Genomic DNA, 57,671 nt, shown 5'->3' on the forward strand with positions numbered 1-57,671 from the left:
CGGATCGTTGATCGTGGTGGCGGTGGTGAGTGCCTGGGTGAGGATCGGTCCGCGTTGGTCGGGGGGTAGGTAGGGTGCCAGCCCGCTCAGCGCCTGCGCGCGGGTCTCGGGCTGCGGCACGGCTTGGGCGTAGGTGAGCGCCCGAGCGAGGGGCCAGGTGCTGGTCTCGACGAGGCGGACGAGCAGAGCCGGAGGGATGTTGGCGGCCATGCTGGTGACCGAGCCGATGAGAAGCGCGTAGCTGGCCTGACGGGCGAACGACCGTGAGTCGTCCGCCGGGTACCGAGTGCGGGCGTCGTGCCAGGCAGCCCGGATCGCGGCAAGGTAGCTGGCGGTACTGCCCTGATCCTCATGGGCGGTGTACCAGACACTTTCCGTCCGGCCTCCTGGCATCGGCCGTTCCGCGGCCAGCAACACGTCGACTTGGTCCGGGTCATCGGCGGCGAGTAGATGTGGGACCAGCCAGGTCAGGCCGTAGCGGTCCACGTCGTCGAACCCCGCGGCGTCGCGCAGACCGGGCAAGCCCTCGGGAAACCCACCCCATCGATCGAGCAGCCAGCCGGCGACGCGGCCATGCGCCGCGGTGAACCCGCCGTCGCCGATCTCGGAACGAGCGAAATCGAACAGCAGGTCGTGGGCGGTGACTGTCCGTGTCTGACGGTCGATCTGCACGAGTGAGACCCCGTCAAGCTGACGTAACAGGGCCCGCGCGTCGGCGGGCTGCATCTGGCCGCTGGTCTGCCACAGGCCCACGATGACCGGGATCGGGACCGGGCCGTGCCCTTTGAACACCGCCAGTTCGTGGAAGCGGGCCGCCGCACCCTCGGGCAGCAGCCGGATGCCCGCCGCCAGCACCACCAGCAGATTTGGGTACGGATAGTCCGGGAACCGGGCCGTGAGTCCAGCCAGATCAGCGGCGTCGAATGCCTGCGCGATCTCCTCCCACTCCCACAACTCCGCGACCAGGCTGCCCGCGACCGCCAAGCCGACTGCCAACCCTCCGCAGCGCGCCAGGATTCCCGTCGCGGCCGGCGGCAACGCCTTCACCGTGCAGCGCGCGTAGGCCGCGAGTAACCGGCGCGCTGTCGCCTCTTCGACCGGCCCCACCGGACAGATCGACGCGTCTGCGTGCAGCACCCGCGTATTGCGTGACGTCACCAGCAGGCGAACCCCGGCCAGCCGCGGGAACGCCTCCACCACACCGGCTTCCCACACGTCATCCAGCACGACCAGGCAGTGGGCACCCGCCAACAGGTCACGCAGCCGCTCCCGGCCCTCCGCCACCTCTGTCACCGGCCGGGTGTCCCCGAATGCCGCCAGGACCCGCCCCTGAACCTCGCACATGTCCGCGCCCGGGTTGACCTCCACCCACATAGCGCCACCCGTGAACCGCTCCGCGATCCGCCCGTCCCACACGACCGCACGCGCCACCGTCGACTTCCCCGTACCACCGCCACCGATCAGGCCCACCGCGCCGGCTCCCTCGACCGCCAGCAGACCGATCGCCTCGTCGACGACACCGTCACGGTGGACGAACATCTCCGGCAACGGTCGTGACGCCCGTAGCCGCTCCCAGGAAGACATCCACACGGCCCGACGACCAGCCCCGCCGCCGCCGAAAACACGATTGGCTGTATAGAGATCCGCCGCCGCGGCCAGGAGACTACGTCGTCCGTCCTCCAGGACCCCGCTGGCCAGCTCCACCGACACCGACTCCCAGAACTGCACCGGAGTCGACGCGTTCAACCCCGGTACGCGCTCACGCGGAAACCCGGCCGCGTCCAGCACCTGCCGCGCTGACGGGAGATCCGCGAATACCCGTGCGAACTCCGCGACCTCCGCAGGCGACAACCCGCCCACCACCCGCCACCCCCCGACGACACAAGCCCACCCGAACGGCACGACCCGTCACAACGCCGCTCAGCATCCCACCCTCCAGGCCGGACATGATCTCCCGCCCGGCCCGGAGCGGAGTGCCGCCAACGGCGTTCCGCGCGGCGCGCCCACAACTCGCAGTCAGGCCGGCAGGCAACGGTGGAAGCCCGCGGGCCCGGATCCCACCGAACGGCACCACGACCTGAAAGGAGTGTGATGTGCATCATGGCAAGGATTCCTGCGGGCCGCGCGATGGAGATCGTTTAGACACAACTCTATTTTGTGCCGGACGCTCCTCGGCGACCTGCATATATGCAGGTCAAGTACAGTGCTGGCCCCGGAGCGCCTTACAAGCGAGTGGTCGCAGGTTCGATCCCTGCCGCGCCCACGCGCTGCTGCCGCATGCTTGTCGGTTTTGCGATCAAGCTCATGACCAACGATTACGTGTCTCGAGTGAGGCTGTCTCCGAGTCCCCGACCGAAGCGTAGATCATTCCTCAGGCCTGAACGTTGAGCACAGCGCTCAGACACAACTCAAGTGCACGATCATGAGGCGGCGGCCAGAGTTTTGGACCAGCCGAGCTAGCGCGGCCGGGTCAGGGATGCCGCGGGTGCCGGAAATGGGACCTCATGGTTGGTGGTCGATCGGCGGCTGCGGTTTCTCCGGCGGTCCGAGCGTGGCACCTTCGAGGTCCGCGCGGACGGTCGCCAGGAAGGGATGCCCCTCACCCAGCACACGCTCCGCGTCAACCACGGTTCGTTCGAACAGGTCGATCGCTTCTTCCGCCCGTCCCGCGGTCGCGTAGGCGCCGGCCAGGTTGTGCCGCGAGAGCAGGGTGCTCGGGTGGTCGGCGCCCAGCACCCGCTCTTGGTCGGTGAGGGTCCGCTCGAATAGGCCGATCGCCTCCTCCAACTGTCCCGCGGTCGCGTAGGCGCCGGCCAAGTCGTGCCGCGAGAGCAGGGTGCTCGGGTGGTCGGCGCCCAGCACCCGCTCTTGGTCGGCCAAGGCCCGCTCGAACAGGTCGATCGCCTCCTCCACCCGCCCCGCTGCCCAGTAGGCGCCAGCCAGGGCGCTCCGCAAAGCCAGAGTCTCCAGGTGGTCGGCGCCCAGCACCCGCTCTTGGTCAGCCAAGGCCCGTCCGAAGAGGTCGATCGCCTCCTCCACCCGCCCCGCCGTCTCGTAGGCGCCGCCCAGGTTGCTACGTGAGAACAGGGTTTCTGGGTGGTCGGCGCCCAGCACCCGTTCCCGGTCGGTGAGGGTCCGCTCGAATAGGTTGATCGCCTCCTCCACCCGCCCCACCGTCAGGTAGGCGTAGGCCAGGTTGTTCCGCGAGGCCAGGGTTTCTGGGTGGTCGGCGCCCAGCGCCCGTTCCCGGTCGGTGAGGGTCCGCTCGAATAGGTCGATTGCTGCTAGGAGCTGTCCATGGTCCTGAAGGTAGGTAGCGGCTCGGTCCGCTAGCCAACTGCCGTCATCGAAGACCTGCCCCCGCCTGCTGCGGGCATGCTCAGCCACCGTAAGTGCATGTGGCAGAAGCACCCGCCAGGCCGGCCATCCAGCAGGATTCCAGACATCGCCCGGCAGCCCCGCCCGGAGTAGCCTGGCCAGCACTCCCAGATACTCCGATGCCCGCCGGTCGGGCATCGCCTGCCGGGTCGCCGCCGCCACCAGCCGGTGCACCACCAGGGTGTCCCCGTCCCGCCGCGCCAGGCTGTACCGGACCAGCGCCCCCACTGTCTCGGACCACACCGCCGGATCCTCGACCGCCGCCCGCAGCCCCGCGAACCCACGACCACGACGACCCCATCGGCGACGTGGCGCCGGCCACTGCCCCGCACGGCTGGCGAAGAGATCCAGCGGGATCGGCTCCGCGTCACACCAGGCGCACAGCTCGAGCAACTCCACCGCTGCCGGGTATTCCCCGCCCAGCCGCTGGACCGACAGGCCCCACAGGTTCGCGACCGTCACCTCGGGCCGGTCCACCAGCCGGCCCCGGCCCGCCATCACCCCCGGTTGTGTCTCCAACAGGGTCGCGTACTCGCCTGCCGGCATACCCGTCTGGCCGAGATAGCCTGCTGCTTGCTCCACCGCCAGCGGAAGATCCCCCAATAGTCCGGCGACTCGGTCCGCCGCCGCCCGGTCCGCTGCAGTCCGATCTCTACCCGCTGTCCGGCTGGTTAGGAGATCCACCGACGCCGCTCGGTCCAACGTCGGTACCTCCACCCATGCCGCCGCCAAATCCCGCACAGTCCGATCCCGCGACGTCACCACCACCCGGCCACCTGCGGACACCGGCCGGAACCGCTGCACTGCCGCCACGTCCTCGACGTTGTCGAACACCACCAGCCACGAGCGCACCGCACGCAGTGCCGACCACACCCCGTCCGCACCCGCCCCCTCGGGAAGCCCCAGGGAGCCGGCCAGCTCCGCTAGGGCCCGCTCCACTAGCTCCGCCCGTTCTGACGGCACCCACCACACCACGTCGAACGAGTCCGCGTAACGGTGCGCGTACTCCACCGCCAGCGCCGTCTTCCCGACCCCGCCCATCCCGTCCAGCGCCACCAGCGCAACTCGCGACGACTCCGCAAGAGCTCCATGGAGCTGGCCTAGCAGGTCGTCGCGGCCCACGAACCGCGGCAGCCGGCCCGGCACGTTCCATGCCACAGGTCCTGGCGGCGCACCGTCCTCCGCTTCCGGCAGAGTGTCAGAGGAGAACTGCGGGTTGTCGGGATACAGGGACCGGGCTGCTGTCAGTAGCCGCACATATCCGTCCGCCAGCACCCCATTGGCCAGCGACCGCGACACCGACGCCCAGAACAACAGCCCGCTCGGCGCCTCCCACGGGTGCAGGTGAGCAGGGAAACCCGCCAGGTCCAGCACGTGCCGCGCTGACGCCGGGTCTCCGAACACCTCTGCAAACGCCCGCACCTGCTCGGCCGCCAGACCGTCTGCCACCGCCACCGGCTACCCCCGACAGCTCAAACATGCTCGAAAGGCGCAAAGCTCGTCACACGGTCAACATCGTGCCACTACTGCCCCTGCCGCGCCCACGCGCTGGTTCCGCATGCTGGCGATCTTCGGTCGAGCTTCTGACCAGCATTTATGTGCGCAGGGAGAGGGCACGTCGAAGCTCTGGCTCTCGTGAAGATCGTTTCTTGGGTCGGCGTGGAGAGTGCAGCGCTCAGACACCACTCAAGTGCGCGATCATGGGACAGTCGACGCGGTCCCGACGGGCAGGTAAAACAGATCGTCAGGCGTGGGCGGGCTTTCCATACTGGGTCGGGTGGAGATCGATAGCCGGGTGGCGGCCCGGTATGAGCTGGTTGACGAGGACGACCGTCTGTGGCGGCCGGGCCTGGGCGACCTGGTCCGGCTGCGGACCTGGGACATCTTCGCGCGGTTCCTGGTCGGGCAGGGGCATGTCGTGGATGTCGGTGGCGGTCCGGGTACCCATGCCGCGCACCTCGCCGGCCGCGGCTACGAGGTTGTTCTCATTGACCCTGTCGCCCGCCATGTCGAGATGGCGCGGGCCCGGTCCCGGTCGCAGCCGCAGGCGCCGTTTCGGGCCGAGCTCGGTGAGGCCCGTCATCTTCCTGTGCCCGACGAGTCGGCCGATGCCGTGCTGCTCATGGGCCCGCTTTACCACCTTGTCGAGCGGGATGACCGGGTCGCGGCGCTGCGCGAGGCGGCCCGGGTCCTCAAACCGGGGGGTGATGTTCTGGTCGAGGTTATTGCCCGGCATGCCTGGGTCCTCGACGCAACAATGAAGGGTCTGCTGGGAAGCAGCGAGATCTGGGGCGACTTTGACCGCAACGTGCGTCTCGGCCTGAGCCAGGACCCGGCCCGGCTGGCCGAGGGCAGCTTCTGGGCCTATTTTCACCACCCCGAGGAACTGCGCGCGGAGCTTGATCTCGCCGGTTATCAGGACATCCGCCTTGTCGCGGTCGAGGGTTTCGCCTGGCTGCTGGGGGACCTGGAGCAGCGGATGGTCGATCCCGCCGATCTGCTCAGGGCGGTCCGCCTGACCGAATCCGAGCCGTCGATGCTCGGAACGAGCGCGCATGTCATTGGCGTCGCCCGCAAGCCGTAGCGCTGCGCCCGCCCACAGGCGTCACAAATGCCGTAGCAGTTCTAACTCACGGACGACCGCGCCGATCTGAGGGGCCAGTCTGCCCGTGCGCCGTTTCGCCCGGACCCGACGTGGCGTCGGCCGGGTCGCCGGCGACGAGCCCGGCGACCCGGCTGTCAACCGAGCGCGTTACCGCCTGCTGCGCCGCGCCGAACACGACCGACCAGACAAGCAGGTCCGCGAGCGACAGCGAAGGACGTGTGCCAGGGATGATTCCGGCCTTCAGCAGGATCACACCGACGACAGCGAACAAAGGGCCCAGGACGATCTTCAGCAGCATCTGGTACACCGGCAGCGAGAACGGATTCCAGGTGCCGGCAGCATTTGCGAGCGGCGGAACGGCGCTGATCAGGGCGCCGATGGCGCCGAACAACGACACGGACATCGCGGTTCTCAGTCCAGACGTGCCCGTGTCCTCAGCCGATAGCGGGACAGTGCCGACGGCCAGGGCAGTCATCACCAGGGCGACCGCAACCGCACTGATCAGCGTCAGCCGGATCAGTCGATTTCTGAATCCTCGGCTTTCCGCGTACTTCTCGTCCGACGCCTCGTTCACGGCACGGGCAAGAGTCGCAACCGCTGCCGGATCCAGTGGATTTCTCAACCTGACAGCCGCGCTGTCGCCATCCGCGACGGCCCGCAGCCTGAGGTCGTCAGCCTTGAGATAGACCGACGCCGCGACGAGCAGATCGTTTGCGTGAGCTACCAGCTCAGGGCCGCTCAGTAACTGATGAATCTGCGCCTCGGCCTCGTGGAGACTCCGGTAGGCGTACTCCTGAGGGTTCCCATTCCACCAGCTCAGCAGAGTTGCCCTTTCTTCGGCAGCCTCCTCTGCAGCCTCCAACAGCCCACAGATCGACCCGTACTGGGTGCTGTTCTCGGCACCATCGAGCGCGGCAGCCAGGTCCGCGCGGTCACGGATCACCTTGTTCTTGATATGTCCCCGCCAAGGCGCGCTTCGCATCCGACAGCACCCCTCACCTGTCATTCTTCCGCCTGTGCCGGTGAAGCGGTTGGACGTGGGCCGCTCCGTCGCGCCCACAGCGCGGCGGAGCGTGACCCAGTTCCATCTTGCTTCTAAATTACCCTATGATCCATATGCGGCGCCCACCAGCGGACGCGGCGGGATCTTCAGTACCTGACCCACCCGGATCTTGTTCGGGTCGGGTATGTTGTTGGCGCTGGCAATCAGTGTGTAGAGGCTCGCATTCCCGTAGAATCGCTGCGCGATCTCGGACAGTGTGTCACCCGCCACGACGGTGTACGACTGCGGCGGGATCTTCAGTACCTGACCCACCCGGATCTTGTTCGGGTCGGCTATGTTGTTGGCGCTGGCAATCAGTGTGTAGAGGCTCGCATTCCCATAGAATCGCTGCGCGATCCCGGACAACGTGTCGTGCTCGGCGACAGTGTAGGTCGTTTCCATTGCTCCTCCATCTTCATTTCCGTGCCCGCCGGAGTCTCCGACGAACCAAAGGCCGACGGCATTCTCGAGCGTCTGACCGGCCAGGTTCACCTGTGCCTGCCATGTAAAATCACCGACGTCACCATCCGCGCTGATCCCCTCCGCCTGCTGGAATTCGGTCACTGCCGATCTGGTGCGCGCGTCGAAGACTCCGTCGATGTAACCGGGCGAGTAGCCACAGCTGTTCAGCACCTCCTCGAGCCGAGCGACCACGTCGCCTCGCGCCCCCTGCGCCAGCAGCGGCATCGGCCGCCCATCGGGGAGAGCGGCCCAGGTCGCTGGCCCGACGACGCCGTCAGGATTCAGGCCATGGGCCTGCTGGAAGTCCCGTGCAGCAGCTTCCGTCGCCGGACCGAACTCCCCGTCCGGGTGAATCCTTCCGCCTGTGTCCGATCTGTTGAACGCGCGCTGGAACCATTTCACCGCCGGCCCGGATGCGCCTCTCCTGATCGTAGGCTGACCTTGGTTCGCATATTCTTCCGGTCTCAAAGTCATGCCGAGGCCCCTTGCCGGGTGCCAGGACGACGGGGTGATGCTGGAGTTTCCCTCGTCGGCACCCTCGATTCAGAAATATCTCGATCGGTTTTTGGGTGAATATCCGAAACGGGTTCCAGGTTACTGCCCTGGAGGGCGGCCTCCGGGATCGTGAGGGAGATGGCGGTTCGGATGCGTTGCTGTTCACCTCGTAATCCGAGATGTCAGGGAACGGCCGAACCCCCGCCTCTGTGACTGGATGCATCCAGGCGGTCGCCCGCCGCCTTTCGGGGAACGGCGCCCCCGCTTTCGCGCTGTCGCGAACGCTCTCCTGGCCCGAGGAGCGCCGCAGGCACCCACGTCGTGATTCCATGCGCTGTCCTGTGTCGTGGCCGCCGGCCCCCGGCAACAGCGGTACCAGGCCCCGGGTTACTGCTGGATCAAGCCAGCCAACAGGCGGGGGAGACGGGGCTGACATCGAACCCGGCGGCAAGCTGGGCGTTGTATGTCTCCTGGTCTGACTTCTGTCTCCTGGTCTGACTTCGTGTTCCGTGCTCGCTCGGCATCCCGTGAAACCTGGGATGTTCGAATGGAGCCCCCGGATCCGCAGTCTCACACCGGAAGAAAACGTCCGATACGCCCACAAGGAGGCGATGTCCAGCCAGGTGCGGCGGGCCTTGCGGATCAGCTGGCTGAAGCATTCTCCTGATTACGATCTTGAGTGGTCGAGGCCTGTTCGACCACACCTGCTCGGTCCGGATGTGCGCTCGGTCCGGGTATGGCGGTACGGCGATCGGATCCTGCTGGAGGGCTTCGCCTGCCCAGGCTCTCTGGGGCGGGAAGGCCAAGGGGCTCGGGCGGGAAGGGCCGATGTCCCCGGCGTGGCACTGTCCGTGTTTTCCCCCGGGGTGGGCGGGAACGCTGAGCCGCGCCGGATCGACGACCGCCGAGCGTGGGGGGCTGGTGAGCATGCGAAGAACTGCCGATCTCATCCCGGCGGTCACCCTGGCTGGAGGCGGCGTGGGTTTCGCGGCGGATACGGCGGATACGGCGGATACGGCGGAGGCTGCGGGCGCCGACCAACGCCCGGTCGCGCCGTCTGGATCCCAATAATCCCCCAGCTCGACGTCCGGGCGGTGACCTGGCCGATGCCCACGTCGCGCCGGTGGTGAACGCCGGCCCGCGCTGTGGGCCAGGCGACAGGTCCTGAACGTGGTTCGGCTGGCTCCCCCTCCCTCACGAGCGGCGGGTGGCGAAGACGCAAGAAGGGTGGAAGAGCATGAGACGGATGACTGGTGCGTTTCTCATGGGCGCTCTGACGGCCGGCGCCCTCGCCGTCGACGGCGGCGCGGCGACCGCAGCGGCTCGAACGGTCAGCCGGTGCGCATCGGCCGCCCTCGTCCCAGCCGTGGTCCGGGAGGACGGCGCGGCCGGCACCATCTACCGGACCATCGAATACCGAAACTCCGGTCACCAGGCCTGCGTGATATCCGGCTTCCCCACCGTGGAACTCGTCGACAGACGTGGCCGCGTGCTGGGGGGTCCGTCGGGTCACTCGGGCGCCGTCGGCGCGCCCGTGACGCTGCGGCCGGGTGGCGTGACGGAGTTCACCCTGATCGCCTCGAACATGGCGGGGTCGATCGAAGGGTGTACGGACCCGGGCACCTACCGGCCCGCCGTGGGCGCACGTGTCACCCCACCCGGCGGCGGCCGGTCCAGGTTCATCCCGCTCACACAGGACGCCTGCGTCGCACCCGGGCTCAGCACGCTCTCTGTCACCGCTGTCGGGCACGTGCTCCCCGGCAGCTGACCTGAACCGCCGCAGCCCCAGGGCCATCCCCGGCCCCTGGCACGGGGCCGGGGATGCATCAGGGCCGAGAAGCCGTGAGCGCGGCGGCGCTGGCGGGGTCTGCCGGGTAGAAGGTCTCGATCGCGAGTTCCGACACGGTCACATCGGTGGGTGTGCCGAACACCGTGGTGGCGGTGAACAGGGCGAGCGCGCCTCGCGGGGACTGGTAGCGCATCGGGACGACGAGCGTGTTCGCCGGGTGCGCTTCGGTCCGGGAGCACGGGCCGTGCGCGGAGTAGGCGCTTAGTTCGGCGTGCAGGTCATCGAGGGCGCTGTCCCTGGCCGCCGCTGCCTGTCGTGCCAGCCGGTCGAGCAGGTGCGCTTTCCACTCGGGCAGGTTCAGGATGCGCGGGGCCATCCCGTCCGGGTGCAGGCTGAGGCGGAGCACGTTGACCGGGGGCTCCAGAAGGTGCGGTGCCACGCCCGCGGTGAACAGGTCGATCGCGTCGTTCGCGGCGACGAGCTCCCAGCGCCGGTCGACGACCACCGCGGGCAGCGGGGCGAGGCCGGCGAGCACCCGGTTGATCGCCTCGCTGACCGCCGACATCGACGGCGACGCGAGATCATGCTGCGAATATGCCGGTGCGTAGCCGCCGGCGAGCAGCAGCTGGTTGCGCTCCCGCAGCGGCACGTCCAGGTGTTCGGCCAGGATGAGGATCATTTCGCTGGTGGGCCGCGATCGGCCGTTTTCCACGAAGCTGATGTGGCGGGTCGAGACGTTCGTTCGTTCCGCCAGGTCCAGCTGGGTGAGTCGGCGCTGTTCCCGCCAGCCACGCAGCAGGGCGCCCACGGACGGCTCATGCGTGCGGGGGAGGGCCATGCCGCGACCCTAAGGGCTGTGCGGGCGGGCCGGCGATGACCTCCGAGGTAATCGACGGGCCGCACCGTGGCCGCCAACATCGAGCCTGTCACCGTCGGAAAATCCCCGGTTCTCCGCGGTCGTCCGAGCCTTCTCATGCGGCAGGCGACGGTGGCACATCCGACACCGTCTCCGAGAGTGAGGACCACCCGTGAACGACGGTAACGACGAATTCGAAAGCCTGGCACTGAGCTATGTCGCGGTGTGGAACGAGACCGATTCCGTCGCGCGGCGGGCCGCTGTCGAGAGGATCCTGGCTCCCGAAATCCGATACACCGACCCGATCGCCGTGGCCGAGGGCTGCGACGCTGTCGACGCGATGATCGGCGCGGTGCAGGGACAGTTTCCCGGCCTGACGATGACTCTGGCCGGGCCGGTTGACGGCCACCACGACCAGGCCCGCTTCACCTGGGGGCTCGGCCCGGCGGGCGCCGAGCCGCTGGTCGTCGGTTTCGACGTGATCGAACGCGGCGCCGACGGTCGCATCACGAAGGTGCTCGGCTTCCTGGACAAGGTCCCGGCCGGAGCCGGAGCTGGATCCGGAGCCTGACGTCAGCTCCGGCGTAGGGGAGTGGACGGACCGGACCGTGCCGGATGGGGCCCCGGCACGGTCCGGGGCCCCGGGCTGCTGCGCTGAGCCCGGTTACGGGACGTATCGGGCGGCCGAGGAGCAGCATCTGTCGGCGGGCGGTCATGCCGCGGACTCGCTGTTGCGCCGGTCGGTGGGCGAGGTGTCGGTGGGCGACGTATCGGCGGGCGACGTATCGGTGGGCAGGGTGATGGCGAGCAGGATCGCAGCGGCCAGGCAGAGAGCGGCGTTGACAGCCAGCGCGGTGGTGACCCCGTGCAGGATGCCGTGCGGCGTCTCCGCCCCGGACACGGTCGCGATCGCCGACATGACCGGCGTGCCGAGGGCGATCCCGACCTGCTGGCTCATCGTGGCCAGACCGGTGGCGAGTCCCTGCTCGCCGCCGGCCAGACCTGACGTCGCCGTGACCATGAACCCGACGATCGCGACCAGGTTGGCGACACCGCCGACGAACGTCGCCGCGAGCAGGTCGGCGAGCCAGCCCGGTGCGTCCCCGAGGAAGACCAGCGGCACGGTCGCGGCGCACTGTGCCACGAAACCGAGCACGACGGCCTGCCTGCCGCCGAGACGGGCGATGACCCGCGGGCCCAGGAGGCCCCCGACGACGGTGCCGAGGCCGAGGACCGCGAACGCGAGACCGGACTGCAACGGCGTGTAGTTTCGGACCTTCTGCAGGTAGAGGGTCAGCAGGAACACCACCGACGTCTCGGTGGCGAAGGCGAGCAGGCCGGCGAGGTTACCCCATCGCACGCTCGGACGAGCCAGAATCGACGGTGGTACCAGCGGCGCCGCCACGGAGCGCTCGACGGCGGCGAAGACCGCGAGCAGGATCGTCGCGGCGGCGAGAAATCCCCAGCAGTGCGGGTCGCTCCATGAGCGCTCACCGGCCTGGGTCAGCCCGTAGACGCCGGTGACCAGCGCGGCCGTCACGGTGACGGCGCCGGGAACGTCGAGCCGGGGCGGGTTGGCCGCCTTGTTCTCGGTGAGCACGGCCGGCCCGACGGACAGCACCACGACGGCGACGATGACGTTGATGAAGAAGGCCCAGCGCCAGCTCACCAGGTCCGTCAGCAGCCCGCCGAGGACGGCGCCGGCGGTGAAGCCCGAGGCCATCAGTGCTCCGTTGAGCCCGAGCACCCGCTCCCGCAGCGGGCCTTCGGGGAACGACGTGGTCAGCAGGGACAGTGCGGCCGGTGCCACCGCCGCGGTCGCCAGCCCCTGGGCGACCCTCGCGGTGAGGAGCACCCACGGGACGGTCGCGAGCCCGCCGGCCAGCGAGGAGACGCCGAGCACGGCGATCCCGGCCAGGAACAGCCGGCGACGTCCGAACAGGTCGGCGACGCGGCCGAACGACAGGGTGAACCCGGCCGCGCAGACCGCGAACGTGGTCGAGATCCACTGCAGGTTCGCCAGGCTGAAGCCCACGTCGCCGCCGATCCGGGGCAGTGCGACATTGAGGATCGAGAAGTCCACGGCAAGGGTGAAGCCTGCGGTCAACAGCACCACGAGGGCGAGCCGCTCGCGGCCGCCGATCCGCGGGGGCATCGGTGTCGCCGTCGGTGTCGCAGTCGGCGCGTGGTCCGGCGCCGGCCGGCCGGCCAGGGATTCGGTAGTCACGGTTGTGGACCCTGCGGTCTGGAACGCCGCACTGCGATCCCCCCGCCCCTGGTACCACTCGCAGGGGCACCCAACGACCGCGAACGTGCCTGACACTGGGATGCATGCGCCCCGCCGACCCGAAGACCGGAACCCGAGAGCTCGGCGATTTCCTGCGTACCCGCCGGGCCGCGGTCGCGCCCGCCAGCGTGGGGCTCCCGGCCTGGGGCACCCGCCGTGTTCCGGGCCTGCGCCGCGAGGAGCTCGCCCAGCTGGCCGGCATCTCGATCAACTACTACACCCGGCTGGAGCAGGGGCAGTCGACCAACGCCTCGGACTCGATCATCGAGTCGCTGGCCCGCGCCCTGCGCCTCGACGAGGACGAACGGGCCCACCTGTACGCCCTCGCCCGGCCGGCACCGGCCAAGCGCCGTCGTCCCGCCCGGCCGGAACTGCCGGCCGCCGGCGCGGCCGCCCTGCTGGACGCAATGCACGCCGTTCCGGCCATGCTGCTCGGGCGCCGCAACGACATCCTGGCCTGGAACCGTCTCGGCCACGCGCTGCTCGCCGGTCATCTCGACGCCGCGGCCCCCCGGTCGCCCCAGCGGCCCAACCTGCTGCGGCTGCTCTTCCTCGACCCGCACACACGGGAGCTCTACCGCGACTGGGACGACGAGTCGGCGCTGGCCGTCTCATCCCTGCGCTACATCACGGCGCAGTACCCGGACGATCGTCTGCTCGCCGAGCTCATCGGTGATCTGAGCATCAACAGCCCCGAATTCGTGCGGCTCTGGGCCAGGCACGACGTCCGGCTCTGCTCACGTGGCACCAAGCGCCTGCACCACCCGGCGGTTGGGGACGTCGAACTCCACTACGAGGTTCTCCACCTGCCGGACAGCAACGGGCAGCGCATCCTCACCCACACCGCCGCCCCCGGCTCGGGCTCCGACGCCGCGCTCCGCCTGCTGGCCGCTCCGCCGACCGTCACAGGAGAACCTGCGGTGGCCTGAGCGCCCACCGCGTCTGGGTGCCCACCGCAAGCGGTCGGGATCACCGCGGCCGTCCCGGATCGCCGACGACGTCAGGCGGGTTCAGTGCCAGGTGCCGAACGGGGCTCGGCCGCGGTGTGCTCGTCGAACCAGGCCCAGATCCGGTCCCATGCCTCCGCCGCCGCGTGGGGTTCCGGGCCGGGACGCAACAGCGGCCCGGTCATCAGCATGGAAAGCCGATGGCTGCGTCTGCTGGGGCGCCCGGTGAGGAACGAATGGCCCGCTGTGGGGTACACCGTCACCTCGCCCGGCACCCCGGCCGCGCCGAGTCGTTCCCGCAGCAGCGGTGCCGTTCTGGCGAAGACCAGGTCGCGCCCGCCGTAGGCGGCGAGCACCGGGCCACATCCGCGCAACGCCTCGACCTGTGGCGGGGCGCCGTAGTTGGCGGAAACCGCACGCACCCCGGAGCCGGCCTGCCCGCCGAGCAGCATCGCCAGCCCGCCACCCAGGCAGAAGCCGATCACCGCGATCCGGCGGCCATCCACCTCGGGTCGGCCGGCCAGCCACCGACGGGCGGCGTCCAGATCGCGGACCACCGGCCCCGGCCGGCCGCTGAAAACCTCCCGCATGGCCCGCACCAGGCAGACCGGCGCGGGGCCGGGGGAGAGAAGGTCGGGAGTGAGCGCCACCCAGCCGCGGCCCGCGAACCGGCCGGCGACCTCACGGATCTCCGGCGTGATTCCGAAGGCCTCCGACAGCACCACCACCGCCGGCCAGCCCGCGGGCGGCGGATCGCCCGCCGGCCAGACCAACTCGCCGGCCATCGCCCGCCCGGCCCCGATCTCCACCCTGGTGGGGGAAGGGTGCGGGCTGCGCATCGACGTCAGTGGCGCCGAGGCGTCATTCTCGCGGGGCTCGGCGGTCGCTGTGACATCTGGTCCGGCAGCGGTGACGATCTCGTCGCGATGCATCCCGCCGGACGATACCCCACGCGCCGAAGGGTGGCTCTTTTACTACGGATTGCTGGCTGCTGCTGTCGGCTGGGTGACTCAAGATCTGTAGACCATGTCACGTCGGTAACTGATCTCTCCGACACCTGATTGCTCTGGCTTAACTGGTTGTCGATGGTCCGCATGTATGTGCGAAGCTGTGGGCGACTTGGACGCGGTCGCCGTCGCGATACCTGGATGTTCGCCGGTTGCCAGAGGTTGAGCAGGAGAACTGATGAAACGGATCGCCGAACTCGCCGTCCGTCGCCGATGGCTCGTCGTCGTCGGCTGGGTCGGCTTTGTCATCGGTGTGCAGGTGATCGCCGGGGTGATGGGCGGGGCCTCGTACCGCGACACCTTCAGCCTGCCGCACACCGAGACGGCGTCGGTGACAAAGCTGCTCGAGGGCGCTGGGCTGAACAATCAGAGCGGCGCTTCGGGCACGGTCGTGCTCAAGAACAAGGACGGGAAGTTCACCTCGTCGCCCCCGGAGCTGAAGTCGGCCTTTACCGACGTGTGCGCTTCCGGTAACCATGTGGCCTTCATCACATCACCGTGGGATCTGGTCGACTGCTCGAAACCCGCAGCCGACGCGGAGGGGAACCCGAAGCTGCTCAACAGCGCTCGCGGTTCCACCGCGGCGCTGATCACCGTGACCTGGGAGAACGACCACTACGAGCCGGAGTTCTTCAAGGGCGTCTACGACGAGCTGAAGACCCTGCGCAGTGACTCGCTGCAGGTCGAGTTCACCGGCCCCGCGTTCAACGGCATCGGGCAGAGTGAGGGCTCGGGGTCGTCGATCTTCATCGGCTTCGCGGCCGCGCTCGTCATCCTGGCGCTGGTGTTCCGCACCGTGGCCGCCACGGTGCTGCCGTTGGCCAGCGCCTTGTTCGCCCTCGTCGGTGGCCTCGGTGTGATCTACATCCTGAGTCACGCGATCGATGTGTCTAATATCACTCCCGTCCTCGCCGAGTTGATGGTGATCGGTGTCGGTGTCGACTACGCGCTGTTCATCGTCACCCGGCATCGCCGAAACCTGCGGCGGGGGGTGCCCGTCGCGGAATCAATCGTGAACGCGGTCAACACCTCGGGCCGGGCGGTGTTGTTTGCCGGCACAACCGTATGTATCGCCATTCTCGGTCTCATCGCGCTCGGGGTGAAGTTCTTCAACGGCATGGCCGTGGCGACTGCGCTCGCGGTCGGATTCACCATGATTGCGTCGCTGACCCTGCTTCCCGCCCTGCTCAGCCTGTTCGGGCTGAAGGTGTTGACCCGCAAGCAGCGGGCGGCGGTGCGGGCCGGCGAGTTCATCGATGATCAGCAGGTGGGATTCTGGGCGCGTTGGTCGCAGTTCGTCGCCCGCCAGCGCATCGGTGTCGCGGTGGTCTCGGGCGCGCTGATGATCCTGATCACCGTGCCGTTCTTCTCGCTGCAGCTGGGCGCCAGCGACCAGGGCAGCGACCCCAAGAGCTCCACGACCCGCGTGGGCTACGACCTGATCGCCTCCGAGTTCGGAGTCGGCTACAACTCCGCGCTGGAAGCCGTCGTGAGCGGCCCGGGCGCCGCCGACGAGGACTACCTGCAGCGGGTGTCGGAGACGCTGTCCGACGTCCCGGGGGTCGACCCGGCCAGCCTGGGCACGATGCCGCTGGCCAAGGACGTCGCGTTCGTGACGTTCAAGACGACCACGTCACCGCAGTCGGAGGAGACCTACAAGCTGGTCCGGCACCTTCGCTCGGACATCCTGCCGCCGCTGTACGACGGCACGGCCAACCACATCTACACCTACGGTGACACGGCGATCAACGTCGACTTCGCCTCGGTGCTGTCCCGGAAGATGCCGCTGTTCATCGCGGTCGTGGTCGGCCTGTCCTTCGTCCTGCTGCTCATCGCGTTCCGCAGCCTGCTCATCCCGTTGACCGCCGCGCTGATGAACCTGCTGGCGGCGGGCGGATCGTTCGGCCTGTCCGTGGCGATCTTCCAGTACGGCTGGCTCTCCGAGCCGATGGGCGCCGGGCCCGGTGGGCCGATCGACGCCTGGATGCCGGTCATGCTGTTCGCCATCCTGTTCGGCCTGTCGATGGACTACCAGGTGTTCCTGGTCAGCCGCATGCACGAGGAATGGCTGCACAACCGCGACAACAAGCGTTCGGTGGTCGTCGGGCAGGCTGAGACCGGCGGCATCATCACCGCCGCGGCCATCATCATGATCGCCGTGTTCCTCGGCTTCGTGCTCACCCCGGGCCGGCCGATCAAGATCTTCGGTGTCGGCCTTGCCTCCGCTGTCTTCCTCGACGCCTTCATCCTGCGGACGGCGCTCGTGCCGTCGCTGATGCACCTCATCGGCAAGGCCAACTGGTACCTGCCGAAGTGGCTGGAACGGGTCGTCCCGCACGTCTCGGTCGAACCCGCCGACGAGCCGGTCACCGTCGGCACAGCCACCCACCTCGCCGTCGGTGAAACCGCCAGCGGTGACGGTGACGGTGACAGCGGTGGCGATGGCGGCGGCGCCGACGGCGGCAGTGGCGGTACTGACGGCGATGGTGGCACCGGCGACGGCGACGGCGGGTCCGGCGGCGAGGGCCGACCCGATCCCGATCCCGAAGCGGGACCCGGCCTCGGAGCGGTTCCCACCCAGGGGGCGGAACCGGCACGGGAACCAGCGCGCTCCTGAGCGAAGGGGCTCGTCCGCCACTGGCTGGCGGACGAGCCCCTTCGGTCGCCCCACCCAGCGCTCTGTCTGGTGGACCAGCGGCCGTGCTCCCAGGGGGCGCCCGACGGCCAGAGCCGTGAGGGCCGCCCCGATCGCAGCTTGACCGCGGCGCGATCCGGCGGCCTGAGCGCCGCCGCCGCGCTGTTACTGTTCGCCTGTGTACCTGGACCCGTCGGACGAGAACGCCCGGCTGTTCTTCGCCCGCGGTATCGAGGGGCCGTTCACGATGTTGAACCTGCTCCGGTTCCGTGACTGGGCCGACTACTCGGCTCACCCGGACCTCGCGCCGCCGGAGCCGATCCCGGGCCACCTCGCCTACGACCGCTACGTGCGGCACACCCTGCCGTACCTGGCGGCCAGCGGAGGCTCGGTCGAGTTCTTCGGTGTCGGCGGCCACCCGTTCGTCGGCCCGACAGACGAGCGTTGGGACCTCGTCATGCTGATCCGCCAGGGCGGTGTGGCCGACTTCCTCGCGTTCGCCTCGAACGAGGGCTATCTCGCCGGTGTCGGCCACCGCACGGCCGCGCTGGCGGATTCCCGGCTGATCCCGCTCGTCGACCGACCGCTGCCCTGAGCAGGAAACCCCGGGAGCGGCTGGCACGCGCCCGGACTCTCACCAGCGGTTGCTGGGACAGCACGCCGGTGTGTCGGACCGGGCCGGTGGCGGGTACCTGACCTGGGTGAGCGGGTACGTGACCTGGGTGAGTAAGTGGACCCTGGTCAGGACGAGTATCGCCACAGCGGTCGCGGCTGGCGCCGGCGCGGTCGCGACCAGACCCGACTCGTCCTGGTACCTGTCGTTGGACAAACCCGCCTGGCAGCCGCCACGGTCGGCCTTCCCCGCGGTCTGGACACCGATCTACCTTCTGATCGCGTTCGCCGGCGCCCGGGCGCTCGACGGCACGGCCGGCGACGACCACCGGCGCCGCCTGCGCCGTGCCTTCGGGATCAACCTGCTCCTGAACGCCGCCTGGACTCCGCTGTTCTTCCGGGTCCGAAGCCCAGGCCTCGCGTTCGCGGAGATCCTCGCCCTTGACGCCTCCAACGTCGATCTTCTACGCCGGGCCTGGCACGCGGACCGCTCCGCCGGGGTGGCCCTGCTGCCTTACCTGACCTGGACGGGCTTCGCGACCGCGCTCAACGCCGCGATCGCGGCCCGCAACCCATCGGCGCAGGAAGCCGGTTCCGGTTGACTGTCAGCCGGCGACGAGATCCGGCCTGGCGTAGGCGGCCAGGGCACTGCGGTCGTCGGTGAGAACGAACCCGGCGCCGATGGCGGCCTCGATACCGGCGGCGTAACGCTGCTCGTAGTCCGCCCGGGACGGATACAGCGCCGCGAGGCGGGATGCGTCCAGTGGCTTCGTCGAGCCGATCAGCAGGCAGATCGGGGACAGCTTCGGTCCCGGATCGCCGGACAGGACGACGGCCGGCACGTCGACGGGCGGTGTGCGGACCCCGCCGAGGGCGATGCCGTCCGCGTCGCGGCGGACGGAGGGGAACAGCCCGTCGTCGGTGGTGATCCGCGGTGCGGCGGCCGGCGGCTGGCCGGTTGTCAGCCAGCCCTCGAGCGCGTGCAGGGCGGCCTTGAGGACGACGTGCAGCGGCCCGTCGTTGATCGGCGCGCCGCAGTCGACGTTCTGTGCGTTGGCGCCGAGCAGGTGGGCGTCGGCGTGCGCCGTTCCGGCGACCTCCCAGAGGCGGAAACGGTCGCTGTCGGGCTGCCGTGCCTTGGCGGACCCGAGGATGCTGGTCAGGTCCGACTCGGCCTGGACGTCCATCACCGGCGCGGCCTGGTCGGTGCGGAACGTGGCGGTGGATCCGGCGAGCAGTGCGCTGGTCAGTTCCGCGTTCTGCCCGGCCCCGACGAGGGGCAGGCTGGACGCCCCCCGGCTGTGCACGTAGAAGCCGTCGAACGCGCCGGTCAGCGGCTGGACGCCGTTGTAGTAGGTGACCATCGCGAACGCCGACTGTGACTGGCCCGCGGCGATGATCTTCCGCGGCTGGGTTCCGCCGATCGCGGCGCCGGCCCGCAGACCGCGCGCGACCTGGGTGAAGATGTCGTACGCGAAGCCGTCACCGGGGTGGTTCAGCGAGCCGTAGCGGGCCGGGTCGATGGCCTTCAGACCCTTGCCGGCCAGCTCCGACCCGGCCGCGGGAAGTGTGACGAGCACCTGCCCGCCCTCGATGCCGAGCCGCTGGGCCGACACGCCGACCCAGATGTGCCCTGCCCGGATGATCTCCTCGTGGACGTTCGCCCACTCGGCGTCGGCGTCGACACCGCCGCTGACGTTGAGCCATTCCACGACGACCGTGCCGCTGAGCCGCGCGGCGTCCGCCGGCTCGCGCACCAGCACCCGCGTGCGGTACGGCGCGGTCGTGTCCGGCTGGAAGTTCCACCGGCCGTCCGTGCTCAGCCCGCCGACCGCCTGGTACGACGTCGCGGTGCCCGTGGCGGCGTACTCGTGCTGCACGTAACCGGCCTGCGCGAGATCGACGGGGATCGCGGTGCCGATGAACGCGCCGTTGCCGCCGGTCAGCTCCTGCGACAGGTCCGCCGCCGGACCGGGCGCGGGCCCACCGGGACCACCGGGTTCGCCGGGGGTGGGCGGCAGGCAGGCCGCGAGCGGCACCATGACGATGCAGGTGAGGGCCAGCGTCAGCAACCGTCGCCAGCGTGGTGCCGAGCGGGATCGGTTTCCGGATAATGCGCCCTGATCGGCTCTGTCGTGAACCTTCATCGGTAACCACCTCGCACCGGGGCGAAACGCCTCCAACGTGATTCCGGCAGTCTGGCGATCAACGCTGCGGGGGCGCTATCGGCATCCGGAGACGCCCGGATGGAGGTCTCCAGACGGAGACCGTGGGAGGCAGGCCGCCCAACGGGTGCGGGTGGCACGGTTCGGAGTCGATAATCCGCCCCAGCCGACATGATCGGAGGGCAGGGGCGTGATGGTCAGCGAGCGCAGGTCTCCGCTGTCTCCGCACGCCTCGCCGAGGCAGCGGTTGGCCGCCGCCGAGCGGGAGTACATGGAGATCGTCGCGTCGCTCGACCGTGACACGGCCATTCGCCGGGTGGTCACCACCGTCCCCGACACCGCCGGCGTCGATGTGGCCTGGGTCGGCCTGCCGGCCGGCAGCGACGTGCTCGCGCTCGGGAACCCGGTGAATCTCAGGACGAACGTCCTGCGCGGCCTGATCGTGCCCCGTGGCGTGGGTCTCGGGGGTGTCGTGATGGCGTCGGGCCGGCCGATGTGGGTCCGTGACTACGTCGGTGCGCGGGAGATCACGAACGATTTCGCCTGGCATGTCTCCCGGGAGCGGCTCGTCTCCATGGTCGCCGTGCCGGTCGTCGCCGAGGGCCGGCTGCTGGGCGTGCTGTACGGCGCCAGCCGGCGGGAGACCGAGTACAGCGACCTCACCGTCGGTCGGTTGGAAGGCGCGGCCAGCACACTGGCCACCGCCCAGATCGTCGCGGAACGTGCCCGGCACGCCGCCGAGGTCGCGGTGCACGAGGAACGGCGCCGTCTGGCGCTGGAGATGCACGACGGGGTCGGCGCGCTGCTGTTCACGATCGGCGCCGGCATCCAGCGGCTGGCCGCGGACCCTGGTCTCGACCCGGAGGTCCGTTCCCGCCTCGCCACGATCGAGGCCCAGACCGCGCAGGCCGCGGCTGCTCTGCGCGGGTCCATGCGGGTCCTGTCCGCCGCGCCGCGGCGCCTCGCGCTCGATGTGGCGTTACGCGAGCACTGCCGTGCGTTCAGCGAGCGGACCGCCATACCCGCCCGTGTGCTCACCCTGACCGACCTTCCCGAGCTGTCCACCGCCCAGACCGGAGCACTCGCGGACGTGACCCGCGAGGCCCTGGTGAACGCCGAGAAGCACGCAGGCGCGTCGTCCGTCGTCGTGTCCGTCTTCGCGGCCGCGGGCGGAGTCACGGTCGTGATCGCCGACGACGGCGTCGGCGTCGATCCGTCCGCTGCCGGCGCGCGGTCGGACGCGTCACCGGACGCATCACCGGACGCGTCACCCGACGCACCACCGGAGGCACGGCCGGGTGCACTGGCCGGCACGCTCCCCGGCGCCCCGCCGGTCGCGCCCCGAGGGCTGGGCCTGGTCAGCATGAGCGAACGGATGGGTCGGGTCGGCGGGACCATGCGGATCGAACCGAGCTCCGATGGCGGGACGATGGTCCACGCCTGGCTGCCGACATGACGACGGGAACGGCCCGGACGGTGAAGGTGCTCGTCGCCGACGACCATCCCGTCGTCCTGGACGGCGTCACCCTCGCACTGCAGCGCACGTCGTGGCTGGACGTCGTCGGGTACGCCCGCACCGGCCGGGACGCCATCGCGGCAGCAGCCAGGCTGCAGCCCGACATCGTCCTGCTCGATCTGCGCATGCCGGACATGCTGGGACCCGAGACGACCGCCGGCCTGCTCGCCGGCACGCCTTCGCTCAAGGTCATCCTGTTCACCGCCTACCCCGATCACGCCGCGGTCGAGGCCGCGCTCGCCGCCGGAGCGCACGGCGTCGTCGTGAAGGACGTCGAACGCGCCGACCTGGTGGACGCGATCCGCAAGGTCGTCAACGGGGAGCGGGGCGTCACCGCCGGCATCGAGACCGATGCCGGCGCCGTCACGGCCCGCCACGGACTCGGGGGTCGCGGGATCACCCGGCGCGAGTACGACATTCTCCGCCGGGTCGCGATGGGGCAGACCAACCCGGAGATCGCCGACGCCCTCGGCCTGACCCGCAACACCGTGAAGACCTATCTCCAGCGCCTGATGGAGAAGCTCGGAGCACGCAACCGGGTCGAGGCGCTCGCCCGTGCGCACGAGCTCGGCCTCCTCTGAGGCTCGGCATTCGCCCGGCAACAGGCCTTGGCGGCAGGGCACTACCCGTGGCCGGGAGAGACCACGCCGGCGGTGTGCGCAGGCCGCAGCCGTGCGCGCCGGGTGTCGCGGTGTCGCCGCCTCGTGCGCGGGGTGGTGGCGTGGCGGCGGGGCGGGAGCCGGCGGACGACCGTCGCCCGGGCACGGAGAACGGCATGGATGGCCACGCGGACCGGCACCGGCGGGAGCGCGAGGCCGACTCCCGCGCGGACCTGCGGTTCGAGAAGCGTCGCGACGAACGGCCGGACCAGGGGCGCCAGCGGCCGTGGCAGCTGTGACTCGGCCAGCGCGATGGTCGCCTCGCTGATGCGTTCCCCGAGCGGTGAGTACGCCGCCCGGTCGCGTTCCCACCGGGCGAGGTAGGCGGCGAGGCCGTCGTAGTCGGCCGGCAGGCCGCGCACGCCCATCCGCCGCCCCAGCTCCAGGTAGAACCGCGCTATGGCGGAGCGCTCGTCCGGGGTGGGCGCACGCCATCCGTACCGGTTCAGCCAGCGCACCAGCGTCACCGCCAGTGACGCGATGGCGTAACACTGATCGCCGTCGGTGATTCCCCATCCGCGGTGCGCCCTGTTCACCATGCGCAGGACGTCCCGCCCGACCGGTGACTCGAAGCCGTGCTCGAGCAGGTCGCCGAAGGTGAGCGAGGTTTCCTCCGCCCGCTCGGCGAGCGCGTCGATCGAGCCGACGACACTCGCCGTGCTCGGGACCGCGAACAGGTGCCAGATCGTCAGCTTGCCGGCGGTCCGCGCATCCCAGGGAAACTCGTGGAAGATGAGGAGCCGGACGATCTCAAGCCAGTCCCGGTCGGGATCGAGGCCGGCTGTGCTGATCTCGCGCCCGCCGTGACCCCGGCGACTCCTTCTACTCCTGAGGCTCCCGCACCCGCCACCGGTAGCGATCATTCGGCCGAGTATTGGCGGTGGGCCAAGCCAGGTCGTTGATATGTAGCAAATCGGACAGGGCCGTCTGCCGCCTGTCCCGGTCTGAACGCCGGCCCGTCTGCTCAGTACCAGCCCGCGGCCTGCGCCGTCGGGGCGTCGTACTCGGCGGGCAGCACGGGACGCCGGTCGACGGCCCGCCTCGGCGGTGCGGCCGCTGGCGCAGGTGCCGCTGCCCGTACGGCGCTCTCGGTCCTGCGCCGCCTCTGTGCCGCCCCGGCGAGTCCGCGTCGTCGTGCCGGCGTCATCAGCGAGCTCAGCAGGTCCTCGACCGCGTCCATGAGTGTTGTCATCGCCAGGAGCGCCAGCGGAAACAGCAGAACGATGAAGACCACGCTGTGGACACCTCGCAATGTTCTCGAAAGCATCCGGCCGTCAAGGGTTGGCCTGGATGTACTAGCCCGTTTGGGTAGGTCCCATTCCCGCAGCCGCAGGTTACGAACACTGACCGGCCGGTCGGACAACCTGACATAGGCGTAGGTGTCCATTTCAGGTGCAGCCCCGCCGCGCAGGCCCGCCACTTCTCCGAGGCCCAGTGCCTGCCCCCGCTATCTCGCGGTCGACGGTGCGTCGGAACTGCCCGGGTTGGTGCCGGAACCCGCGGTGCCGCCAGATCCGTCGGTGCTGCCGCCGCTGGGCGGGCCGGCGAGGACGAGGCTGACCGTCGCGCCGCGTGTGACGAGCCCGGAGGCCGGAGACTGGGACAGCACCGTGCCCACAGGCCGGTCGCTGGCCTGGTTCTGCTCGACCACGTCGAAGCCGTAGCCGGTGAGCGTCGTCCGGGCGTCGGACCGGCTGCGGCCGACCACGTCGGGCACGTTGACCTGCGTGCTCGCGATGGTGACCGTCACGGTGGTGTCAAAGGCCACCTGGGTTCCCGCGGGCGGGTCGGTCTTCTCCACCAGCCCGGCGCCCTGGGCGGAGGGGCCGTTGTTCACCACCAGGTTCATCTTCAGCCCGGAGCTGGCCAGGCCGGTGCGGACGTCCCGTTCGGTGCGGCCGATGAAGTCGCTGACCGTGGTGTGGCCGCGGCCGGACGAGACGGTGAGGATGAAGATCGTTTCTGTGTTGGCCGAGGTGCCGGAGACCGGGTCGGTGGCTGTGACGACGTCCACAGCGGCCTGATCCAGGCGGTAGTCCCGTTGGAAGTGCGAGAAGCCGGCCGCGCGCAGCCGATCCTCAGCGCGGCCGATCGGCTCGCCGACCACGTTGGGAACGGTGGCGCGCCTGGCGGGCGGGCCAGGCCGGTAACCCTCCATGTCGCCGGGGGCCGGTGAGCTCCCGACGTCGCCGGCGGTCGCGGATGGGTCATCCGGCTGTCCCGTCGAAACCGTCGAAACCGTCGGACCGGTGCTGCCCGGCTCCTCCCGGTCCCGGCTGCCGCCGTCGGTGCTCCTGACGGTTGCCTCGGCCGTGGGTAGCCGGCCATCCGAGCCGGTCGGCAGCAGCTGGACGGCAGCGGCCCCGGCGGCCACCAGCAACGTCGCCAGTGCCACCACCAGGACCGGGACAACCCGTCGGCGGCCCCGCCGCGCGGCCGGGCGCTCCTGGGGCGAGCCGGCCGCCGGCCTGCCCGCTGGGGCGACCATCGTGACGTCGGGCTCCGCGGAACGTCGGTCGCCGGAATCCGCCCAGCCGGGTGCGGGAGCGTGGGGCGACCCGGGCGGCGGCGTGTTCCGTCCCGCGGCGCCGGGCGCCGGCGTGGCGGGCGCCGGTGTGCCGGAGGCTGGCGTGCCGGCAGCCGGCGTTGCCGGTGAGACCAGGGCCAGGTCGGTGAGCCAGTCGGAGGCGCTGTCGCGGGCCGCCGCCGCCACCGCCGGAGACGCCATCAGCCCGCCGCCGCCCGGAGCCGGCACCGCGCCCAGCCGCACCAGGCGGCTCAGCAGTTCGTCGGCACTCGGACGGCTGCGTGGGTCGCGGCGCATCGCGTCCCGCACGACCTCGGTGAGCGCCGGGTCGAGGCCGGCCACGTTCGGATCGCTGTGCATGACCCGGAACATCTGCGCCGGCGAGGGTCCGTCCCCGAACGGCAGGCGACCGGTCCCCGCGAAAAGCACCAGGCCGCCCCAGGCGAACACGTCGGCGGCGCCGGTGACCTCCGTGCCGGTCACCTGCTCCGGTGCCATGAAGGCCGGCGTCCCGACCATTCTCTCGCCGACCTGGGATGTGCTGTCGGCGGCCAGCGCCACGCCGAAATCGATCACCCGCGGGCCGAGCGAGGAAAGCAGAACGTTCGCCGGCTTGAGGTCCCGATGCACGAGACCCGCGCCGTGGATGGCCGTCAGGGCGGCCGCGACGCTCACCGCGACACGCTCGAGATCACCCGACGCGAGCGGCCCGTTCGCCGCGACCGCCTGGTAGAGCGTCGGCCCTGCCACGTACTCGGTGACCAGGTAGGGCGCCCCGTCGGGCGGGTCGACGACGTCGAGCACCTCGGCGGTGCAGAACCGCGCGACCCGGCGGGCGAGGTCGGCCTCACGCCGGAAGCGGGACCGGTACTCGGGCAGCTGCGCGAACTCCGCCCGGATCACCTTCAGCGCCACCAGACGGTCGGTCGTGCTGCCTGCGGCGGCCTTGGCGTCGCTGGCGCCGCCGACGGTGGTGGTGGCGGTGGCGGTGGTGCCAGCCTGGCCGGCGCGGGGAGTGGCCAGGTAGACGGTCCCCATCCCACCTGCGCCGAGCCGGCCAAGCAGCCGGTACCGCCCCAGCACCCGAGGATCGGTGGCAAGCAGCGGTTTGGTGCCAGGGTGGGTCGCGCCACCGCCGTCAACAGCACCACCGCCAGCACCACCACCGCCGACTGGGCTGCCGCCGCCAGCACCAACGCCAACGGGGCCGCCGCCAACAGGGCGATCGCCGCGAACCGGGCCGCGGCCAACAGGGCGACCGCCGCCAACAGGGCCGACATTCCCGCCAGGCGTCGGCGTGATTCCCGGCCGGCGCGTGCTACCCGCGTCGACCGGAGAATTCCCGCTGGCGTTCCGCCCCGTCGCACCGGACGCCGGGGCGTTCTCACGTACGTCCACAACGCCTCCGCACGGCCGAGTCAACATCGGTGCAGGGCACCGTTTCCGTCGTTACATCTTCGTGGCTTCGCCTTCAAAGACGCGGCGTTCGGGAATCGGGTTGTGGACCTATCGGGCAGCCGATAGCCGGTCGACAACGGGCCGTGGATGTGCACACCAGCTCCCGGCGCTCAGCCCCAGCGGGCTGTTGTTGATTAACCGCAAACGCGGCGCCGGCTACTACCACATCGCCCCCGGAACGGGGCGGGCTACTCGCCTCCCGACGGCCGCTGTGGCGCCAGCGGCAACAGCCTCGCCCGGCAGGCTATGACAAGTGCAGGATTTGTACCAGTATGGGAGTGTGTAGCAGGATCCCGATCTTCGGGCTGTCGCTGCTACCGCTGCTGCCGAGCACGAGTGGAGCCGCTACCGCCGCCGCTTCCGAGCAAGGGTTGAGGATTGTGGCTGCTGCCGCAACCGAAATCCTCACTTCTTGCGGATTGTCAAGTCGCTCCCGCCCTTTTGTCGATATCGGCGTGAAATGGCCGCGCGGTCCGGCGGTGCGGCATCCTCGATGGGGCACCGTGCGGCGGGTGGGCTCGGACAGTCAGGTCGATATCGGGGGCCGGATCCGCCACTTCTCGGGATTCTGCGCCACACGCTCTGGGACGACGAAAATCCTCAACTCCGAGCCGCGCGCCTGGGCTCGACCGCTGGGGTGATCAGAGAACCCGGCCTGGTTCGCTCGTCCCGCCCGTCGGGAAATTCTCGATACCCAGGACGAGCAGCAGTTCGAGGCGTTCACGTGATTCGGTGTCCGCCGGGGTCAACACCAGCAGCAGCTGACCCTGGTCCGGGGTGACCAGGGTCTCGCAGTCCATCAGCAGACGGCCCACCCGCGGATGGTGCAGCGTCTTGCGGTCGGCGCGTCGGACCGCCACCTCGTGCTCGGCCCAGCGCTGGCGGAAGTCGGCGCTGGCGGCCTGCAGCCGCTCGACGAGCCCGGTGACCTCCGGGTCGCCGGAGCGCCGCCCTGCGGTCGCGCGCAGGTCGGCAACGAGCTGTCTGGACTGGTGCTCGTGCTCCTCCGGTGAGTGGGCTTCGCGGGTGGTAGGACTGGTGAACCAGCGGTAGATCAGGTAGCGCTGGTCGCCCACGAAACCGCTGTAATCGCCGGTCAGGAGCAGACCGGCGCGGTTGTGGGCCAGGGTCTCGCCCAGGTCGGAAATCACCAGGGCCGGTGTGTCGCCGAGCAGGTCGAGCATGCGCACCAGGCCGGCGCGGGCCAGCCGGGCCCGGCTGGCGGCGGGAGGTGGCAGGTGCCCGGCCAGATGGAACAGATGATCGCGCTCGTCGTCGGACAGTCGCAGCGCCCGGGCCAGCGCACCCAGCAGCTGGGTGGACGGCTGGCTGCTGCGGCCCTGCTCAAGGCGCACCACGTAGTCGACCGACATGCCAGCGAGCATGGCCACCTCCTCCCGGCGCAGGCCGGTGGTGCGCCGCCGCGGGCCGTCGGCCAGGCCCACCTCGGCCGGGCGGATCGCCTCGCGGCGCCGCCGCAGGAAGTCGGCGAGTTCGTCACGTTGCACAACCGCATGCTTCCCCGGCAGAGCGAGTCGAGCCAGGGAGTGACGCTCCCACGATGAACACTCCTCTCCCGGATCTGCCGAGGCAGCCGCAAGGTGGAGACGAGCGAAAGCCGCGGTCGACGGTCGACGGTCGACGACAGCTCGCGGCCGACCGAGAGCGAAGGAGAGCACATTGCAGACACGAACTCTCGGCAGCACCGGATCGTCCGTGGCCGCGCTGGGCCTGGGAGCGATGGGCATGTCGGGCGCCTACGGGGCATCCGACCGGTCGGAGAGCATCGCCACGGTGCACGCCGCCCTGGACGCCGGCGTCACCCTGATCGACACCGGTGACTTCTACGGAATGGGCCACAACGAGCTGCTGCTCGAGGAGGCACTGCGTGGCCGGGACCGCGACAGCTATGTGCTGAGCGTCAAGTTCGGCGGGCTGCGCGGGCCGGACGGCCGATTCCTCGGGCAGGACGGCCGTCCCGACGCGGTCCGGAACTTCCTGGCCTACTCGCTGACCAGGCTCGGCACCGACCACATCGACATCTACCGGCCGGCACGGCTGGACCCGGCCGTCCCGATCGAGGAGACCGTGGGCGCGATCAAGGAGATGATCGACGCCGGCTATGTGCGGCAGGTGGGCCTCTCCGAGGTCGACGCCGAGACGATCCGCCGCGCGCACGCCGTCCATCCGATCGCCGATCTGCAGATCGAGTACTCGTTGGTGTCCCGGGCGGTGGAGGAGGAGGTCCTGCCCACGCTGCGGGAGCTGGGCATCGGCCTGACCGCGTACGGAGTTCTCGGCCGGGGCCTGATCTCCGGGCACTGGCGCGCCGGCCAGGTCGCCGGCCCCGGCGACTTCCGCGCCCACAGCCCGCGGTTCTCCAGCGGGAACGTGGAGCACAACCTCAACCTGGTGGAGGCGCTGCGGGAGGTCGCCACGGCGAAGGGCGCCACCGTCGCCCAGCTGGCCATCGCGTGGGTGGCGGCCCAGGGCGACGACATCGTGCCCCTGGTCGGAGCCCGGACCCGCGATCGGCTGGCCGAGGCCCTGCCCGCCCTCGACCTGAACCTCACCGCCGACGACCTCGCCGAGATCGAGAAGGCCGTACCGGCCGGCTCGGCCCGCGGCGACCGGTACCCGAGCGTCCTCATGTCCTCCCTGGGCGTCGGAAACTGACTCGCCGGGCCCGTGGGCCCGGCTCAGGCCGGGCCGCGTACGTGCCGATGTGCCACCAGGTTTCGGGTGGTCACGGCCGCTGTCTCGCGACGCCGCCTGATCCGTGGCGGCCGATCGCGCGCAGGGCGAGATCCTGAACGACCGCGGGAAGAAGGATGTGTTCGGCCGAAAGAACCCTCGCGGAGAGGCTTTCAACGGTGTCGTCCGGCCGGACGGCAAGTTCTTTTTGCGCGATGACAGGACCTTCGTCGTACTCTGCCGTGACGATGTGGATCGAAGGGCCGGTTATGTGATCGCCGGAAGCCAGTACGGCTTCATGCACGGTGTTGCCGTACATGCCTCTCCCGCCGTGCCGTGGCAGCAGGGAAGGATGTATGTTGATGATTCTGCCGTCGAAGGATTTCAGCGTTTTTGGGCCGATCTTCTTCATATAGCCCGCCGTGACGATCAGGTCGATGTGATGTGCGTTCAGGAGCACCCGTACAGCCGTGTCAAGCTGGTCGGGATCGGGATGCGTGGCTCCTGACATGTGCGCGGCTGGTATGGCATGGGTATGGGCATAGGCGAGCGCGCCAGATCCTCTGTTGTTACTCAGGACCAGTGACAGGTGGAACGCCGCATCCGGCCCCAGCGAGGCCTGGTGCAGTGCCTGCAGATTGGTCCCGGTATGCGAGGCGAACACCGCCACCCGGAAGTCAGCCATGCGCGGAACCTTGGAGCATCGGTCGTGGCCTCGGGTTCAGGGGGGCGTCGGGGTGAATCATGGGATTCGACACGCGCAGATTCTATGGGCGTTCTGCGGCGGGGGTGCGATGTTAGGTCAGGAGCGCGGTGTCCCGCACGGGGCCTGATCGGCTGCGGTTGTGAGCGCGGCCGCCGCGGTCGGTGGGGCGGGATAGATGGTGCTGGCCATCGTGACGGTACGGGCGGTGTCCTCGTTCCAGAACGCCATTGCCTGGTATCCGAAGATGGCGCCGCTGTGGCCCCAGTTCACTCCGCAGCGGTCGGAGACCCGTTCGATCCCGAGGCCATAGCGAAAGCCCGGGTCGGCGGCATCCTCCACGGTGGTGGTCTTCATCTGCCGGAGCATCCGGGCGTTGAGCAGTTCACCGTCCATCAGCGCCTGATAGAAGCGTGACACGTCCTTGACGGTGGAGACGATGGCACCGGCTGCCCAGGCATGCGAGGGATTGAGCCCGGTCACATCGAACGGCCCACCATCGGCCGCGGGAATGAGGTCCGGCGGGACGTATCCGCGGGCGTGATAGCCGGGAATGTTCCCGGTGGCGGCGGGGAACGAGGTGTCAGCCAGACTTAGCGGCCGGAAGATCCGCCGGTCGAGCTCCTCGCCCAGCGAATGGTGGGTGACGGCCTGGATGAGCAGGCCGGCGACGATGTAGTTGGTGTTGGAGTACGCCCAGGCGGTACCGGGCGTGAACGAGCTCGGGTGGGTTTCGGCGATGGCCACGAGGTCCGCAGGGTCGAAGAACCGGTTCGCGGTGATGCCGGCCAGCAGCTTCGGGTCGGCGGTGTAGTCGAACAGGCCGCTGGTGTGGTTGAGCAGCTGCCGAACGGTGATCGTGCTCCCGTCGCGCAGCAGGCCCGGCAGCCAGCGTTTCACGGGCCGGTCGAGGGCGAGGCGGCCCTCGCCGACGAGCTCGAGTGCCACGGTGGCGACGAACGTCTTCGTGATGCTGCCGATCCGTACCTTGGCCTGCGGTCGCAAAGCGGCACCCGTGGCCAGGTCCGTGACACCCGCGGCGACCTGGCGGATCCGGTCGTGGTCCTGCACCCGGATCATGACACCGGGAACGCCTGCGGCGGTGACGTCGCTCAGCAGTGTGTGCAGGTCAGGGCTGATGCTCGACGATGCGGCCGGCTCGGAAGCCCGCTGCGTCGAAACCCCCTGCGCCGCGGTGCCGGCCGGCGTTGGTGCGGAGCCGGCCGGCGCTGGTGCGGTGCCGGCGAGAGCGGGTGCGGTGCCCGCGAGCGGCGGCGAGATGACAACCGCGATCAGGAGGACCGCCACGGCCGGGAGAATCGTGCTGATGCGGCGACAGGGCGAGGCGGTTCTCAGGCGCGCCGCCCCCGTCGGCCCGGGCCTCACGCGTGACCGCCGGTCTTCTGCTCGTCGGTGACAACCGGCCGGGTCTGGTACCGCCGCCAGGCGATCGTCAGCCGCCACAGCCGCCCGGTGACGAATGCCCCGCCGAGCATGAGCACGTAGACCAGCGGTGTCCAGGCACCGCCAACGGATGTGTGTGTGCCGTCGAGATAGGTGAATGTCTCGTCGCTGATCAGGTAGGGGACCCCGGTCCAGCGAAAGGTGCCGGTGGCCTGCGGGTCGCTCGCGGTGATCCCGGCGTCGAAGGCGACTCTTCCGACGTGCGTCAGCAGGGTCATCACCACCTCGACGAGGAGGATGGTGAGCGCCGCGGCTCCCCAGGACGGCCGCCGGGTGAGCTCGCCGTATTCGGCGGCGAGATAACCGGCCGCGAGGACCCGCAGATCACCGAGCTGACGCACGGCCTGCCGGGCGCCGACATCCTCGGCGGCGGCCCACAGGTTGTCGCGCAGCTCCCGCCGCTTGGCGATCCGGGATCTGCGTGGCAGGTCCTGCAGGCGGGCGTCGAGCGTCCACACGGCGCGTTCGATGCGCAACCGGTCGAGAGTTCCCCGTGAGGTGGCCATGTCAGGTGTCCTCCGTCGAGGTGGGTGGGTCGGGGAGGGGGCGGACGAGCGTGGGGTGGACCACCGCGGCCAGCGACAGCCAGCTCGCGGTGCCTTCTGCCAGGGCCTCGGTGCCGGCCGCGGTCGGCCGGTAGTACTTGCGGGCCGGGCCGGATCGGGACGCGACCAGCCGCGCCTCCACCCGGCCCTCGCGTTCCAGGCGGGCCAGCGCCGGATACACGCTGCCCTCGGTGATGTCCGTCAGGCCGAGCTGCCGCAGCCGCTGAACGACCTCGTAGCCGTACGACTCACGCTCGGCGAGGAGCCGAAGCAACAGCAGTGACAGGACGCCCTTGAGGAGTTGGGGATCATGCGTCGGCGCCATGGATGCAAGCTAAGCCTGGTACTCGGCATCGTCAAGTAGTAGGCATTGGCGAGTGCGCTGTCGAGGACCGGACACCCGCCGACCGTTCAGTGCGGTGGTGGCGGGCAGCATGTCAAAGGTGGCGCGTGACGAGACGGGTGCGGAGATGGCCGATGGTCAGCTGGTCGCGGCGGTGCGAGCGGCGCTCGCCGGCGCCGCCGACCCGGCGAGGGCACCGGCCATGCGGGCGTACATGAAGTCGGAGATGCTGTTCCGCGGCGTGCCGAAGCCCGTCCGGGAACGAGCGCTGCGTCCCGTCCTGGCCGAGCGGACCCTGCCCAGCCAGTCAAGCTGGCGGGCGACCGTCCGGGCGCTGTGGCGGGAGGCGGAGTACCGCGAGGAGCGGTACGCGGCGATCGACCTGACCGGTCACCGTGCCTATCGCGCCTACCAGCGCGCGGACACGCTGGACCTCTACGAAGAGATGATCACGACTGGTGCCTGGTGGGACTACGTCGACGAGATCGCCTCCCGCCGGGTCGGCCCGCTGCTCGCCGCGGACCCCGCCGCGATCCGCCCGGTGATGCTGCGATGGAGCCGTGACGGCGACCTGTGGCGGCGCCGGACGTCGATCATCTGCCAGCTGTCCTTCAAGGCCGCGACCGATCTGGACCTGCTGTATGCCTGCATCGACGCCAACCTCGACGACCGGGACTTCTTCATCCGCAAGGCCATCGGATGGGCGCTGCGCCGGTACGCCTGGACGAACCCGACCGAGGTCCGCCGCTTCGTCACCGCCCGCGGGGACGCCCTGTCACCTCTCTCACGCCGCGAGGCACTGAAGAACATCGGCTGAAACTCATCCGCCTGACATCAGCCGCCCCAGGACTTCAGCCTCGCCGGTTCGCGTCGGGTGAGTTCCCGAGGCCACAGCCGGACGCGCCATTCGTCACCCGGCGTGGTTGAGCCCGGCCAGCCGCGCTGCACGAATCCGCGGCCGGTGATGAGTGCTGTGTACCGGCCCGGGGCTACCTCCAGACGGAGATTCTGCACTGTCGTCGCAGACTCGTAAAAAAGTCCGAACGCATCGACGTCGATCGAAGCGGCAAACGCCTCCTGCCAAAGACCGAGGTCGTCCGGCGGTTGCGCCGTCCACTGTTCTACTCGTAGCGACATCGCGAAGTTGTTCTGGTGCGGTGAGAGAATGATCAGCAGAGACCCGTCCTGCGCGATTCCGTCGTTGCTGATCGCACGGTTGACGACCTCCGAGTAGTCGATCTCGTCGCTGGCACCGGAGTACAGATAGAACTGTCCGTAGTCGTAGACCGCCTTCGCTGCCTGGACATGCTCGCATATCGGATCAGGTGCCTCGGCCATGCCGGTGCTTCCCATCGGCTCCTCCTCGCGCGGGTCGCTCGACAGCCACTTATCGACACGAGTCCCGTTGGCTCACGGTTGATGTGATGTAAATCGGGCGGGCTGGCGCGACAATTTACCGTTGCCGCCGCTTGCCGGGTGTGGGGGCGGCGTGCAGGCAGGCCTGGTGCTGCGTGGCTCCCCGCCACCTGCTTGGGGGTTTCGGCGGACTCCGCCTCTGATGGGCGGGCACGGGAGCGTCCAGTCGGCTGCTGGCCGGCGCGACCTCGCCGGGCATTTCCCGGGCGCCCGTCGGGGTGGGCGAAGACTGCGCTTGAAAAGCCGCCTGAGGCGTGATGACCTGTCGGTGGAGCGCGATGGTGAGGGGTCGACATGCCGTCCGATCAGACGATTAATGAGCTGGAACGCCTGGCTGATCTGAGCGTGGATCAGCTGGGGCGGCTGGTCGGTCTGGTGGAGTACGACTCGTCCGCGGACCATTTTCCCGTTTCCGGGTGGGATGGGCTGGTCTGGGTTGTCGGCAACGCGGTGCAGGCCGCGCACTACTTCCAGTCGGCGTTCGGTATGGAGCTGGTGGCCTATTCGGGGCCGGAGAACGGAAATCGCGACCATCGGGCCTATGTGCTGCGGTCCGGGGCGGCCCGTTTCGTGCTCAAGGGTGCTTACGACCCGGCCAGTCCGCTGGTCGAGCACCATCGGCGCCACGGTGACGGAATCGTCGACATCTCGCTTGAGGTACCGGATGTCGATCGGTGCGTCGACCATGCGGCGGCGCAGGGCGCGACAGTTCTCGCGCAGCCGCGCGACGTCCAGGACGAGCATGGCGTCGTCCGGATGGCCACGATCGCGGCGTACGGGGACACCGTGCACACGCTGGTGGACCGCTCGCGCTACCAGGGCGTCTACCTGCCCGGTTACGAGCCGCGGGCCTCGGCGCTGCGCCGCCGCCCGGGTGCGCCGGAGCGGCTGTTCCAGGCCGTCGACCACGTCGTCGGCAATGTGGAGCTCGGCCGGATGGACCAGTGGGTCGAGTTCTACAACCGGGTCATGGGCTTCACGAACATGGCCGAGTTCATCGGCGGTGACATCGCCACCGAGTACTCGGCGCTGATGAGCAAGGTGGTCGCCAGCGGAAACCACCGGGTGAAGTTCCCGCTCAACGAGCCGGCGGCCGGGCGGCGGAAATCGCAGATCGACGAGTTCCTGGAGTTCTACGGTGGCCCCGGTGCCCAGCATGTGGCGCTGGCGACGGACGACATCATCGCCACCTATGACGCGATGGTCGCCGAAGGGGTGGAATTCCTGCCGACCCCGGCCTCCTACTATGAGGACCCGCGGCTGCGAGCCCGCATCGGCTCGGTCCGGGTGCCCGTCGAGGAGCTTTCCTCCCGGGGGATTCTGGTCGACCGGGACGAGGACGGCTACCTCCTGCAGATCTTCACGAAGCCACCCGTGGACCGCCCGACGGTCTTCTTCGAACTGATCGAGCGGCACGGATCGCTCGGGTTCGGAAAGGGCAATTTCCAGGCGCTGTTCGAGGCGATCGAACGCGAGCAGGAGAAACGCGGCAACTTCTGACGGAAAGCCGGGACCGGCGACTCGCAGGGACGCCCGGCGACTGGCAGGAACGACCGGCGACTCGCAGGGACGACCGGCGGCGATGAGGCAGGAAGGTGTCCCGATGGCCTACTACCGGCAGGTGGGCGACATCCCGCCGAAGCGGCACACCCAGTTCCGCCGGCCCGACGGAGGCCTGTACCGCGAGGAGCTCGTCGGCACGGAGGGGTTCTCGGCCGACTCGTCGTTGCTCTACCACCGCTTCGTCCCGTCGGCGATCGCCGACGCCCGAGCGTGGGAGCTGCCGGACCAGGCTCTGGTCGCGAACAGCCCGCTGCGGCCCCGGCACCTGAGGCTGCCGGAGCTCTTTCCCGGCGAGGAGCACAAGGCGGTCGACGCGGTCACCGGGCGGCGGCTGCTGCTGGGGAACGGCGACGTCCGCATCTCGTATGTGGTGGCCGCGCTGCCGTCGCCCTACTACCGCGACGCGGTGGGGGACGAGTGCGCCTTCGTCGAGGGCGGCGGCGCCACGGTGGAGACGTCGTTCGGCGCCCTGGAGGTGGGGCACGGCGACCTCGTCGTGCTGCCCCGCGGCGTGATCCACCGGTGGGTGCCCACCGGGCCGGACCCGCTGCGCCTGTACGTGGTCGAGGCGTCCAGCCACATCGTGCCGCCGAGCCGCTACCTCACCCGGTACGGGCAGTTCCTGGAGCAGGCGCCGTACTGCGAGCGCGACCTGCGGGCGCCGGCCGAACCGATGCTCGCCGACGGCAAGGACGTCGAGGTCCACGTCCGGCACCGGGCCGGCGGGCCGGAGGGGCTGGCGGGCACGGTGCACGTGTTCCCCGAGCACCCCTTCGACGTCGTCGGCTGGGATGGATGCCTGTACCCGTTCGCCTTCAACGTCGCCGACTTCGAACCGATCACCGGGCGGGTGCACCAGCCACCGCCGGTGCACCAGGTCTTCGCCGGTCGGGACTTCGTGATCTGCGCGTTCGTGCCGCGCAAGGTGGACTACCACCCGCGGGCGGTCCCCGTGCCGTACTACCACTCCAACGTCGACTCGGACGAGGTGATGTTCTACGTCGCCGGGGACTACGAGGCCCGCCGGGGGTCGGGGATCGGCCGGGGCTCGGTCTCGCTGCATCCCGGCGGCCACACCCACGGTCCGCAGCCCGGCGCGGTCGAGCGTTCTCTCGGCGCCGAGTTCTTCGACGAGCTCGCGATCATGGTGGACACGTTCCGTCCGCTCGGCCTGGGGGAGGGGGCGCTGGCCGTCGACGACCCGGGCTACGCCTGGACCTGGGCGGGGGCGGAAGGCACGACGAGCCCGGCCTCGGCCTTTCCCGGTGCCGGATGAGCGTGTGCGCGTGATGAGCGTGTGCGCGTGATGAGCGGGAGCCCGCCCGCCGCGAGCTGGCTGGGGATTCCGGCCGGCAGCGGGTTCGGCTTGGAGAACCTGCCTTACGGCGTGTTCTCCACCGGCCGCGACAACAGGCCGCGCAGCGGCGTCGCGATCGGCGATCAGATCCTCGATCTCACCGGTGTCACCGGTGATCCGGTGCACGGTACCGGGTCGCTGAACGCCTTCATGGCCCAGGGGCCGCGGCGGTGGCAGACCCTGCGCGCCGACCTGGTCACCTGGCTGACCGACGAGCGCCACCGCCGCCGCGTCGAGCCGCACCTCGTGCCCCGCGGCGAGGCTCGCCTTCACCTGCCGGTCGAGATCGCCGACTACGTCGACTTCTACAGTTCGCGGGACCACGCGGAGAACCTCGGCCGGATCCTCCGCCCGGGCGGTGCGCCGCTGACACCCAACTGGCTGCACATGCCCCTCGGGTACCACGGGCGCGCGGGCACCGTGGTGGTCTCGGGCACGCCGGTGACCCGGCCCCGCGGCCAGCGCAGAGGCCCCGCGGACGACACACCCGACTTCGGGCCGTCGCAGCGGCTGGACATCGAGGCGGAGATCGGGTTCGTCGTGGGGAGCCCGTCCCCGGCGGGGCGGCCGGTGGCGCTGCCGGACCTGCCCCGGCACGTGTTCGGCGTGTGTCTTCTCAACGACTGGTCGGCGCGCGACCTGCAGGCCTGGGAGTACGTGCCGCTGGGCCCCTTCCTGGGGAAGTCCTTCCTCACCTCGGTCTCCCCGTGGGTGGTGCCGCTCGCGGCGCTGGAGGCGGCCCGGATCCGGCCGCCGCGCCGGGAGGTGACGCCGCTGCCCTATCTGGACGACGCCGCGGCGGAGCCATGGGGCCTGGACATCCAGCTGGAGGTGCGGCTGAACGGGCACCTGGTCAGCCGCCCGCCCTTCAGGCTCATGTACTGGACGCCGGCCCAGCAGCTGGCGCATCTGACGGTCAACGGCGCTTCGCTGCGAACGGGCGACCTGTTCGCCTCCGGAACGGTCTCCGGCCCGGCCCGGCACCAGAGTGGGTCGTTCATCGAGCTGTCATGGGGTGGCCGGGAACCGCTGGAGCTGCCGGACGGGTCCGTCCGGGTGTTCCTGCAGGACGGTGACCATGTCACCATCACCGCCGTCGCCCCGGGCCGCCACGGCGAAACCCTGTCGTTCGGTGAGGTCGCCGGCCGCGTTCAACCAGCCGCCGCGCTGACCTCACAAACCGCGAGCGTGCCGGGCCCTCTGGGGGTGTAGCGCTCCACTACACGCCCGAGGCCTGGTCGTTCTAGGTTTGCCAACGTGGGCGTTCCGGCGGGAGGGAATGCCTGCCCGAGCAGGTGCGGGACGCGCCGGGGAGGTAATGCAGTTGTCCACGACAGGTCACCCGAAAAACGTCCGTGTGTCCGCCGAGAACACCGCCCGGATGGACGGCCGCGGGTACGTGTACTTCACCATGGAAAACGCGGATCAACACCGCCGCTGATCGTCGTGTTCTCCGCTGTTAATCCACAGGACGCGGCAGTGCTTGACCACATCGAGCTCGACGCGTCATTCCACGTCGCGCTGGCCGTGGTGGCGGTCGCGGTGGCGCTGGTCGGTACCTGGCTCCTCGTCCGCCTGCTGCTCCTCCCGCTGCGCCGGCTGCTGCGACGGCGGCGTGGGGCGGCAACTTCCCGCTCCGAGCTGCTGGGGCGGTTGTGCGTCATCCGCACCGGCCGAGTGGGGCCCGAGTTCGGTCAGGCGGAGGTCAGGGCCGACGACGGCTCGTCCGTGCTGGTCCAGGTGCGACATCCCGAGAACAACCCGCTGCTGCGGGCTGGCAGCTCCGCCGTGATCTACAGCTATGACGCCGCCCGCGAGATCTTCTGGGTGAGTCCGCTGGACTTCATCCGCGAACTGGACCGCGACCACCCCGCCGTCGAGTGAGAGCGTAGAAAAGGAAAGCGCATGAGCCTCATCACCATCCTCCTGGGCGTGTTCTTCGGGTTGGTCATTCTTGCCGCGCTGGGTGCGGTCGTCGCGGTCAGTCGCCTGTCCCGCCAGGTGGAGCAGGGAAAAGCCCTGATCGTGTCGCGCTCCAAGAAGGTGGAGGTCACCTTCACCGGAGCGATCGTCCTGCCGATCATCAACAAGGCGGAGGTGATGGATATCTCCGTGAAGACGATCGAGATCCGGCGGACCGGCCGGGAGGGGCTGATCTGCCAGGACAACATCCGGGCCGACATCCGCATCACGTTCTTCGTCCGGGTCAACAAGACGGTCGAGGACGTCATCAAGGTGGCGCAGGCGATCGGAACCGCGCGGGCCAGTGACCAGACGACGCTGCAGGAGCTCTTCAACGCCAAGTTCTCGGAGGCGCTGAAGACCGTCGGCAAGCAGTTCGACTTCGTCGACCTCTACACGAAGCGCGAGGAGTTCCGCGACCAGATCATCCAGGTCATCGGCACCGATCTGAACGGCTACAGCCTTGAGGACGCCGCCATCGACTTCCTCGAGCAGACCCCGATGACCCAGCTCGACCGGGACAACATCCTGGATGCCCAGGGCATCCGGAAGATCACCGAGCTGACCACCATCGAGCATGTCCGCACCAACGAGTATCAGCGCCAGGAGGAGAAGGAGATCACCCGCAAGGATGTCGAGACGCGGGAGACGATCCTCGAGCTCGAACGGCGGCAGGCCGACGCCGAGACGAAGCAGAAGCAGGAGATCGCGACCGCGCGGGCCCGGGAGGAGGCCGAGACCGCCCGGGTGCAGGCCGAGGAACGGCTGAAGGCCACCTCCGCGGCACTGCGCGCCGACGAGCTGATCGGCATCCAGAAGGAGAACCAGGCGCGGGAGATCGCCGTCGCGGAGAAGAACAGGCAGCGGGTCATCGCCATCGAGACCGAGCGGATCGAGAAGGACCGCCAGCTCGAGGTCGTCGCCCGGGAGCGGGAGACGTCGCTGTCCCGCGCCGCCATGGACAAGGAGCTGGAGGTGCAGAAGCAGGCGGTCGCCGAAGTGGTCCGTGACCGGGTCGCGGTGGACCTGACGGTCGCCGAGCAGGAGGAGAACATCAAGCGGCTGCGGGCCGTGGAAGATGCCGAGCGCCTGCGGCAGGCCCTGGTGATCGAAGCGGAAGCCGAGGCCCAGCAGGGTCTCGTCAAGGACATCAAGGCGGCCGAGGCCGCCGAGCAGGCTGCCGTGCACAGGGCGCAGGAGGCGGTGATCCTCGCCGAGGCCCGCCAGCGGGCCGCGGACCTGGACACCCGCGCCAAGATCCAGCTCGCCCAGGGCATCCAGGCCGAGGCCGCAGCCAAGGGGCTCGCCGCGGCCGTGGTGCGGGAACGGGAGGCGGAGGCGATCGAGAAGGTCGGCCGGGCCGAGGCCGTGGTCGACCGGGAGAAGGCACTGGTCGCCGCGGCGGCGATCCGGGAGCGGCTGCGGGGTGAGGCCGACGGCCTCACCGAGAAGGCGACGGCGATGGCGGCGCTGGACGAGGCGAGCCGAGGCCACGAGGAGTACCGGCTGCGGCTGGAGGCCGAAAAGGAGATCCGGCTGGCCGGCCTCGACATCCAGCGCCGGATCGCCGAGTCCCAGGCCACGGTGCTGGCGGCCGGTCTGGAGAGCGCCGACATCGACATCGTCGGCGGCGAGAGCATGTTCTTCGACCGGCTGCTGAGCTCGATCACCATGGGCCGCGCGGTGGACGGCTTCGTCGAGCACTCCGACGTCGTCGGGGGCCTGGCGGGCCGGTGGCTGGACGGCTCCGCCGACTTCACCGCGGATCTGACCAGGGTGCTCGGCTCGCTGGGCTCCGGTGACGTCCAGAACCTCACGGTGTCAGCACTGCTGATGCAGCTGATCAAGGGTGGTGGGCTGGACGCCGGGAAGCTGCGGGAGCTGGCGGACGCGGCCGCCGTCGCGGCGGCCCAGCCGGGGGCCACGACCACGACGACGACCACGACGCTGGAGGCCGCGACGACGTCCGCCAGGACGGCGAAGGCCGCCACCGTGGCGACGCCATCGGCCACCCGCACCACCCCCGGCCGTGGCACCACCCGCTGAGGCCGGGCGCGTGGACCCGGACCCGACCGACACACCCCTCTCCGCCGACCAGGGCGCTCCCGACCGCGACACCTACGAGGTGCTGCGGGCCCGGTTGGCCGAGCAGGCGGCGGAGCTGACCCGCCGGGCCGACGCCCTCAACACCCGCCGGCTGGCGGTGTTCGGCGGCAGCGGGCTCCGCCTGCTCGGCGCCGAGCAGGTCAGCACGCGACGTCCCGGTGTGGCGCAGGACGTCGTGGCGCTCGGCGAGCACCTGCTGCTCGGCTGCAACGTGCCCGCCGCGCTGCCCGCCGCCTCCGCGGCCGACGGCGAGGCGGCGGCGGGAGCGGGGGCGGGGGCGGGGGCGGTCACCGACTACTTCTCACTGCACCGCCTGGTCCGGGCCGTCGGTGGCGCCGCCACGGAGAGCGGCGCCACCCGGTTCCGGCTGGACGGCGTCAACGAGGGCGTGGCCGGGAGCCAGGGCCCGGACGTCAAAGCGGGCCCGGACGTCAAAGCGGGCCCGGACACCGAAGAGAGGCCGGACGCCGCAGACGCCCTCGGCGGGGACGAGAGCCTGGGTGCGGACGACGCCCTGGGCGGGGACGAGAGCCCCGGCGGGGGCGCCGCGCGGGGCGGGGGCGTCCCGCCCGGCGTGCTGCGCGACCCGACGCTGCACCGTGACCTCCGCGAGCTGGTCCGGTACTACCGCGACACCCGGCTGCTGCGGCTGCGCCGCCTCGACGACAGAGTGCTCGCCGTCTTCCAGACCGGCCGCCGGCCGGAGGACATCCGGGTGCTGCGGTGGCGGACCGGAACCGACGGCGCCGTCGACTACCTGGACAACCTCGGCGAGCGCGACCACGTGCTCCCGCCGGTGGACGACCTCGACTGGACCGCGGTCAGCCGCGACGACCACGTCCTCGGGCGCTTCCCACATGTGTCCGTCCAGGGAGCCGTGTTCGTCTCGACGGTCGGCGGGGCCCTCACCGTCAAGACCGAGAACGACACCGAGAACCCGGACGGGATCTACCGCGAGCCCGTGGACGAGCCGCTGCAGAGCCTGGCCGACGCCGAGATCTGGCACGCCCGGGTCGGGCCGCTCGTCGTGCTGCGGATCCGGCCGTACAAGGAGACCAGGTGGCGGTACCTGGTGTTCAACACCCGCAGCGCGCGGATCGTGCGCGTCGACGGGATCGGGCAGGGGTGCCGGCGGCTGCCCGCGGAGCAGGGGATCATCTTCCCCGACGGCTACCACCTGACCACCGGTGCCGTCCGGGCCTTCGACACCGACATCTCCGACCTGGAGTTCGACCGGGTCATCCACGCCCCCGGCGGCGAGGACGTGCTCTACGTCTTCCACGCCCGGGCCACCGGCCGGTTCCTCCTGCTGCCCTACAACGTGATCCGTCAGGACGTCGCGACCCCGCTCACCTGCCACGGGTACGCCCTGTTCGGCGACGGCACGCTGGTGTTGCTGAGGACTCCGTCCACGCGGCCCTCCCGGGCCCACGCCGTGCAGATCTGGCAGACACCGTACGGGCACGCGGTCAGGTCCGTGACCGTGACCGGCAGCGGGCCGCTGGAGCGGATCGGCAACGCGGACCTGGTGCAGGGGATCTCGGACTGCGTCTCGGTGGCGCGCCTGGCGGCTCAGACGACGCCGTCGCGCGCCGGGCTCGACGCGCTGATCGGCGCCTGCGGGCGGGCGTTCGACCGCTACCACTGGCTGGGCGACGCGGATCTCGATGATCTGGGCGGGCCACTGGCGCAGGTCCGGGCCACCGCCGGGCAGGTGCTCGAGGAGTTCGCGACGGTCGAGGCTCTCACCGAGGCGGCCCGGGCGACGCTGGCCGACACCGCCGCCGAGATCGACACCCTGCTCCGGCGGGTCCGCGACAAGGCCCCGCAGGACGCGGGCGCGGCGGTGGCGGCACTCGCCGACCTGCGCCGGGCGCAGGGCCGCCTGGTGGCCCTGCGCGACGTCCGCTACATCGACCTGGCGCGGATCGACGTCCACGCGGCCGAGCTGGACGCCGAGATCACGGCCGCCGGCCGGCGTGCGGTGGATTTCCTGCACGGCGATGAGGCCTTCGCCGACTACCACGCCGAGACCGACCGGCTGGCCGGGCAGGCGGCGACCATCACCAGCGCCGCGGCGGCGAATCCGATCGCCGAGCGGCTCGCCGAGCAGGCAGGCGGCCTGGAGGCCGTCGTCGAGATCGTCACCGGTCTCGACATCGTCGACACCACCGTGCGCACCCACATCCTGGACCGGATCGGGGAGGTCTTCGCCGAAGCCAACCGGGTGCGGGCCATCCTGGACGCCCGCCGCGGGCAGCTGTTCGACACCGAGAGCCGGGCCGTGTTCGCGGCCGAGCTCACGCTGATCGGCCAGGCCGTCAACGCGGCGCTGGCGGTGGCCGACACACCCGAGCGCTGCGACGAGCAGCTGGGACGGCTGCTCGTCTCGCTGGAGCGACTGGAAGCGCGCTTCGGTGAATCCGACGACGCCGGCGAGCAGGTCGCGGCCCGCCGCGCGGACCTCTACGACACGTTCTCCGCCCGCCGCCAGGAACTGGTGCAGGCACGGACCCGGCGGGCCGGCCGGCGAGCCGACTCGGCCGGCCGGATCCTGGCCGGCGTCCGTCGCCGCTGCACGGACCTGCGCACCCTCGACGAGATCAACACCTACTTCTCGACCGACCCGATGGTGACCACGCTGCACGGCATCATCGCCGAGCTGCGTTCACTCGGGGAGCCGATCCGCGCGGACGAGATCGCCGGCCGGATCGAGGCGGCGCGCCTGGACGCCCGCCGCGCCCTGCGCGACCGGGTCGACCTCTACGCGGGCGACGACGTCATCCGCCTCGGGCGTCACCTGTTCGCGATCAACACCCAGCCGCTCGACATCGCTCTCGTCCCCGACGGGGACCGGCTGGCGTTCGTGATCACCGGGACGGACTACCGCCGCCCGGTCCGTGACTCGTCCTTCGAGGGGACCAGGCCGTTCTGGGACGAGCCGCTGCCGTCGGAGTCGCCGCGGGTGTACCGGGCCGAGTACCTGGCCACGCGGATCCTCGCCGACGCGGTGGCCGGTGCCGCCGGGCTTTCCGTCGCCGCGCTGGTCAAGGCGGCCGACACCGGGGACGACCTGCTTGATCTGGTGCGCAGAGTGGCCGGGAACCGCCACGACGAAGGGTACGAGCGCGGCGTCCACGACCGGGACGCCACCCGGATCCTCGCCGCGCTGGCCCAGTCCTACGCCCAGGCGGGGCTGCTGCGCTACCCGCCGGCGGCGCGGGCCGCCGCCCAGCTGTTCTGGGCCTACGGCACCGACGTCGCGGGCCGGGTGGCCTGGGGCCGCCGGGCCGTGTCGCTGGCCCGGGCCCGGGCCGTTTTCGGCCCCGCCCACCGGCCGGGCTCGGCGGCTCTCCATCAGGGGGGCCCGGAACAGATCGGTGACCTGTGCGCCGAGCTCGCCGCCGCCGTGGCACGGTTCCTCACGGGCCCGGGCCCGGGCCCGGGGGCGGTCGCCGGCGCTGGCGACGGCAGCGGCGTTGGCCACGGTAGCGGAACTGGCCACGGCAGCGAGATTGGCAGCGGCACCGGAACTGGCGCTGGCAGTGATGTCGGCGCTGGCAACGGCTCCGGCCGCGCCGACTCCGCCAGCATCGCCAGCCTGACCGCCCTCGTCGAGCGGACCGGCGGAGTCGACCTCGTCGGGGAGTACCTGTTCGAGGAACTCGCCGGCGAGCCCACCGGATTCGTCACCGGCGCCGCCGCCCGCGAACTGCTCGCCGCCTTCCGACGAGCGCTCGGGGAGCGGGGGGCCGGCGACGGCTTCGACCACGATCTGCTCGCCTTCGACGACGATCTGGCTGCCGGGCACCAGCTCGCGACGGCCTGGCTGGGCGCGTTCCACGCGTCCCGCGCGGTCGATGCCGCAGGCCCCGAGAAGGCCGCAGGCCCCGAGAAGGCGGTGGGCCCCGGGGAAGCGATGAGCGTCGGCGAAGCGGTGAGCGCCGGGGAAGCCGTGGGTGCCGTGGGCACCGGGGCCGACCTGCCGGAGGCGGTGGCCGTGCTGGTCTGCGGCTCGCGGCTGCCCCGGCACGACTCGTCGGCCAACCTGGAAGCCAGCGTCGACGGCCTGCTCGGCAGCCACCCGCGCATCGACGGCGGGCGCCTTGAGCTACGCCTCGACGAGACACTGGCGCGCACCCGCCGGTTCCACACCGAGCGGGTCCCCGCCTACCGCGCCTACCGGCGGCAGCGGGACGAGCTGATCTCCCAGGAACGCCGGCGGCTGCGGCTGGAGGAGTACCAGGCGACTCCGCCGGGCGGCTTCGTCCGTAACCGGCTCGTCGACGAGGTCTACCTGCCGCTCGTCGGTGCGAACCTGGCCCGCCAGCTCGGGACCGCGGGCGACGGCTCGAATCCGGACCGGATGGGCCTGCTGCTGCTCGTCTCCCCACCCGGATACGGCAAGACCATGCTGATGGAATATGTGGCGAGCCGCCTCGGCCTGGTGTTCGTGAAGGTCGACGGACCCGCGCTCGGCGGCGCCGTGACCTCGCTCGACCCCGCAGCCGCACCCGACGCGGCCGCCCGCCGCGAGATCGAGAAGGTCTCCTTCGCGCTTGAGCTGGGCAGCAACGTGCTGCTCTACCTGGACGACATCCAGCACACCGCGCCCGAGCTGCTGGAGAAGTTCGTCCCGCTGTGTGACACCCAGCGTCGGATGGACGGCGTCTGGGACGGCGCGAGCCGCACCTACGACCTGCGCGGCAAGCGCTTCGCCGTGTGCATGGCGGGCAACCCGTACACCGAGTCCGGTGGACGGTTCCGGGTGCCGGACATGCTCGCCAACCGCGCCGACGTGTGGAACCTCGGTGACGTCCTTTCCGGCCGGGACGATCTGTTCGAGCGCAGCTATCTGGAGAACGCGGTCACGTCGAACCCGGTGCTGGCCCCGCTGGCCGGCCGTGAGCGCGCCGACCTGGAACTTCTGATCCAGATGGCCCAGGGCGACTCGGCGGCGCGGCCGGATCGGCTCAGCCATCCGTATCCGCCGGCCGAGCTGGACCAGATCCTGGCCGTGCTGCGGAAGCTGGTGCGCGTCCAGCAGGTCGTGCTCGCCGTCAACCGGGCCTACATCGCCTCGGCCGGGCAGAACGACGCGGACCGCAACGAGCCGCCCTTCCTGCTGCAGGGCTCCTACCGGAACATGAACCGGCTGGCGGAGCGGATCGTCCCGGTGATGAACGACGAGGAGCTGGACGCCCTGATCGCCGACCACTACCTCGCCGAGGCGCAGACCCTCACCTCCGGCACGGAGGCGAACCTGCTCCGGTTCGCCGAGCTGCGCGGCGCGCTGGCCCCGGAACAGGCCGCCCGGTGGGCCGAGGTGAAGGGCCGCTACCGGCGCAGCGGGGAGTAGCACCAGGTAGCACCAGGAAGTAGTGGCCGGGGGCAGTCAGCCGCAGTGCTCCCAGCCGCTGGTCCAGGTCGAGCCGGCGTAGCTGCCACCCCACTTCACGCACTTCCCCGGAGCGGTCACGTACACGGGCCCCGCGTAGTACTGAAAACTGCCCGTGTCGGACTGCCGCGTCGAACTGCCCTCCACCTGCACCCAGGCACCCATCGCCTGCGCCACCCCCACGCCGGACCCCGACTTCAGCGTCACCACACAGTTCTGGCTGCCGTTGTACAGCAGATAGATCGTCGCCGAGCCCAGGGAATGCCTGTCGATCTGCGAGTAGCCCGACCCGCACACCTGTGTCGCGGTGTACGGATTCGGCTTCGTTGTGGCTGCGGGTGCGGATGTGGGCGCCGGAGCGGGCGCGGGCGCAGTCGTGCGAGCCTGCGTACCGGCGGGCGCGGCGGGCGCGGTCGGCGCGGGTGCGCCGGCGGGCGCGGGCGACTGCGAACCGCCGGGCTCGGATCCCGTACCACCGGGACTCGAACCGGGTGCCTGCATCGATGGCTCGCCGCCGGCCTGCGGGGTCACCGTGGCAGCCGGCGCCGCGGAGCCGCCCGCCGCGCCGGGCCGCGCCGTCGCGGACGCCGCCGCGCCTCGCGCCGAACGGCCTCCCTTGAGTGCCTCCGAGTCCGCCCCGGCCGCGTCGAGGAGATTTCCCCCCGCCGACCGCGAACCGTTCGGCCCCGAATCGTCCGACCCCGACGAGACCCAGAGGATCACCGGCACCGCGACGATCAGAGCCAGCGCACAGGCCGCCGCCGCGAGCAGTGCGGTACGGCGCCGGCGGGTACCTGATCCCGCTGGCCCCGGGCCCGCGTCGTCCCCAGCTGCCGGGCCGGGCTCCGATGTCGGTTCCTGCATCGCCGGCGCTCCTGAGCGAGAAGGGACATAACGCCCGAAAGCCTTTCAGGATCGGATCCGGTCCGGTCGATGTGGGGGGTCACCGGTTCGGTGGTCCGCGCCCTCGGTTGCGTCAGGCCTGCGGCGCGTGATCGGCAGGTCCGCGCAGAAGACATGCGTCGGACGCATACCAGCGCATGCCAAAGCCGCGCAGCGGCGGGGGTGCCGCGGCGCGGAGCCTCAGACGAGGGCGGGTGCGGGTGCGGGTGCGGGGCACCGCGCCAGGTGGCGCAGGCGGGCGGCGTCCTGGCTGGGTGGCAGACCGAACTGGCGACGGTACTCGCGGCTGAACTGCGACGGGCTGTCGTAGCCGACGCGGTGGCTGATACCCGTGACGTCGCCCGGGTGGGTGATGAGCTGGAGCCGGGCCTCCTGCAGCCGGATCTGCTTCTGGAACTGGATGGGGCTCATCGCGGTGACAGCCTGGAAGTTCCGGTAGAAAGCGGACACGCTTATGCCGGACTGCCGCGCGACATCCTCGACCCGGAACGACTGCGTGTAGTGGTCCCGGATCCAGCGGACGGCGCGGGCGATGTGGTTGAGGCTGCTGTCGGCGAGGCCGAGCTGGCGAACGACGGCGCCCTGCGCGCCGGTGATCACGCGCCAGAGGATCTCCCGCTCGACCAACGGTGCCAGCGCGGCTCGGTCGCGTGGCTGGTCGAGCAGGCGCAGCATCCGCACCACCGCGTCGACGAGCTCCGATGGTGCGTCGCTGACGGCCATCCCCGACGGTGCGCCGCCACCGGTGGGCGGGACGTCCGCCGGTGTGGCCCGCAGCAGGAGCTCGGCGATCGTGGCGGGGTTCAGGACCAGACCGAATCCGAGTGAGGGCCGATCCGGGCTCGCCTCGACGAACTGGCCGGTGATCGGCAGGTCGACCGACGCGACGAGGTACTGCCCGGCGCCGTACTCGTACACGCGGTCACCCAGCGCGATCCGCTTCGCGCCCTGCGCCACGAGGGCGAGCACCGTGCCCGACATCGCCGGCGCCGGCTCGGTCGAGTGCTCGACCCTTGAGACGAGGACCCTGTCGATGGCGGTCGTCATGTCCGGACGGGCGTGCCGGGCGATCAGGGAACGCAGCTCGCCAAGGTCCATGACCCGATTAGAACACCAGACGAAAGTCGCCGTCTCGGTAGGATCGTGCAAGAGGTCGCGAGTATCTGCTTAACGTTTTCGCAGGTAGCGGTGTTTCCATGGGTTGGTCGACATCCCTGGGGCATCCGACAGCTCCCCGAAACACGGAGACCGCGCAGCCATGTCTGTCAGTCACGGATTCAATGCCACCGCGACCGCCCGGCCCGCGCCGCGGGTAGCAGTTGTCACCGGTGCGAGCTCCGGGATAGGACGCAGCACCGCCATCCAGATCGCCCGGCGCGGCACAGGAGTCATCCTCACCTCCCACGGCAACCAGGCAGGCGGGCGGGAGACCGTGTCAATGATCGAGAAGGACGGCGGCACGGCCGTCGCGCTGCCCCTGGACGTCGGTTGCTCGGCGGACTTCCCGGCCTTCCGGGACTCCGTCGCCGCGGCCCTGCGCGAGACCTGGCAGCGGGAGAGCTTCGACTTCCTGGTCAACAACGCCGGGTTCGGCCAGATGGCGATGTTCGAGGACACCACCGAGCAGATGTTCGACGAGCTCGTGCGGGTGCTGTTGAAGGGCCCCTATTTTCTGACCCAGACCCTGCTTCCGTTGCTGGCTGACGGCGGCGCCGTCATCAACACGACGAGCAACGCGGCCCGATTCTCCGGACTGGAAGCCGGCTATTCGGCCTACGGAAAGATGAAAGGGGGCCTGGTCGTCCTGACCCGCTACCTCGCCAAGGAGCTCAGTGCGCGCGGGATCCGGGTCAACTCGGTCTCGCCGGGCGCCACCCGTACCCGTATCGCCGACGACGCGTTCGCGCGCCACCCCGAGGTGATCCCCCCGATCGCGGCCAGAACGGCCCTCGGGCGCCTCGGTGAACCCGAAGACATCGGCCTGGCGATCGCCGCCCTGCTCGGAGAGGAAGGCCGCTGGATCACGGCCCAGGACATCGAGGTCTCCGGAGGCTACAACCTGTGAAAGCCTGGTCGCGATCCTGGTAGTCGCCGGCTGGTGACGTCCTCCGGTGCCGCGGCACCGCCGTCGAGGCAGGCCGGATCAGGCCGTACCGCGCCGTAGGGTGAGGAATCGTGAAGGTGGAAGTGTGGTCCGACATCGTCTGCCCGTGGTGCTACATCGGCAAGCGGCGGTTGGAGAAGGCGCTCAGCCAGTACGAGCACGCCGGTGACGTGGAGGTCATCTGGCGCAGCTTCCAGCTGGATCCGGCGCAGCCACGCGGGGAGAACATCCCCACCTCCGAGATGCTCGCCCGCAAGTACGGCGTCAGCGCGCCGGAGGTCAGGGCCATGAACGACCGGGTCAGCGCACTGGCGGCCGAGGAGGGCCTGACCTACCACCTCGACCGGGCCGTCACCGCCAACACCTTCGACGCGCACCGCCTGCTGCACTTCGCCGCCACCCACGGCCTCGCCGCGGCGATGCAGGAACGCCTGATGCGCGCCACCCTGACGGACGGCGCGGCCGTCGACGACCCGGGCACGCTCGTCCGGCTCGCGACCGAGACGGGCCTGCCGGCCGACGGAACCCGCGAGGTCCTCGACAGCGACGCGTACGCTGACGGCGTCCGCGACGACATCCGCCAGGCCCGCGCGCTCGGCATCAGCGGTGTGCCGTTCTACGCCGTCGACCGCACCTATGGAATCTCCGGCGCCCAGCCGGTCGAGACCATCCTCGAAACCCTGCGCGCGGCGTCGTCCCCGGTCGGGTCCTGACCGGACGCGGCAGGCTCGCTACGTGAGTGTGACCGTGCACGTCCCGACGGCGACGTTGAGCCATCCAACCCGGTAGGACTCGCCGTCGACGACGTCGATCGTGCCGGTTCCGGAAGCCTGGCAGAAGCCGGCGGTCGGGCAGGAGATCGTGCCCTGGACGGAGTATTCCTGTTCTCCCGTCCGGACGTTCTCCACGACATAGCTGCGGCCAGACGGGAAGACGGTCTGCCCGCCGACCCGCACAGCCAACTGCAGGCCGCAGCCGAAGACGTCGCCTTCATAGACGAGGCGTATCGAAGCCCGTTGCCGCGTCGACGGGGCGGATGATTCCGCGGGCGCAGGTGCCGTCGTCCTCGCTGGTCTGGTCGTCGGTGGCGTGGTCGGTGGTGGGGAGGTCGGTGAATCGGTCGCCGGTGTCGTCGTGACCGTGGACTGGCTGGCGACCGGCGAGACAGTAATGGGACTGCGGCGACCCCCGCCGAAAGCTCCCGCCGCGCCCAGGCCCCCGATCAGCGTTCCAATGGCGGTGACGACCGCGGCAGCGATGATCAGAACGCTGCCCGGGTTGCCGGAGCCTTCTGCCATGATCTCCCTCGAGACCTGAAGGGAGACTGGAGAGGTCGGAAAGATGTTCGGCGGCTCCGTCCCCCCGACGGATTCTTCCTTTATTTAATCATCAGGGCCGGGACGACCAAAGGGAACCCGGCGGGCCACGGCACGCCGCGGGAGAACGTCCGTGGCAAGCTCGCGGAGCTTCCGACGGGCGCATCCGGTGAGGACCGTTGAACGCCCTTCACCCGTCCCGGAAGCTCGAGAACGGGAGCCCGAGGAGCCCGAGGAGCCCGAAGAGGCCGAGTTGCCGAGGCGCTCCGACCGTTCGGCGAACGCTGTCTCTCCGGCGACACCGCCAACGGCGTGATCCGGCCTGAAACGGCATCCAGGTGGCCGGCACACGAAGCCGGGATGAACCCGGGGTGGAGTTTCGCCTCCCTGCAGTCGGGTTGACGATCGGCGGAGGTTTTGCGAAGCCTCTCCCGGCATCATCGGATTCGTCCTTGTGGTGGCACGGGAGGCGAGGCTGGAATCCCGTGCGAGCGTGCGTGGCACGGCTGGGGGAGACGACATGAACGGGGCGCGCCGGGCCGTGGGTCTGGTGCTCGCGGCGGTGCTGTTGGTGGGAGTGGTGGCTGCGGTCGTCGTCTCCCGCCGGGGGTCGGGACCGGGGGAGGGCAGCGGCGATCTGACCGTGCTCCGGGGGATCGCCGGATCCGAGAAGAAGCCCTTCTTCGACGACCCTGCTGTCGTGAAGGCGCTCGCCGACGCCGGCTACCGCGTCGAGGTCGACTACGCGGGTTCCCGCGACATCGTGGACCGGGTGAACAAGGATCCCAAGGCCTACGACTTCGCCTTCCCGTCCGGGGCCCCGCAGGGCAACCGGATCGCCGAGGACACGCGCGGCCGCAGCTACGTGCCGTTCTTCAGCCCGATGGCGATCGGGACCTTCCAGAAGCTCGCCGATCTGCTGGTCGCCAACAATCTCGCGAAGAAAATCGGCGACAGCTATTACCAGCTCGACATGGCCAGGTATCTGGACCTGGTGGAACAGAGCCGCCGGTGGTCGCAGCTGGACGGGAACACGGTGTTCCCGACCGACAAGTCGGTGCTCATCACGTCCACCGACCTGCGCACTTCGAACTCCGCCGCCATGTACCTCGCGCTCCTGTCGTACGTGGCGAACAAGAACGACATCGTCGCCGATTCGGCCACCGCCGATGCGATCGCCGGGCAGTTGGCCCCTGCCTTCACCAAGCAGGGCTACACCGAAAGCTCCAGCGAGGGGCCGTTCGAGGACTACCTTCGCGGCGGCATGGGTGCCCGGCCGATGGTGATGATCTACGAGGCGCAGTTCCTGGCGGCGCAGGCGGCGAAGACGACGGCACCCGACATGGTGCTGATGTACCCGTCGCCGACGGCCTACTCGAAGCACACCCTGGTCGGGCTCAGCGCCGGCGGCCAGGCTCTCGGGGACCTCCTGACCGGCAACGCCACCCTCCTGAAACTGGCCGCCCACCACGGCTTCCGTACCGACGACCGGTCCTACGTCAGCGCCTTCGCCCGGGAGAACAGGATCCCGGAGCCGCCGGAACTGGTGGACGTCGTCGACCCGCCGACCTATGAGCTCATGGAGAAAATGATCACTGACATCGCCGGGCCGGCGAGGAGCTGAGGCCGATGAGCATCCGTGTCCGGCTGGGGGCCCTCGTGCTGGCCCTGACGGCCGCCGCCACGCTGCCCGCCTGCTCCGGCGGGGAGCCGCCGCTGGCCGACGGGGCCGGCCCGAAGACCACGCTGACCGTCCTGGCCGGGTCCGAGCTGAAGGACATCGAGCCGCTGCTCGCCGACCTGCGTCACGACACCGGCGTCAGGCTGGACGTCACCTACACCGGGACGCTGGACGGAGCCGACCGGATCTCCCGGCGCCAGGCCGGTACGGACCTGGCCTGGTTCTCCTCGGACCGCTATCTGCGGCTGCTGCCGGGCGGCGCGGACGCGGCCGTCACCAGCACCTCGATCATGCGCTCGCCGGTGGTCCTCGGTGTCCGCCAGTCGGTGGCCCGCAGGCTCGGCTGGTCCGGCAACCCGAACGTGACCTGGAAGGACGTCGCGGCCGCGGCCCGGGCCGGGAACCTGCGCTACGGCATGACCAACCCGGCGTCGTCCAACTCCGGGTTCTCGGCCCTGGTCGGGGTGGCGGCGGCCCTGGCCGGTACCGCCGACGCCCTGACCTCGGCCGACATCAGGCCGGCGGAGCTGACCGACTTCTTCTCCGGGCAGAAGCTGACCGCGGGCAGCTCCGGCTATCTGAACGACGCCTACGTGGACAGGCAGGACAGCCTGGACGCGATGATCAACTACGAGTCGGTGCTGCTGTCCCTGAACGCCTCGAACCGGCTGCGGGAACCGTTGGAGCTGATCTTCCCGAAGGACGGGATCATCACCGCCGACTACCCGCTGCTGCTGCTCGACCCGGACAGGCGGGACGCCTACCAGCGGGTCGTCGACTGGCTGCGCAGCCCGGCCACGCAGCAGCGGCTGCAGGAGCAGACCAGCCGCCGGCCGGCGACCCCCACGGTGCCGCTGGACACCCGGTTCACCGCCGGGGACACCCACGTCGAGCTGCCCTTCCCGGGCACGGCGGCCGTCGCCGACGAGCTGATCCTGGCCTACCTCAACCACTTCCGCGCCCCCACCCACGCGATCTTCGTGCTGGACCTGTCCGGCTCGATGAAGGGTGACCGCATCTCCGACCTGCGGTCGGCCCTGATCGGACTGACCGGCGCGGACTCCTCGCTGGCCGCGCGATTCACCAGCTTCCGGGCCCGGGAGAAGATCACCCTCGTGCCGTTCGACAGCGGCGTCAACCAGATCAGGGACTTCGCCGTCACCGATCCCTCGCCGGACTCGCCTGAGCTGAAGGAGCTCCGCCGGGCAGTCGACGGGTTCAACGCCGGCGGCGACACCGCGATCTACTCGGCCCTGGGCGCCGCCTACGACCGGGCCGCCGCCGACCTGGCCCGAGACGGGTCGTACTACACCTCCGTGGTGCTGCTGACCGACGGCGAGAACACGGCCGGTGCCTCGGCGGACGACTTCCTGGCGCACTACCGTTCGCTGTCGCCGGCCGCCCGGGCGGTGCCGACGTTCACCGTGCTGTTCGGCGACGCCGACCCGGACGCACTGCGGCAGATCGCCGACGTGACCGGGGGAACGGTCTTCGACGCCGGATCGACGTCGCTGCCGGACGTGTTCAGGGAGATCCGTGGCTACCAGTAGGCGACGCGGCCGCGCCGCCGGGCCCAGCCGCTCGTTCTCCGAACGGGCCCTGGACTACGCCGGCTCGGCCAAGAACCTCGCCGGCTGCGTGGCTGCGGCGGGCGGGCTCGGCCTGTTCTTCGTCGGCGTCGTCGGAGTCCCCGAGTGGCCGTTCGTGGTGGGCGCCCTGTACGCGATCGGAGCGCTGGTCGCACCCCCACCCAGGCGCCCGACGGGCGCCCTGCCGCCGCCGCGCGACCCGCAGACGCTCCGGGCCGACCTGACCGCCCACGACCGGCGCTTTCTCGGCCAGCTGCCGCCGGACGTCGACGCGGCCTACCGAAAGGTCACCCAGGACCTGCGGGATCTGCTCGACCGCCCGGCGCTGCTGCAGACCGGGTCCCCGGACACGTTCGTGGTCGAGCGGATGGTGGTCGACTACCTGCCGACCTCGGTCGAGGCCTACCTGGAGCTGCCCCGGGCGTTCGCCGACAGCCATCTGGTCGACGGCCGGCTCACCGCCAGGGAACTGCTGCTCGAGCAGCTCACGCTGCTGGCCACCGCCGCCGAGGACGTCACGACGTCGGCCGCCCGGGACGCGTCCCAGCGGCTGGCCGTCCAGAGCCGGTTCCTGGCGGAACGCTTCGGCCCGACCTCGGGCGACCTGAACCTCGGCGACAGCTGACCGGCGGAGCGGGTCAGGTCGGGTCAGGTCGGGTCAGGTCAGCTCGGGGACGGTCCGACGCGGGTGAACGCGCTGCGGTAGGCGCTGGGGGTGAGCCCGTTGCGGCGCAGGAGGTGCAGGCGCAGCGACTCGGGGGTTCCCAGACCGCTTTGCCGGGCGACGGCGGCGATCGGCAGATCCGTCGCCTCGAGGAGTTCACGAGCCCGGTCGATCCGCTGGTGCAGCAACCACTGCAACGGACTCAGACCGGTCTCCTCCCGGAACCGGCGGGTGAGCGTACGGGTACTGGTGTGGGCGTGGGCGGCGAGGCGGCTGAGGGTGAGTGGCTCGGCGAGGCGTTCCGATGCCCAGGCACGGGTCTCGGCCAGTGAGGTGCCGTTCTCCGGCGGCAGTGGCGTTTCGATGAACTGGGCCTGGCCGCCGGGACGGATCGGCGCGACGACCGCGGCTCGGGCGACGGCGTTGGCGACCGCCGCCCCGTAGTCCCGCCGGATCAGGTGAATGCACAGGTCGAGGCCGGCGGCCAGACCGGCGGAGGTCAGGATCGCCCCGTCGTCGACGTACAGGACGTCGGGCCGCAGGTCCACGGCTGGGAAGCGGCGGCGCATCTCGTCGGAGTACTGCCAGTACGTGGTGGCCGGGCGACCGTCGAGCAGCCCGGCCTGGGCCAGCACGAAGGCACCCGTGCAGATCGAGGCGAGTCGACGGCCGTCGCCCGCGGCCCGCCGTAGCGCGTCCAGGACCCGCTCGCCCGCGTGCGCGCGGGCTCCGGTGCCCGTGACGATCACGGTGTCGGCGCTGTCGATCACGTCGAGGCCGTGCTCCACCACGACACTGGGCCCGGTGTACGCCGGCACGATCCCGGGCTCGGCCGTGCAGATCACGACCTCGTAGCCCGGCTGGCCGTCGACCACCGCGGCCGGGAACACCGCCGCCGGGATGGAGAGATCCAGAGTGGTGACCGGTGGGACGGCGACGACGACGATCCGAAGCATGGCCTGATCCTTGGGCTACGTGGCATTCAGGCCACTACCGTACGTTTCCGGTGGGCAGCAAGGTGAGACGGCACCCGCGAACCCGCGCGGGCCCGCCGAGTGGAAGACCGAACATGATGCCGCTGCATGTGATCACCGGTGCCGGTGGCACCGGAGCCCCCACCGCCGAACTGCTGGCCCGGCGGGGCGAACGCGTCCGCCTGGTCAGCCGGCGCGGGGGCGGGCCCGAGCACCCACTGATCGAGCGGATCGCCGCCGACGCGACCGACGCCGACGCGCTGAGCCGCCTCGCCGAGGGCGCGACGACACTGATCAACACCGCGGTGCCACCGTACGACCGGTGGCCGGAGGAGTTCCCACCGCTGGCGACGGCGCTGCTGGACGTGGCTGAACGCACCGGCGCCGGTTACGTCATGATGGGCAACACCTACGGCTACGGCATCGTCAGCGGTCGCTTCACCGAAGACCTGCCGATGGCGCCGGTATCGGTCAAGGGCCAGGTACGGGCCCGGATGTGGACCGAGGCGCTCGAAGCGCATCGCGCGGGTCGAGCCCGCGTGACCGAGGTCCGGGCCAGTGCGTTCCTCGGCGCGGGGGCCGGTTCGCTCTACAACTTCCTGGTGGCGCCCCTTGTCCTGCGCGGCGAGCCGGCAGGCTTCCCCGGCGACCTGGATACCCCGAAAACCTGGTCCTACGTCGGGGACGCCGCACGAACCCTGGCCGCCGTGGCCCTCGCCGGTGACGACCGCCCGTGGGGACGGGCCTGGCACGTGCCCTCCACCGCGGCCCTGTCCATACGGGAGCTGAGCACGCGGCTCACGACCGCCGCCGGGGCACCCGCACCCGCACTGACGGCGATCTCCACCGATCAGCTCGCCGCGCTGTCCGCCGCGGATCCGATCATGCAGGAGGTGATCGAGATGATGTACTCCCTGGATCGGCCCGATCTGCTCGACTCCACGCTCACCGAGCGGACGTTCGGCCTCGCCCCGACCCCCCTCGAGACCGTCCTGGCCGAAACCGTCACTGCCTACGGCACCAGTACCTGAGTGATCCTCTGCTGGACGCCTGTCGTGGTTGACGGCCACGACAGGCCTCAGGCACACCGCGTCCCTCGCGGGACGCCCCCCACGGTCACTCCTTGACCTCAAGTGAACTTGATGTCGTCGACTTCAGGTCATGACACCATCCATTGCCCCGCCCGAGTCGCCCACCTCCGATGCACAGGAACTCGTGGCACGTGTCGCCGAGCTCGAACGCGCACAGCGAGCCGAGGACGTCGAGGCCATGCTCGCTCTCTTCGACGAGAACGCGGTCTGGGTGACCGGTGGCGGCGTCCGCCTGATCGGGTACGACGCCATTGCCGCCTTCACCCGCCAGGTTCTCCCCGGCGCGTTCGCGGGTGACCTGTCGGTGCGTTACGACGTCGAGCACATCAGTTTCATCACGCCAGATGTCGTGCTTACCGGTGTCAACCAGGAATACCTCACGGCCGGCGGTCGGCCGCTGTCGCCACCGCAGGTGGGACGCCCGAGCTATGTCTGGCACCGCCATGACGGCCAATGGCTTATCACCGTCGGCCAGAACACCGCGGTGCCCGCGAACACCACCGATGCCACCGATGCGGAGGATGCCAGGTCTCCCGCCGAGATGGAATCCCCGAATGCCGATCAGGACGAGGCCGCTGTCCGGAGCATCATGGCTGACATCGAGCATGGTTTCAACGCCAACGATCCCGAGCTGATGATGCGCCATATCGCGTCCGACGCGCTCGTCGCGAACGCCCTCGGCACCGTTATGCGAGGGCATGACGAGATCGATTCGGCAACCCGTGCGGGCCTCGCCCGCGGCGGTGCGCTCCACGCGGCGACCGCGCACTACAGACTCACCGACATCACCCTCCTGTCGCCAGACATCGCGGTGGCTCACAAGAATGCCTGGGCGACGTCCTCCGCGGCCGACGCCGGAGAGCCACCGGAGATGAACGCGTTGTATGTGCTTGAGCGACGAGGCGGGCGGTGGTGGATCATCCGCCGCCAGAACACCCTGGTGCAGCCCGCCGTGGTGACCTGACCGTTTCCGGCAGGCGCGTAGCAAACGCGACCCTCGGTTCATCGCCCCTCTCACGGGTCGAGCGGAACCCGCGAGAGGGGCGCAGTTCAGCGGACCAGGCAGGCCGCGATCCGCGAGCTCGGTATGACGGTGCCAGAGGCCACGATCTTCCTCAACCCGCGCGGCGGGCGCCCCGTGAACAATGTGCCCAGGCCCGGCCCGGTCAGATTCAGCTGGGCTGCCCGGGCCCTGCGTCGACGGGTGGGATTCCCAGCTCAGCCCGGGCCGAGTCGAGGAAATCGCGCTCCGCCTGCCGGCAGGCCGCGATCAGGTTGTCGGGAACCTGCCCGGGCTCGTGGCCGGGACGCGCCTTCGCGACCTGGCGGATGGCGTCGACGACCTCCGCGGACCGGTC

46 protein-coding genes (1 of these 46 running past the window's edge) are annotated in these 57,671 nt (G+C 70.3%); 24 read left to right on the forward strand and 22 right to left on the reverse strand.

The window, feature by feature from the left end:
• Together AWX74_RS31745 and fxsT are read right to left on the reverse strand one after the other, a co-directional pair.
• On the reverse strand, positions 1-1,851 hold a 1,851-nt coding region (locus AWX74_RS31745; RefSeq protein ID WP_131799593.1), incomplete at its 3' end, for an NB-ARC domain-containing protein.
• A gap of 651 nt (positions 1,852-2,502) precedes the next feature.
• Complete coding sequence (gene fxsT / locus AWX74_RS31755) at positions 2,503-4,827, reverse strand: FxSxx-COOH system tetratricopeptide repeat protein (RefSeq protein WP_165615872.1); 2,325 nt, start codon at positions 4,825-4,827, stop codon at positions 2,503-2,505.
• Positions 4,828-5,173: 346 nt separating this feature from the next.
• On the opposite strand from fxsT, the gene AWX74_RS31760 reads away from it, so the two are divergent.
• Positions 5,174-5,962: a class I SAM-dependent methyltransferase gene (locus AWX74_RS31760; protein ID WP_091284301.1), complete on the forward strand. Its 789-nt coding sequence runs from the start codon at positions 5,174-5,176 to the stop codon at positions 5,960-5,962.
• A 46-nt stretch (positions 5,963-6,008) separates the two neighbouring features.
• Here the strand turns inward: AWX74_RS31760 and AWX74_RS31765 are convergent, their stop codons facing one another.
• Positions 6,009-6,965 (reverse strand): hypothetical protein, encoded by a 957-nt coding sequence (locus tag AWX74_RS31765; protein ID WP_193209875.1) that lies wholly within the window; start codon positions 6,963-6,965, stop codon positions 6,009-6,011.
• Positions 6,966-7,088: 123 nt separating this feature from the next.
• Complete coding sequence (locus tag AWX74_RS31770; protein WP_091284304.1) at positions 7,089-7,961, reverse strand: peptidoglycan-binding protein; 873 nt, start codon at positions 7,959-7,961, stop codon at positions 7,089-7,091.
• A 1,258-nt stretch (positions 7,962-9,219) separates the two neighbouring features.
• Here AWX74_RS31770 and AWX74_RS31775 point away from each other — a divergent pair.
• Positions 9,220-9,750: a DUF4232 domain-containing protein gene (locus AWX74_RS31775; protein ID WP_091284305.1), complete on the forward strand. Its 531-nt coding sequence runs from the start codon at positions 9,220-9,222 to the stop codon at positions 9,748-9,750.
• 58 nt (positions 9,751-9,808) lie between these two features.
• Here the strand turns inward: AWX74_RS31775 and AWX74_RS31780 are convergent, their stop codons facing one another.
• Positions 9,809-10,609: a helix-turn-helix domain-containing protein gene (locus tag AWX74_RS31780; RefSeq protein WP_091284309.1), complete on the reverse strand. Its 801-nt coding sequence runs from the start codon at positions 10,607-10,609 to the stop codon at positions 9,809-9,811.
• Between the two features lie 190 nt (positions 10,610-10,799).
• On the opposite strand from AWX74_RS31780, the gene AWX74_RS31785 reads away from it, so the two are divergent.
• On the forward strand, positions 10,800-11,198 hold the full coding sequence (locus tag AWX74_RS31785) for a nuclear transport factor 2 family protein (RefSeq protein WP_091284311.1): 399 nt from the start codon (positions 10,800-10,802) through the stop codon (positions 11,196-11,198).
• 141 nt (positions 11,199-11,339) lie between these two features.
• Here the strand turns inward: AWX74_RS31785 and AWX74_RS31790 are convergent, their stop codons facing one another.
• Positions 11,340-12,854 carry an MFS transporter gene (locus AWX74_RS31790; RefSeq protein WP_242666504.1) on the reverse strand — a complete coding sequence of 505 codons (1,515 nt, stop codon included), beginning with the start codon at positions 12,852-12,854 and terminating at the stop codon, positions 11,340-11,342.
• Positions 12,855-12,958: 104 nt separating this feature from the next.
• Here AWX74_RS31790 and AWX74_RS31795 point away from each other — a divergent pair, with 104 nt between their 5' ends.
• Positions 12,959-13,843 (forward strand): helix-turn-helix transcriptional regulator, encoded by an 885-nt coding sequence (locus AWX74_RS31795; RefSeq protein WP_091284314.1) that lies wholly within the window; start codon positions 12,959-12,961, stop codon positions 13,841-13,843.
• A gap of 71 nt (positions 13,844-13,914) precedes the next feature.
• Here the strand turns inward: AWX74_RS31795 and AWX74_RS31800 are convergent, their stop codons facing one another.
• The gene (locus AWX74_RS31800) at positions 13,915-14,793 is read right to left on the reverse strand and encodes a dienelactone hydrolase family protein (RefSeq protein WP_091284316.1); all 879 of its coding nucleotides are present in this window, start codon (positions 14,791-14,793) and stop codon (positions 13,915-13,917) included.
• Positions 14,794-15,046: 253 nt separating this feature from the next.
• Here AWX74_RS31800 and AWX74_RS31805 point away from each other — a divergent pair, with 253 nt between their 5' ends.
• The 3 genes from AWX74_RS31805 (at position 15,047) to AWX74_RS31815 (ending at position 18,717) form a co-directional block, all read left to right on the forward strand.
• Entirely contained in the window at positions 15,047-17,485 is a 2,439-nt protein-coding gene (locus AWX74_RS31805) for an MMPL family transporter (protein WP_091284318.1), read from the forward strand.
• 196 nt (positions 17,486-17,681) lie between these two features.
• Positions 17,682-18,098 carry a hypothetical protein gene (locus tag AWX74_RS31810; protein ID WP_054566773.1) on the forward strand — a complete coding sequence of 139 codons (417 nt, stop codon included), beginning with the start codon at positions 17,682-17,684 and terminating at the stop codon, positions 18,096-18,098.
• A 127-nt stretch (positions 18,099-18,225) separates the two neighbouring features.
• Positions 18,226-18,717 carry a TspO/MBR family protein gene (locus AWX74_RS31815; protein WP_165615879.1) on the forward strand — a complete coding sequence of 164 codons (492 nt, stop codon included), beginning with the start codon at positions 18,226-18,228 and terminating at the stop codon, positions 18,715-18,717.
• A gap of 3 nt (positions 18,718-18,720) precedes the next feature.
• Here the strand turns inward: AWX74_RS31815 and AWX74_RS31820 are convergent, their stop codons facing one another.
• Positions 18,721-20,262: an alpha/beta hydrolase domain-containing protein gene (locus tag AWX74_RS31820; protein WP_397312948.1), complete on the reverse strand. Its 1,542-nt coding sequence runs from the start codon at positions 20,260-20,262 to the stop codon at positions 18,721-18,723.
• Positions 20,263-20,473: 211 nt separating this feature from the next.
• Here AWX74_RS31820 and AWX74_RS31825 point away from each other — a divergent pair, with 211 nt between their 5' ends.
• Both AWX74_RS31825 and AWX74_RS31830 read left to right on the forward strand, forming a co-directional pair.
• Positions 20,474-21,736 carry a GAF domain-containing sensor histidine kinase gene (locus AWX74_RS31825; RefSeq protein WP_091284320.1) on the forward strand — a complete coding sequence of 421 codons (1,263 nt, stop codon included), beginning with the start codon at positions 20,474-20,476 and terminating at the stop codon, positions 21,734-21,736.
• Positions 21,733-22,377, forward strand: a complete 645-nt coding sequence (locus AWX74_RS31830) for a response regulator transcription factor (RefSeq protein WP_091284322.1) — start codon at positions 21,733-21,735, stop codon at positions 22,375-22,377. Before AWX74_RS31825 ends, AWX74_RS31830 begins: the two co-directional genes overlap by 4 nt.
• A 41-nt stretch (positions 22,378-22,418) precedes the next feature.
• Here the strand turns inward: AWX74_RS31830 and AWX74_RS31835 are convergent, their stop codons facing one another.
• From AWX74_RS31835 to AWX74_RS31855, 4 genes are all read right to left on the reverse strand, one after another.
• Entirely contained in the window at positions 22,419-23,318 is a 900-nt protein-coding gene (locus AWX74_RS31835; protein WP_091284324.1) for an oxygenase MpaB family protein, read from the reverse strand.
• Positions 23,319-23,419: 101 nt separating this feature from the next.
• Entirely contained in the window at positions 23,420-23,689 is a 270-nt protein-coding gene (locus AWX74_RS31840) for a hypothetical protein (RefSeq protein ID WP_091284326.1), read from the reverse strand.
• Between the two features lie 213 nt (positions 23,690-23,902).
• Positions 23,903-26,065, reverse strand: coding sequence for a protein kinase domain-containing protein (locus AWX74_RS31845; protein WP_091284327.1), 2,163 nt, complete (start codon positions 26,063-26,065; stop codon positions 23,903-23,905).
• Between the two features lie 1,016 nt (positions 26,066-27,081).
• Complete coding sequence (locus AWX74_RS31855) at positions 27,082-27,948, reverse strand: helix-turn-helix transcriptional regulator (RefSeq protein WP_091284330.1); 867 nt, start codon at positions 27,946-27,948, stop codon at positions 27,082-27,084.
• Between the two features lie 172 nt (positions 27,949-28,120).
• Here AWX74_RS31855 and AWX74_RS31860 point away from each other — a divergent pair, with 172 nt between their 5' ends.
• The gene (locus AWX74_RS31860) at positions 28,121-29,116 is read left to right on the forward strand and encodes an aldo/keto reductase (RefSeq protein ID WP_091284331.1); all 996 of its coding nucleotides are present in this window, start codon (positions 28,121-28,123) and stop codon (positions 29,114-29,116) included.
• A gap of 70 nt (positions 29,117-29,186) precedes the next feature.
• On the opposite strand, the gene purN is transcribed toward AWX74_RS31860, so the two are convergent.
• From purN to AWX74_RS31880, 4 genes are all read right to left on the reverse strand, one after another.
• Positions 29,187-29,819, reverse strand: a complete 633-nt coding sequence (gene purN, locus AWX74_RS31865) for a phosphoribosylglycinamide formyltransferase (RefSeq protein WP_091284332.1) — start codon at positions 29,817-29,819, stop codon at positions 29,187-29,189.
• A gap of 117 nt (positions 29,820-29,936) precedes the next feature.
• Positions 29,937-31,145 (reverse strand): serine hydrolase domain-containing protein, encoded by a 1,209-nt coding sequence (locus AWX74_RS31870; RefSeq protein WP_242666505.1) that lies wholly within the window; start codon positions 31,143-31,145, stop codon positions 29,937-29,939.
• A 74-nt stretch (positions 31,146-31,219) separates the two neighbouring features.
• Positions 31,220-31,807: a hypothetical protein gene (locus tag AWX74_RS31875; protein ID WP_091284337.1), complete on the reverse strand. Its 588-nt coding sequence runs from the start codon at positions 31,805-31,807 to the stop codon at positions 31,220-31,222.
• A 1-nt stretch (position 31,808) separates the two neighbouring features.
• Complete coding sequence (locus AWX74_RS31880) at positions 31,809-32,171, reverse strand: PadR family transcriptional regulator (protein ID WP_054566785.1); 363 nt, start codon at positions 32,169-32,171, stop codon at positions 31,809-31,811.
• Between the two features lie 109 nt (positions 32,172-32,280).
• On the opposite strand from AWX74_RS31880, the gene AWX74_RS31885 reads away from it, so the two are divergent.
• Complete coding sequence (locus tag AWX74_RS31885; protein ID WP_242666506.1) at positions 32,281-33,006, forward strand: DNA alkylation repair protein; 726 nt, start codon at positions 32,281-32,283, stop codon at positions 33,004-33,006.
• A 17-nt stretch (positions 33,007-33,023) separates the two neighbouring features.
• On the opposite strand, the gene AWX74_RS31890 is transcribed toward AWX74_RS31885, so the two are convergent.
• On the reverse strand, positions 33,024-33,542 hold the full coding sequence (locus AWX74_RS31890; RefSeq protein WP_091284339.1) for a hypothetical protein: 519 nt from the start codon (positions 33,540-33,542) through the stop codon (positions 33,024-33,026).
• Between the two features lie 357 nt (positions 33,543-33,899).
• On the opposite strand from AWX74_RS31890, the gene hppD reads away from it, so the two are divergent.
• From hppD to AWX74_RS41715, 6 genes are all read left to right on the forward strand, one after another.
• Positions 33,900-35,105 carry a 4-hydroxyphenylpyruvate dioxygenase gene (hppD, locus tag AWX74_RS31895; protein ID WP_091284341.1) on the forward strand — a complete coding sequence of 402 codons (1,206 nt, stop codon included), beginning with the start codon at positions 33,900-33,902 and terminating at the stop codon, positions 35,103-35,105.
• 103 nt (positions 35,106-35,208) lie between these two features.
• A complete protein-coding gene (locus AWX74_RS31900) occupies positions 35,209-36,444 on the forward strand; it encodes a homogentisate 1,2-dioxygenase (RefSeq protein ID WP_091284343.1) in 1,236 nt (411 codons plus the stop codon).
• A 30-nt stretch (positions 36,445-36,474) separates the two neighbouring features.
• Positions 36,475-37,737 carry a fumarylacetoacetase gene (gene fahA, locus AWX74_RS31905; RefSeq protein ID WP_091284344.1) on the forward strand — a complete coding sequence of 421 codons (1,263 nt, stop codon included), beginning with the start codon at positions 36,475-36,477 and terminating at the stop codon, positions 37,735-37,737.
• 267 nt (positions 37,738-38,004) lie between these two features.
• Positions 38,005-38,409, forward strand: a complete 405-nt coding sequence (locus tag AWX74_RS31910) for an OB-fold-containig protein (protein WP_091284346.1) — start codon at positions 38,005-38,007, stop codon at positions 38,407-38,409.
• A gap of 21 nt (positions 38,410-38,430) precedes the next feature.
• The gene (locus tag AWX74_RS31915) at positions 38,431-40,533 is read left to right on the forward strand and encodes a flotillin family protein (protein ID WP_091284348.1); all 2,103 of its coding nucleotides are present in this window, start codon (positions 38,431-38,433) and stop codon (positions 40,531-40,533) included.
• 10 nt (positions 40,534-40,543) lie between these two features.
• Complete coding sequence (locus AWX74_RS41715; protein ID WP_242666507.1) at positions 40,544-45,952, forward strand: DNA repair ATPase; 5,409 nt, start codon at positions 40,544-40,546, stop codon at positions 45,950-45,952.
• Positions 45,953-45,988: 36 nt separating this feature from the next.
• On the opposite strand, the gene AWX74_RS41720 is transcribed toward AWX74_RS41715, so the two are convergent.
• Both AWX74_RS41720 and AWX74_RS31935 read right to left on the reverse strand, forming a co-directional pair.
• Positions 45,989-46,855: a serine/threonine protein kinase gene (locus tag AWX74_RS41720; RefSeq protein WP_226931368.1), complete on the reverse strand. Its 867-nt coding sequence runs from the start codon at positions 46,853-46,855 to the stop codon at positions 45,989-45,991.
• A gap of 219 nt (positions 46,856-47,074) precedes the next feature.
• The gene (locus AWX74_RS31935; protein WP_091284349.1) at positions 47,075-47,992 is read right to left on the reverse strand and encodes an AraC family transcriptional regulator; all 918 of its coding nucleotides are present in this window, start codon (positions 47,990-47,992) and stop codon (positions 47,075-47,077) included.
• A gap of 160 nt (positions 47,993-48,152) precedes the next feature.
• On the opposite strand from AWX74_RS31935, the gene AWX74_RS31940 reads away from it, so the two are divergent.
• The gene (locus tag AWX74_RS31940) at positions 48,153-48,959 is read left to right on the forward strand and encodes an SDR family NAD(P)-dependent oxidoreductase (RefSeq protein WP_091284351.1); all 807 of its coding nucleotides are present in this window, start codon (positions 48,153-48,155) and stop codon (positions 48,957-48,959) included.
• Between the two features lie 110 nt (positions 48,960-49,069).
• On the forward strand, positions 49,070-49,711 hold the full coding sequence (locus AWX74_RS31945; protein WP_091284353.1) for a DsbA family oxidoreductase: 642 nt from the start codon (positions 49,070-49,072) through the stop codon (positions 49,709-49,711).
• An 18-nt stretch (positions 49,712-49,729) separates the two neighbouring features.
• Here the strand turns inward: AWX74_RS31945 and AWX74_RS31950 are convergent, their stop codons facing one another.
• Entirely contained in the window at positions 49,730-50,296 is a 567-nt protein-coding gene (locus AWX74_RS31950) for a hypothetical protein (protein ID WP_091284355.1), read from the reverse strand.
• A gap of 538 nt (positions 50,297-50,834) precedes the next feature.
• Here AWX74_RS31950 and AWX74_RS31955 point away from each other — a divergent pair.
• The 3 genes from AWX74_RS31955 to AWX74_RS31965 are packed head-to-tail and all read left to right on the forward strand — an operon-like array spanning position 50,835 to position 54,209.
• Positions 50,835-51,938, forward strand: a complete 1,104-nt coding sequence (locus tag AWX74_RS31955) for a hypothetical protein (protein WP_091284356.1) — start codon at positions 50,835-50,837, stop codon at positions 51,936-51,938.
• Positions 51,939-51,943: 5 nt separating this feature from the next.
• Positions 51,944-53,545 (forward strand): vWA domain-containing protein, encoded by a 1,602-nt coding sequence (locus tag AWX74_RS31960; RefSeq protein WP_091284358.1) that lies wholly within the window; start codon positions 51,944-51,946, stop codon positions 53,543-53,545.
• Positions 53,532-54,209 carry a hypothetical protein gene (locus AWX74_RS31965; RefSeq protein ID WP_091284360.1) on the forward strand — a complete coding sequence of 226 codons (678 nt, stop codon included), beginning with the start codon at positions 53,532-53,534 and terminating at the stop codon, positions 54,207-54,209. The genes AWX74_RS31960 and AWX74_RS31965 overlap by 14 nt, the downstream gene beginning before the upstream one ends.
• 38 nt (positions 54,210-54,247) lie before the next feature.
• On the opposite strand, the gene AWX74_RS31970 is transcribed toward AWX74_RS31965, so the two are convergent.
• The gene (locus AWX74_RS31970; protein WP_091284361.1) at positions 54,248-55,204 is read right to left on the reverse strand and encodes a GlxA family transcriptional regulator; all 957 of its coding nucleotides are present in this window, start codon (positions 55,202-55,204) and stop codon (positions 54,248-54,250) included.
• A gap of 113 nt (positions 55,205-55,317) precedes the next feature.
• On the opposite strand from AWX74_RS31970, the gene AWX74_RS31975 reads away from it, so the two are divergent.
• Positions 55,318-56,253: an NAD-dependent epimerase/dehydratase family protein gene (locus tag AWX74_RS31975; RefSeq protein WP_311984648.1), complete on the forward strand. Its 936-nt coding sequence runs from the start codon at positions 55,318-55,320 to the stop codon at positions 56,251-56,253.
• 130 nt (positions 56,254-56,383) lie between these two features.
• Positions 56,384-57,277 carry an SgcJ/EcaC family oxidoreductase gene (locus AWX74_RS40945; protein WP_226931369.1) on the forward strand — a complete coding sequence of 298 codons (894 nt, stop codon included), beginning with the start codon at positions 56,384-56,386 and terminating at the stop codon, positions 57,275-57,277.
• A 208-nt stretch (positions 57,278-57,485) separates the two neighbouring features.
• Here AWX74_RS40945 and AWX74_RS31990 read toward each other — a convergent pair whose 3' ends face one another.
• Positions 57,486-57,671: the 3' portion of a hypothetical protein gene (locus AWX74_RS31990; RefSeq protein WP_091284364.1), read on the reverse strand. Its footprint extends 324 nt past the window's final position; only the last 186 of its 510 coding nucleotides appear in the window; its start codon lies off the right edge, out of view; it ends in the stop codon at positions 57,486-57,488.

It is taken from the genome of Parafrankia irregularis (genome assembly GCF_001536285.1).
Classification (GTDB): Bacteria; Actinomycetota; Actinomycetes; order Frankiales; family Frankiaceae; genus Parafrankia; species Parafrankia irregularis.

Excerpts from the sequence above, each read along its gene's own strand:
- AWX74_RS31765 (WP_193209875.1), bottom strand. The coding sequence starts at position 6,965 with ATGCGAAGCGCGCCTTGGCGGGGACATATCAAGAACAAGGTGATCCGT.
- AWX74_RS31770 (WP_091284304.1), bottom strand. The coding sequence starts at position 7,961 with ATGACTTTGAGACCGGAAGAATATGCGAACCAAGGTCAGCCTACGATC.
- AWX74_RS31775 (WP_091284305.1), top strand. The coding sequence starts at position 9,220 with ATGAGACGGATGACTGGTGCGTTTCTCATGGGCGCTCTGACGGCCGGC.
- AWX74_RS31780 (WP_091284309.1), bottom strand. The coding sequence starts at position 10,609 with ATGGCCCTCCCCCGCACGCATGAGCCGTCCGTGGGCGCCCTGCTGCGT.
- AWX74_RS31795 (WP_091284314.1), top strand. The coding sequence starts at position 12,959 with ATGCGCCCCGCCGACCCGAAGACCGGAACCCGAGAGCTCGGCGATTTC.
- AWX74_RS31800 (WP_091284316.1), bottom strand. The coding sequence starts at position 14,793 with ATGCATCGCGACGAGATCGTCACCGCTGCCGGACCAGATGTCACAGCG.
- AWX74_RS31805 (WP_091284318.1), top strand. The coding sequence starts at position 15,047 with ATGAAACGGATCGCCGAACTCGCCGTCCGTCGCCGATGGCTCGTCGTC.
- AWX74_RS31820 (WP_397312948.1), bottom strand. The coding sequence starts at position 20,262 with ATGAAGGTTCACGACAGAGCCGATCAGGGCGCATTATCCGGAAACCGA.
- AWX74_RS31825 (WP_091284320.1), top strand. The coding sequence starts at position 20,474 with ATGGTCAGCGAGCGCAGGTCTCCGCTGTCTCCGCACGCCTCGCCGAGG.
- AWX74_RS31830 (WP_091284322.1), top strand. The coding sequence starts at position 21,733 with ATGACGACGGGAACGGCCCGGACGGTGAAGGTGCTCGTCGCCGACGAC.
- AWX74_RS31835 (WP_091284324.1), bottom strand. The coding sequence starts at position 23,318 with ATGATCGCTACCGGTGGCGGGTGCGGGAGCCTCAGGAGTAGAAGGAGT.
- purN (WP_091284332.1), bottom strand. The coding sequence starts at position 29,819 with ATGGCTGACTTCCGGGTGGCGGTGTTCGCCTCGCATACCGGGACCAAT.
- AWX74_RS31875 (WP_091284337.1), bottom strand. The coding sequence starts at position 31,807 with ATGGCCACCTCACGGGGAACTCTCGACCGGTTGCGCATCGAACGCGCC.
- AWX74_RS31880 (WP_054566785.1), bottom strand. The coding sequence starts at position 32,171 with ATGGCGCCGACGCATGATCCCCAACTCCTCAAGGGCGTCCTGTCACTG.
- AWX74_RS31885 (WP_242666506.1), top strand. The coding sequence starts at position 32,281 with ATGTCAAAGGTGGCGCGTGACGAGACGGGTGCGGAGATGGCCGATGGT.
- AWX74_RS31890 (WP_091284339.1), bottom strand. The coding sequence starts at position 33,542 with ATGGGAAGCACCGGCATGGCCGAGGCACCTGATCCGATATGCGAGCAT.
- hppD (WP_091284341.1), top strand. The coding sequence starts at position 33,900 with ATGCCGTCCGATCAGACGATTAATGAGCTGGAACGCCTGGCTGATCTG.
- AWX74_RS31900 (WP_091284343.1), top strand. The coding sequence starts at position 35,209 with ATGGCCTACTACCGGCAGGTGGGCGACATCCCGCCGAAGCGGCACACC.
- fahA (WP_091284344.1), top strand. The coding sequence starts at position 36,475 with ATGAGCGGGAGCCCGCCCGCCGCGAGCTGGCTGGGGATTCCGGCCGGC.
- AWX74_RS31915 (WP_091284348.1), top strand. The coding sequence starts at position 38,431 with ATGAGCCTCATCACCATCCTCCTGGGCGTGTTCTTCGGGTTGGTCATT.
- AWX74_RS41720 (WP_226931368.1), bottom strand. The coding sequence starts at position 46,855 with ATGCAGGAACCGACATCGGAGCCCGGCCCGGCAGCTGGGGACGACGCG.
- AWX74_RS31935 (WP_091284349.1), bottom strand. The coding sequence starts at position 47,992 with ATGGACCTTGGCGAGCTGCGTTCCCTGATCGCCCGGCACGCCCGTCCG.
- AWX74_RS31940 (WP_091284351.1), top strand. The coding sequence starts at position 48,153 with ATGTCTGTCAGTCACGGATTCAATGCCACCGCGACCGCCCGGCCCGCG.
- AWX74_RS31950 (WP_091284355.1), bottom strand. The coding sequence starts at position 50,296 with ATGGCAGAAGGCTCCGGCAACCCGGGCAGCGTTCTGATCATCGCTGCC.
- AWX74_RS31955 (WP_091284356.1), top strand. The coding sequence starts at position 50,835 with ATGAACGGGGCGCGCCGGGCCGTGGGTCTGGTGCTCGCGGCGGTGCTG.
- AWX74_RS31960 (WP_091284358.1), top strand. The coding sequence starts at position 51,944 with ATGAGCATCCGTGTCCGGCTGGGGGCCCTCGTGCTGGCCCTGACGGCC.
- AWX74_RS31970 (WP_091284361.1), bottom strand. The coding sequence starts at position 55,204 with ATGCTTCGGATCGTCGTCGTCGCCGTCCCACCGGTCACCACTCTGGAT.
- AWX74_RS31975 (WP_311984648.1), top strand. The coding sequence starts at position 55,318 with ATGATGCCGCTGCATGTGATCACCGGTGCCGGTGGCACCGGAGCCCCC.
- AWX74_RS40945 (WP_226931369.1), top strand. The coding sequence starts at position 56,384 with ATGACACCATCCATTGCCCCGCCCGAGTCGCCCACCTCCGATGCACAG.